A 57,671-nucleotide genomic window follows, 5' to 3' on the forward strand; every position below is an offset into this window, starting at 1 on the left:
GTGCGCGCCGTCCCCGCCTCGCGCCGCCGCCCGCCTCGCGCCGCCGCCCGAGCGGTGCCCGCCGTGCGCCGTCCGTGACCGGTGCCGCCCTTGTTCTGCGCGCCCTCTGATGGGTTGCGTTATTGCGGATAAACCATGACAAATCCCCGCGATCTCTGCATGTCACTCAACAGTTCACAAAACTGCCAGCTTGTTGACCTTGATCTGAACTAGTTGATCATGTGATACTGCGCGAAAGGTGTCAGTGATGCCTGGGGGAATCACATTGCGGCACGCGGTACGAGGGGCCAGAGAAGGCGGAGGTGCTTAGAGGGGCGCGGGATGTCCCGTGGCCTGTTCGAGTATCGACCCACGTCAAGCGCAATGATCGCGTGTTTCGCGGTACCCGCGGGCGTCTGAGCCGTTCCCGCCGACCGGCAGGCGACCGTGAACGTTGCGCGCACCGCTTATGAATTCCTGCCGGGAGAGAGCTGAAATGTCAACCAGTGTGGCCGAGGTGGCCCGCGAGCCGAGGATGCTTCCCTTCTACCGCTCGCTGACACGTCACGCGCGCAGCCCCATCCTGGCCTTCGAGGAGGCCGGGCAAGCGGCCAACGGTGAGCTCGTCCGCCTCAACATGGGGCCGTTCAAGCCGTATCTGGTGACGCATCCCGAGCACGTCCAGCACATCCTGCGCCTCAACTGGTCGAACTACGTGCGCGAGGGCATGTTCTGGGACCCGCTGAAGCCGCTGATCGGCGACAGCATCCTCTCGGACGGAGAGGGCTGGCAGGAGAGCCGCAAGATCCTTCAGCCGCTGTTCACCGCCAAGTACGTGGACTCGCTCGCGGAGCGCATGGCCGAGATCCTCACGGAGCAGATCGAGGAGACGATCCGGCCCGGAGAGCGCTTCAACGTCGTCACCGCGATCTCCCAGATCGTGCACCCGACGATCGTCCGGCTCTTCTTCGGTGACAAGATCTCTCGCGAGGACATCGCCCAGCTCGTCCCCGCGTACGACACGGCCGTGACGTCGAAGGCGATCCGGCTGGTCCTGCCGTTCGTCCCGGGCAAGTTCCCGCTGCCCGGGGACAAGGCGTTCGAGCGCTCGGTCAAGACGATCAACGACGTCGCGTACGCGCGCATCAAGGAGATCCGCAGCCAGCCCAACGAGGACCGGGACGTCGTCTCGTTCGTCTGCCGGGCGCGAAACGACGAGATCGGGGACGTCGGCGCGAAGAAGATCCGCGACGACATCGTCTCCATGCACGGCGCCTCCACGGAGACCTCGGCGACCGCGCTCACCTGGGTGTGGGTCGCGCTGGACGCCCACCCCGAGGTCGCGGCGCGCGTCTACGAGGAGGTCGACCGCGTGGTCGGGGGCGACCCGATCAGCCCGGCGCACCTGCCGGAGCTGCGCTACCTCCGGATGTTCCTCAACGAGCTGCTCCGCCTCTATCCGGCGGGCTGGCTCCTGCCGCGCATGGCGGTCAAGGACGACGTCATCGGCGGAACCGCCGTCAAGGCAGGCTCGACCGTGATGATCAGCTCCTACCTGACACACCGGCTGCCGGAGTTCTGGGATCGGCCGCTCGAGTTCGACCCCGAGCGGTTCGCACCCGAGAACGAGGAGCGGCGGAACCGCTACGCGTACTTCCCCTTCGGCGGCGGGCCGCACCAGTGCCTCGGGCAGCACCTGTTCATGATGGAGGCCCTGCTCCTCGTCGGGGGCATCCTGAGCAGGTTCCGTCCCGTCGTCCACACGTCGGTGCCGGTCACGCCACGGCTGGCCTCGTCGCTACGGCCGAACCAGAACTTCGAGATGTCTCTCGTACCGGTCGAGCGCGCCTGAACCATGCACGTGCACCACCCCGGTACGACCGGAAAGACCGGCACCTCCTTCGAACGATTCACCGCCGCCTCCGACATGGGGAGGATCGCCGCACTCGCCGCCGCGGCCGGCCGCGACCTCCGCAAATGCGCGGAGTCCTACGACGACCTGTTCGGTGGCAAGCCGTTCGACCCCGGCTTCTACGGCTCCCTGGCCCTCGTCGGCGCGTTCGGCTCCCCCTGGGCGACGGCGGACGAGCTGCGCATCGTCAACCGCGCAGCACTGTGGGTCTTCGCGGTCGACTGGCTGGTCGACGTGACGGCGAAGACCTCAGAGGACGTCGACACGATCGTCCGCGACTGCCTGGCCACGGCGGACGGCACTGTGGACGGCACGGCGGACGGCACGGCGGGGCCGGCCACCCCGCTCACCCGGTTCCTCGCGGACATCAGGGACGACCTCGCGTCCGTGCCCGCCTTCGCGGCCGCGCGGCCGGTCTGGCGCGCGCAGCTCGAACGGATGTTGACCGCCATGGCCCGCGAATGGCGCTGGAACGACGCCAGGGAGAACGCCGGCGGGACCGGGCGGGTCCTGCCGGATCTGGAGGAGTACCTGGCGAACGCCGACGGCACCGGGTCCTCCTTCGTCAACGTCTCGCACTGGATCTTCACCGGCGACCCGTGGACGGTGTCCCACCTCGACGAGGTGATGGCGATCAGCGCGGAGGTCCAGCGGTATCTCCGGCTGCTGAACGATCTGGCCACGTACCGCAGGGACGTCGGCTGGGGAGACGTGAACGTGCTGATGCTCGGCGTCGGCCGCGACGAGGTGTCGGAACGGATGGCAGAGCTCGCGGACCGTGCCGGAGAGCTGCTCGAACCGCTGCGGGACGTGTGCCCGCGAACGGTCGCCTACCTGGAATGCCAGGTCGGCTTCAACACGGGGTTCTACGGCGGCGCCGATTATTGGGGCGAGATGTGAGCATTGGCGACCTGGTTGTTCCGGAAAGCGCGGAGGCCGTCGTCGCCGCCGCGGACGAGCTGATCGCCGGGCTGATGGCCCGGCCGTGGGGGCAGGTCTCCCCCTCGGTGTACGAGACGGGGCGGCTGGTGACGCTGGCTCCCTGGCTCGCGGGCCACGCCGAGCGTGTCGACTTCCTCGTCCGCGGCCAGAACGCGGACGGCACGTGGGGCGCGCCCGAGGGGTACGGCCTCGTCCCCACCCTCAGCGCCACCGAGGCGCTGCTGTCCGCGCTGCTGCGGGGCGACGTGGACTCCCGTCCGGAGGCGGCGGCCGAGGTGGCGGGCGCCGCGGACCGCGGGCTGCGGGCGCTCGCGGGCGCGCTCGGCGGCGCGCCGTCGGCGTCCGGCACGCCGGTGGACGTGTCCTCCCTCCCCGACATGCCGGCGCTGGACGTGATCGTCCCCGCGCTGGTCGCGGCGATCAACGAGCACCTCGACGCGCTCGACCGTGCTCCCGGGGGCGTCCCCGGAGCCGTGGTCGACTCCGCCGGCCTGCGGCTCGACCTGCCTCCCGGCATGGGCTCGAAGCGGCTCGCGGCGGTCCGCGCGCTGGTCGCCTCCGGCGCCGACCTGCCCGAGAAGCTGGTGCACGCCCTGGAGATCGCGGGCGAAGCGGCGAGCGGGGCCGCGGCGGTCCGGCCCGCGGCGATCGGGACCGTCGGCGCCTCACCGGCCGCCACCGCGGCCTGGCTGGGCGACCGCGGCCTGCTGGACACCACCGACCGCTCGCTGCGGCACCTGGAGGCGGTCGCGCGGCGGCACGGCGGGCCGGTTCCTGTGGGGCTCCCCATCACCGTGTTCGAACGCGGCTGGGTGCTGAGCTGGCTGGCCCGCGCCGGCATCCCCCTCGACGTGCCGCCGGAGATGACGGCGGACCTCAGGGCCGCGATCGGGCCGTCGGGCACGCCGGCCGGTCCCGGCCTGCCGCCGGACGCCGACACGACCTCGGTCGCGCTGTACGCGCTGGCGCTGCTCGGCGTGCCGAGCGAGCCGGCCGGGCTGCGGGCGTTCGAGCTGGACACGCACTTCTGCACCTGGCCGGGCGAGGACGGGTTCTCGGTCAGCGTCAACGCCCACGTCCTGGACGCCTTCGGCCAGTACGCGCTCGCGTGCCCGGACCGCGCGGCCCGCTGTCTGCCGTACGTGCGGAAGTTGTCGGCTCTGGTGCGCGACCACCAGCGGCCGGACGGGAGCTGGGACGACCGGTGGCACGCCTCGCCGTACTACGCGACGGCGGCGTGCGCGCTCGCGCTGGGCGACTTCGGCGGCGAGGAGGCGGCGGACGCGGTACGGCGGGCCGTGCGGTGGGTCCTGTCCACCCAGCGGGCGGACGGGTCCTGGGGCCGATGGGAGGGGACGGCGGAGGAGACCGCCTACGCCATGCAGATCCTGCTGCTCGCCCGCCCCCAGCGGGAGGCGGCGACCCACGGAGACGCACCCCCGGCGGCCCAGGGAGACGCGCCCCCGACAGCCCACGGGGAGTCGGCCCGAACGGCTCAGGCCGGGGCGGTCCAGGCGGCGGAGGTCACCGAGGCGGCGGCGCGCGGTTACGCCTACCTGCTGGAATCCGCCGGCCAGGCCGAGGACCCGCCGCTCTGGCACGACAAGGACCTCTACCTTCCGGCGGCCATCGTGCGGGCGGCCGTGCTGGCGGCGCTGCACCTCGCCCAGACTGACCCAGTTGTTATGGAGTGGTACGGACAGTTATGATCTTGTTCGCCCGGGTCAAAGGTGACAAATCCTGACCTATTCGGACATTAGGTCTGTAAATGTATTGTCACCTTGAGGGGATTTAATACCTTTTGCTAGGGTACCCCGGGTGCGGCGCGGCAATATGGCGTGCCCATGTCGTGGCAGAGCAGGTGACATTCCGGTTAATCACCGAGAAACATGCCGCGAGATTCTCCGATATTGCTGGACGGATATCAATGCGCTTCCGCAATTCGCGTGTAAAGACCAAGGTCACGGCCTTGCTCGTGTCGCTCACGGCGCTGTGGGCGTTCGCGGCCTGGGTGACGCTGCGGGAGGGCGTGAACCTGCTCGGTGCCACCACGATCGACAGCAGCGTGGCCGAGCCGAGCGAGCCGCTGCTGCTCGAACTGCAGCGCGAGCGCCGGATGTCCGTCGCCCGGCTCGGCGGCTCCGCGACGTACTCGCGCCAGGAGTTGCAGGAGCAGCGGGCCCGCACCGACAGGGCCAAGGCGGAGTTCCAGAGCTCGGCCGACAGCGGCAGCGTCAGGTTCGCCGCCGACGACGCGCTGCAGGAACGCATCCACGCCACCTTCGGCCAGCTCGACGGCCTGAAGGCCGCGCGCGCGGACGTCGACGCCGGACGCCTCAGCCGTGAGCAGGCCGAGGAGGTGTACAACGACGTCGCGGACTCCTTCGCCGAGATGTACGAGTCGGTCGCGTCACTCGACGACGAGGGCATCGCCAAGGACGGCCGGCTGCTCGGCACGATGAGCCGCGGCCGCGAGATGCTCGCCCGCCAGGACGCGCTGCTCGCCGGCGTCTTCGCGGTCGGACGGTTCACCGAGGCGGACCACGCCCGGTTCGCGACCCTCGTCGGCGCCCAGCGCTACATCCTCGACCACACCGCGACCGGCCTGCGCGACGAGGACCGCGCCGCGTACGAGGCGTGGACCAAGAGCCGCGCGGTCACCGCCATGCGCAACCTCGAAAACCAACTGCTCCAGGGCAGGCAGGTGGAGCGACCGCTCGCCGTCACCGACGCGCAGTGGCGCGCGGTGGCCGAACCCGCCCTCGCGAACCTCCAGAAGGTCGTCCTCGACGGCGGTGACCGGCTCGTCGAACGGGCGACGCCCATGGCGATCGGCGTCGTCCTGCGCCTGGTCCTCGCCGGCGTCCTCGGACTCTTCGCCGTCGTCGCGTCGATCATCCTGTCGATCACCACGGCCCGCGCCCTCGTCCAGCAACTGGAGAAGCTCCGCGACGCGGCGCTCGAACTCGCCCACGAGCGGCTGCCCAGCGTCGTCAACCGGCTCGGCCACGGCGAGAAGGTGGACGTCGCCGTCGAGGCGCCGCCCCTCCAGTTCGGCGGCGACGTCATCGGCCAGGTCGGCCAGGCGTTCAACGCCGTCCAGGAGACCGCGATCCGCACCGCGGTCGAGGAAGCGGAGCTGCGGCAGAGCATCCGCGACATCCTGCTCAGCCTGGCCCGCCGCACCCAGTCGCTCGTCCACCGGCAGCTCACCCTGCTCGACGTCATGGAGCGGCGCGAGAACGACGAGGCCGAGCTGCGCGACCTGTTCCGCGTCGACCACCTCGCCACCCGCATGCGGCGCAACGCGGAGAACCTGATCGTCCTCTCCGGCGCGTCCCCCGCCCGCGCCTGGCGCCGCGCCGTCCCCATGGTCGACGTGGTACGCGGCGCGCTCGCCGAGGTCGAGGACTACACCCGGGTCACCGTGCTCCCGATGGGCGACGTCGAGCTGACGGGACGCGCGGTCGGCGACGTCATCCACCTGCTCGCCGAGCTGGTCGAGAACGCCGTGTCGTTCTCCCCGCCGTACACGATGGTGCAGGTGAGCGGGCAGGTCGTGGCCAACGGGTACGCGATCGAGATCGAGGACCGCGGCCTCGGCATGAGCGAGGAGGACCTGGCCGCCGCCAACGAGCGGATCGCCGATCCTCCCGAATTCAACCTGTCCAGCACGGCCCGCCTCGGCCTCTACGTGGTCAGCAAGCTCGCCGAACGCCACAGCATCCGCGTGGTGCTCAAGAGCTCGCCGTACGGGGGGACGACCGCGATCGCCCTGCTTCCCCACGAGCTGATCGGCGACGGCATGAACCAGCAGACCCCGTCAGAGCCCACCGCCGCCGACCGGCCGGCCGGCGAGAACGCCTTCGGCGCGACACGCGACGACCAGGAGAACCCCTCGTTCCCCGTCTCGCGGATCGCGCTCGTGGGCGGACGCCAGCCGTCGGTCCAGGCGGTGCGCACGATCCCCGACCCCTCCGCCCCCTCCACCCAGGGACCGCCCGCCGGCACGCCGGGCCCGCACACCGGCCCTCTCACCGGACCTGTCACCGGGCCGCACACCGGCCCTCTCACCGGGCCCGCACACGATCCGCGACCGGAGCCGGAGCCGGAGCCGCTGCCGATGCGCCAGCCGCAGGGACCGCCTCCCGAGCCGGCCTTCACACCGTCCGGCCTGCCGTTCCGCGTGCCGCAGGCGAGCATCGCCCCGGCGCTGCGCGACGAGGCGCCGCCCACCGCGGCCGCCGTGGAGGAGGACGACGACGACCGTTCCCCCGAGGAGATCCGTAAGATCATGGGCTCGTTCCAGAGCGGCACGCGGAGAGGCAGGTCCGACGCGTCCAGGCTGGTCGGCGAGGACACCGGCCCCTTCGACGACCGGCCGTCGGCGTGACCCCCCGCCCGTCAGCCGATCACCCCGCGGTTAAGGAGATCTCCCGGTGACGCAGAAGTCCAGTGCTTCCGCCGACCTGGCCTGGTTGCTCGACGACCTGGTCGGTCGGGTGCGCGAAGCAGAGCACGGCATCGTCCTGTCCACGGACGGCCTGCTGATGGCGTCGTCCAAAGGACTGGGCGTCGACGACGCCGAACACCTGTCCGCCGTGGCCGCCGGGGTGCAGAGCCTCGCCCGCGGCGCCAGCGAACGGTTCGGCGGAGGCGCGATCCGCCAGACCATCATCGAGATGAAGTCGGCCTACCTCATCGTCGGCGTGGCCGGTCCCGGCGCCTGCCTGGCCGTGCTGTGCTCGCAGGACGCCGACGTCGGCCTCGTGGCGTACGAGATGGCAATGCTCGTCGCCCGGGTCGGACAGTACCTGACCTCTCCCGCGCGATCCGCCGAACCCCCAGCCAGGAGTGAAGTGCCGCGATGAACATGGAGCGAAGTCCCGGAGAGCACAACGAGGAGTGGCTGCTCGACGAGCCGATCGTGCGCCCGTACGTCATGACGCGCGGGCGCACGGACGCGAGGGGCAAGTTCGACCTCGTGACCATCGCGGTGACGATCCGCTCCACCACGGGAGCGGAGGTCGGCCTCGACCCCGAGCACCTCACCATCGCGAGGCTGTGCCGCAGGCCCCTGTCCGTGGCGGAGATCGCCGCCCACATGGACCTGCCCGCCGGGATCGTACGCGTGCTGCTCGGCGACCTGCTCGAAAAGGGCTTCGTCGCCGTACAGCAACCCCAATCGGAGACAGACGTGCTCGACGAGAGAACTTACAGGGCGGTGCTCGATGGCCTCCGGGCGCTCTGAGCAGCCCAAGCTGCCCAAGGCGATCAAGCTGTTGGTCGCGGGCGGCTTCGGAGTCGGAAAGACCACGATGGTGGGCGCCGTGTCGGAGATCCGGCCGCTGCGCACCGAGGAGACGCTCACCGACCGCAGCGTGGGCGTCGACGACCTGTCCGGAGTGGAGGCCAAGAGCACCACCACCGTGGCCATGGACTTCGGGCGCATCACCATCGGCGACGAGTACATGCTCTACCTGTTCGGCACGCCCGGCCAGGAGCGGTTCTGGTTCGTCTGGGACGAGCTCGCGCGCGGCGCGCTCGGCGCGGTGGTGCTCGCGGACACCCGCAGGCTCGCCGACTGCTTCCCCTCCGTGGACTACTTCGAGCGCAGGGGAACGCCGTTCGTCGTGGCGGTCAACTGCTTCGACGGCTCCCCGCGGTACGACCTGGACGAGGTGAAGCTCGCGCTCAACCTCGGCTCCGAGGTCCCGGTGCTGCTGTGCGACGCGCGAAGGCGCGAGTCGGGCAAGGAAGTGCTGATCAGGCTGATCGAGCACGCGTACAGCAGGCGCCCGGCGGCGGCCAAGGAGGTCTCGGCCCGCTGATCGCGCGGCGTCCGCGCCGCCCGCCGGGTCTCGGCCCGGCGGGGCGGGGCGCGCCGGGTTTGTCCGAGCCGGGACCGGGCACGGCAGCCTGAGAGCGCGCCCGCTCGCCGCCCACCCGGCACGGCAGGAGAGAGTCACGCGGCGACGCGGCAGCGCGGGAGCGGTCGTCGGACCGAGGCCGAGCCGCTGGGGGAGCATGAGCCGCCTGCGCGACATCCGCTGGAGCGACAGCCTGAGCTACGTCATCCCGCTGCTCGCGGTCGTGACGCTCGGGCTCACCTGGGGGCGCCTGCTGCCGCCCGTCGTGGTGGTCGTCGTCGCGTTGCTGCTGGCCGGGGCGGTGCTGTCCGCCGTCCACCACGCGGAGGTCGTCGCCCACCGGGTGGGCGAGCCGTTCGGGTCGCTCGTCCTCGCGGTGGCGGTGACCGTCATCGAGGTGGCGCTGATCGTCAGCATGATGTTGTCCGCGAAAGGCGGGGCGTCGTCGCTCGCCCGCGACACCGTCTTCGCCGCCGTCATGATCACCTGCAACGGCATCGTCGGGCTCTCGCTGCTCTTCGCCACGCGGCGGCGGCGTGTCGCCGTGTTCAACGCCGGGGGCACCGGGAGCGCGCTCGCGTCCGTGGCGACCCTCGCCACGATGTGCCTGGTGCTGCCCACCTTCACCCCCACCACACCGGGACCCGCCTTCTCGCCGCCCCAGTTGTGGTTCGCCGCCGTCGCCTCGCTCGCGCTGTACGTGTTGTTCGTGGTCACCCAGACGATCCGGCACCGGCAGGCGTTCCTGCCGGTCACCGAGGCGGGCGAGGTCATCGACGCCGACGAGCACGAGCCGCCCTCGATGCGGCTGACGTCGGGCAGCCTCGTCCTGCTGCTGGTGGCGCTGGTCGCCGTCGTCGGCCTGGCCAAGGTGGAGTCGCCCGCGATCGAGGCGGCGGTGAGCGCGGCGGGGCTGCCGCAGTCGGTGGTGGGCGTCGTGATCGCGCTGCTGGTCCTGCTGCCGGAGACCATCGCCGCCGTACGGGCCGCCCAGCGGGGCCGGGTGCAGATCAGCCTCAATCTGGGGTTCGGCTCGGCCATGGCCAGCATCGGGCTGACCATCCCGACCATCGCCGTCGCCTCGACGTGGCTGGGCGGCAGGCTGCTGCTCGGACTCGGCTCGATGCAGATCGTGCTGCTGGCCCTCACGGTCGTCGTGGCCACCCTCACGGTCGTCCCCGGGCGGGCGACCCTGCTCCAGGCCGGTCTTCACCTGGTGCTGTTCGCCGCGTTCCTCTTCCTCGCGGTCAGCCCATGACACACACGCGGCACCGGCGCCGTCAGGGCCCGGCGGCCGCCGCCGGCCCGTACGGGGGCCGGCGGCGGTCAGCCGCGGAGAGGGGGCCTCAGAGGGAGCGGCCCTCGGCGGAGTGGAGGCGGCGGCGGTGGTCGGCGAACACCTCGTCGTTCGACGACACCGTGGCGCCCGGGACCGTCGGCGAGACGAAGGTCGGCACCACGACGCCCCTGCCGGCCAGGACGGCCGCGGTCCGGGTCACGATCTCGTGGCTGACCACGCAGGCCACCACCGTGGACGCGCCGCCGACCGGCCGGTCCCAGCCGTCCACCTCGACGATCGCGTCCTGCACGGGGACACCGGTGTCCACGGTGATGTCGCAGATCTCGGCGATCCGCTGTCCCGAGGAGTGCTCGGCCGGGCGCTCCAGGTTGGCCACCGAGGTCACCGCGACCGTGAACAGGCCGCGCTTGGCCGCGTACATGGCCGCCTCGACCGGGGCGGCGTTACGCCCGCCGTGGGAGTACACCACCATGACGTCACCGGCCGCGAGCGGCTCGTGGTCCAGGTATTGCTGGACGTAGCCCTCGGTGCGCTCCAGCCAGAGCAACTCGCGGACGCCCCCGGGCCCGAGCACGTTGTGCCACATCAGCCGGGGGTCGGTCAGCGGGTGCAGGCCGGCGAAGCTGCCGTAACGCGGGAAGGCGTCCATGGTGGGGATCACGGAGTGGCCGCTGCCGTACAGGTGGATCAGGCCGTCGTTCTGGATGGCGTCGGCGCAGCGCTCGGCCACCGTGTTCAACGCCTCGTCCTGGGTCGAGACGAGCCGATCAAGGATGTCGATCATGATCCGGGTGTAGCTCACAGGCTTCCTTCCTGCGGGGCGCGTCACGGGATGCGCGCCGTCGACTCGTGGGGTGTTGACTCGTGGGGACGCGTCCCCACGGAGGTGGGTCACGGGTTGCGCAGCGCCAGCCGCACGCGGTACCGGTCACCGCGCATCACGCTGCGGACGTACTCGAAAGGGCCGTGGGCGTCGAAGGTGAGCCGTTCGACGTAGAACGCGTGGGCTCCGGGGGTGACGCCCAGGGTCGTCGCGTCCTCGTCCAGCACCCCGCCGACCGTGAACGTCTCGATCGCCTCGCGCGGCACCAGCCCGTACGTGTCCTTGAGGACCTGGTAGAGCGACCGGTCGGTGAAGTCCAGCTCGGCGATGCCGGGGAACCGTTCGAGGGGGAGCAGGGCCGTCTGCACGCCGACCGGGCGGGAGCCGTCGGTCCTGAGCCGCCGCAGGCGGAGCACCGGCGCGTCCGGAGGCAACGCCATCTCGGGCGGCAGCGCGGCCTCCTCCGCCGTGACGACGTCCTGTTCGAGCACCCGCCCACCCGATGTGTGCCCGAGGTCGGCCAGCTCCGCGGTGAAGGACGTGACGCCCCTCGCCCCGGCGGTCAGGCTGGTGTCGCGGACGAAGGTGCCCCGGCCCTGCTCGCGGACGAGCGCGCCGCGATCGACCAGCCGGGCGAGCGCCTGCCGGACCGTGACCCGGCTGACGCCGTACGCCTTGCCGAGCTCCTCCTCGGTGGGCAGCCGCCCTCCGGCCCGCCACTCGCCCTCGTCGATCCGCTGCTGCAGGTCTCGCTCGACCTGGAGGTAGAGCGGGACTCCCGAGGTGGGATCCAGCGCCTTCACGATCATTCTTTCTCCAATCGCGCGGTCAGGAGCGCGCCCACGACCCCGGCACGTGATCCGAGCTCCGCCGCGCGCACCGGGACCCCGGCCCCGTCAGGAGAGGCGAAGCGCGCGACGTGGCGGTCCAGGAGCGGGCCGAGGACGTCCATCGCGTCCGCGAGCCCGCCTCCGATGAGGATCACATCGGGGTCGATCACGCTGGCCAGCGCCGCGACGCCGCGGGCCAGCCGTACGGCGTAGCGGTCGAGTTCGGCGGCGGCCGCCTCGTCGCCGCCGCGCGCGGCGGCCACGAGGGCGGGTCCTCCCGGCAGCGCCGATCCCGACGCGGCCAGCTCGAACGGCCCGTGCCCCGCGGCCTCACCCGGCGCGGCCGGGGACCCGGGCGCGGAGTCGGGCGTGGGCAGCCAGCCCCACGATCCCGCGCTGCCGTGCGCCCCGGACCAGATCCGGCCGTCCACCATGAGCGCGCCGCCGATGCCCGTGCCGACGGCCAGCAGCACGGCGGACCTCGCCCCCTTGGCCGCGCCCTCGGCCGCCTCGGCCAGCAGCGTGAGATGGCCGTCCAGGCCGAGCCGCACGCTCGCGCCGAGCAGCCGCTCCAGGTCCTCACGCAGTGGGCGGCCCTCGATCCAGGGCAGCGCGGGGACGAAGAGGGGCCGGTCGCCGTCGGACGTGCCCGGAAGCCCCACCCCGACCCCGTCCGGCCGCCCGGCTTCCGCGCACAGGCCGGCGACCTGGTCGAGGAAGGCGTCGTACGAGCCCGCGACCGGGACGGAGACGACCTCCCCCCGGCGACCGGCGGTTTCGGTCAGGACGCGGACGGAGGTTCCGCCCACGTCGATGCCGACGAAGATCACCCCTTCACCCCCGTCCGCGCCACGCTGCGGACGAACACGCGCTGCGCGAGCAGGAACACCAGCATGGTCGGCACGCTCGCGATCAGCGCCCCCGCCATGACGACGTTCTGGTAGCGCACGCTCGTGCTGTACGACAGCAGCCGGCTCAGCGCGAGGACCACCGGGAACTTGTCGTCGGACTGCAGGATCGACAGTGGCCACAGGAAGTTGTTCCAGTAGAAGACGAACGCGAAGATCGCGAGACTCACGACCGCCGGGCGCAGCAACGGCGTGATGACCCGCCACAGGATCCGCGCCTCCGAGGCGCCGTCCATCCGGGCCGCGTCGATCAGCTCGTCGGGCACGTCCGCGATGAACTGCCGCATCAGGAAGATGCCGAACGCGTTGGCGAGCCACGGCAGCATCACGCCGAGGTAGGAGTCGGCCAGGCCCATCGTGGAGACCAGCCAGTAGAGCGGGACGAGGGTCACGATCGGCGGCAGGAACATCGTGGCGACGACCGCCCAGAACAGCACCTCGCGTCCCCTGAAGCGGTACTTCGCGAAGACGTAGCCCGCCATCACGCTGGTGACCAGGACCGACACGGTGGACACGCCGGCGATCAGCACGCTGTTGAGGAACGCGCCGCCGAACGGGATGACCTGGAACACCTCGCCGAACGCCCCGAACGTCGGGTCGGCGGGGAACCAGGTCGGAGGGATCTTCTGCAGCTCCTCCGGCCCCTTGAGCGCCGAGATGACCATCCAGTAGAGAGGGAACAGCGGCACCAGGATGACCAGCGTGAACGCCAGTCCGGTCGCCACCCGTGCGACACGCCTCATGACCGCCTCCTCATCGCGGCGAGAACGGCTCCGGCGACCGCGATCAGGACGAGGAGCAGGCTGAACGCCATCGCGCTCGCCTGTCCCGCCATGCCGTACTGGAAGGCGGAACGCTGGATGGCGAACGACAGCACCGTCGTGCTCTCCGCGGGCCCTCCCTGCGTGAGGATGTAGACCGGGTCGAAGACCTGGATCGCGTTGATGATCGCGATCAGCACGATGAACGTCGTCGTACGGCGCAGCAGGGGCAGCGTGACGCTCACGGTCTGCCGCCAGAAGCCGGCGCCGTCGATGCGGGCCGCCTCGTACAGGTCGAGGGGGATCTGGGTGAGCCCGGCGATGACGAGGATCGTGTAGTAGCCGATCATCTGCCACACGTGGAAGACCACCAGCGAGACCAGCGCCGTGCCCGGGTCGCTGAGCCAGGCCGGCGCGTCCAGTCCGACGGCCGCGAACGCCTGGGCGATCGGCCCGTAGTCGGGCGCGTACAGCGCTCCCCAGACGATCGCGATGGCGATGGCGGGCACGACGTACGTCGAGAACAGCGCCGCCCGGGCCAGGCCCTTGCCCGCGCTCTTCGGGAAGTAGAGCAGCATCCCGAGCGCGAGGGCGAGGGGGATCGTGACCACCAGGACGAGCAGCACGTAGATCGCGGTGTTGCGGAGGGCGGTGAAGAACTCCTGGCCGGCCAGCAGGTCCCGGTAGTTGCCGAGCCCCCGCCACGACATCTCCGAGAGCGGCGTGTACATCGACCAGTCGTGCAGGCTGATCCAGAACGTCAGCGCGATCGGCACGGCGACGAACACGCCGATGACCGCCATGGCGGGCGACAGGAAGGCGATCGTCGCCGCCTTCCTGGACACCCCTCGGGCTCCCGCCCGCCGTCCGGACGCCGCCCGGACGGCGGGGGTGGAGCGGGTGCCGACCGTCATGCGCCGGCCTTGGTGAGGACGTCCGCGACCTCCTTCTGCGCCGCGGCCATCGCCTCCTGCGCGGTCTCCTTGCCGAAGACGACGTTCTCGACGTGCTTCTGCACGGCCTGGCTCATGGCCTCGCCGCCGAGCACGGAGGGGAACGGCTTCGCGTTCGGCAGCTCGGCCACGTACGCCGCGATGAACGGGTCGGACAGGTCGCCCTGGTGGGCGGTCAGGTCGCCGGTGCGGCTGGGCAGGATGCCCATCGACATGAGGATGTCGCCCATGGCGGAGGAGCCGTTCCTGCCGCTGTCCGGGCCGTTGAGGAAGGCGAGGAACTTCCACGCGGCGTCCTGCCTGGCCGCCGGAGCCTTGCCGTTCACGACGGTCAGCCACGAGTACGAGACCGGGGCGGAGGCGGTGCCGCCCGGGCCGACGGGGATCGGGGCCACGCCGACGTCGCCGTACTTCGCGCCCATGGCCTCCTTGAGCGCGCTCTGCCACCAGTTGGCCATGATGATCATGCCGGTCCTGCCGTTGACGAAGTTGTCGAGGTAGGGGCCGGTGGTGTTCGCGTTCGCGCTGCTCATGGACGACTGGGTCGAGCCCTCCTTGACGAGCCGGGCGTACAGCTCGGCCGCCGCGACGACCTTCGGGTCGTCCAGCTTGGGGGTGCTCCCGTCGAGGAGCGCGCCGCCGTTCGAGCCGACGAGCGACAACCAGGGGTGGACGACGCCGGCGGGCCAGCTCGTGATGACGCCGAAGCCCTGCTGGGTGACCTTGCCGCCGTCGCGCCTGGTCAGCTTGGCGGCGGTGGCGACCAGCTCGTCCCAGGTCTTCGGCGGCGCCGCGACGCCCGCCTCGGCGAAGAGCTTCTTGTTGTAGTTGAGCGCGTACAGATCGACCTCGTTGGGATAGCCGCGGGCCGCGCCCTGCTTGGTGACGCCCTCCGCGAGGTTGGCCGGCCAGTTGGCCTTGAGATCGGCGGCGGCCGCCGCCGGGGCGGGCGCGGCGAGGCCGTCCCTGACCAGCTCGGGCAGCCAGAGGTCGTAGATCCCGGCGATGGTCGGGCCGCCCGGGCTCGCGCCCTGCGTTCGGAGCGTGCTGAGCAGGTTGGCGAACGGGACGGCCCTGACCTCGACGGTGACGCCGGGGTTCTTCTTCTCGAACGCGGAGGCGGCCGCCTTGAGGGCGGTCACCTGTTCGGGGCCCCAGTGGGTGAGGAACGAGATCGTCTGCTTGCCGCCGTCTTTCCCGGCGTCGCCCGAGCCGCCACATGCGGTGAGCGTGAGCGCCAACGCGGCGCCGAGGGAGATCACTCCGGTGATCCTCAAGGGGGTTGCCTCCTCCCCGCTGCACGGCGCCGCTCTCGGACGGCGTCGTTACATCGTTAGGTTGTTATAACGAATTTCCCGATATATGGGAACCCCCTGGTGTTCCACGGGAGCGGCCCGCGCCGCCGGGTCGGCGCGGGCCGCGAAGGTGAGGAGGAGTGGCGGTGGACGGTCAGGCGACGGGCTCCGGCTCGTCGACCTCGTCGATCGTGCGCCGGGGGCCGGTGAACCACCTGCGCGCCGAGAGGGTCCACCACAGGGCGATGCCCAGCAGTACGGCGCCCACCGCGATGGGGGCGTAGTTCACGGACGTCCAGGTGAAGTCCTCGTTGCCCGGCACCCCGGCGGGCGCGATCGGCAGGATGAAGTACACCGAGATCACCGCGATCTCGATGACGGAGATCCAGCCGAGCACCTTGTACTTGCGGCCGAGCGTCCAGGGGCCGGCCTGGAATCCGTTCCCGGCGCGCAGGCGGAGCCAGATCGGGATGAGAAAGGCCAGGTAGAGGCCGATCACCGCGATCGACACCACGGCCAGGAAGGCGACCGGCGTGGTCGTCCCCTCCGGGGCGTACAGGGCGGGCAGGGTGATCAGCAGCGCGACCGCGCAACCGCCGATGATCGCGTTGACCGGCGTCCGGTTGCGGTCCACCCGCGACCATAGCCGCCAGCCGGGGACCGCGCCGTCACGGGAGAACGCGTACGTCATGCGTGACATGGAGGTCACGCAGCTCATCCCGCAGAAGAACTGCCCGATGGTGGAGATCCCGAAGATCACCGTGGCGAGGGTGGACGACAGGGACGAGGTGAAGATGGCGCCGACGAACCCGCCTTCCTCGTTGACGGCGTCCACGTCGGTGGCCGCGAACAGGAACGACAGCAGCAGGATCCAGCCGCCGATCGCCGAGTAGAAGATCGACTTCCACAGGCCCTGCGCGGCGGTCCTGGCCGCGCCGTGCGTCTCCTCCGACACGTGCGCGCAGGCGTCGAAGCCGGTGATCGTGTACTGCGTGAGCAGGAAGCCCAGCGGCAGGACGTAAAGCCAGAACGCGGGGCCGGAGTCGCCCGATCCGAACCCCGAGTTGTTGAACCGCTCGAACAGGAACCCGACGCTCTGGTGCTCCGACGGGCCGAAGATCAGGATGAGCACGACCGCGGCCGCGCCGAACACGTGCCACCACACCGAGACGTTCTGCAGGATCGAGATCAGCCGGTGGCTGAAGATGTTGATCAGCGCGTGCAGCACGAGCACGACGGCGAACAGCAGGAACGTCTGCCGCAGCGCGTCGCCGCGCGCCCAGGCGTCGCTGAACCGGCCGATGGTGATGTTGAGGAACGTGGCGCAGCCGTAGTCGACGCTGGCGGTCACCGCGATCAGGCCGATCAGGTTGAGCCAGCCGGTGAACCAGCCGTGAATCGGCCGGCCCAGCTTGGCCGCCCACCAGTAGATGCCGCCCGCCGTCGGGTACGCCGAGACCAGCTCGGCCATGCAGAATCCGATGATCAGGATGAACGCCGAGATCAGCGGCCAGCCCACGGAGATCGCGAGCGGCCCGCCGTTGTTCCACGCCTGGCTGAACGTCGTGAAGCAGCCGGCCAGGATCGAGATGATGGAGAACGAGATGGCGAAGTTGGAGAACCCGCTCCAGGTGCGCGAGAGCTCCTGCTTGTAGCCGAGTTCCGCGAGTCGTCGGGCGTCGTCGTCGAGGGCTTGCGCCACGTGGCCTCCTCTAACTGGTGGGGGGTGTCCGGCCGCCGATGAGGCGGCCGAATCGCGGGTCGCCGAGGTCGCGTACGGCCCGCGCGATCGTGCGGGCGGCCCAGCAGGGGTTTTCGGTCTCCGTCCGGGCGATGTGGTGGCGGAAAGCGCCCGTGATCGTCGTGTGCGTGACCGGCGGTCCGGCCCGTTTCCTGACGAGCCCCAGCGCGTCCCCGAGAAGACCAGGCATGGGCGGCTCCCTTTGGTCTACGTTCAGACCATTGATCCGATTCTGCGGGCCGGACGTTACGGAATCAAGGGACCTCTGTGACATGTGAGGTCGCGGCGAGGCGGCGACGACGAGGTTCCCGCACGCGGGCGAAGGGCGTCGGCGATGGTCGTCGGCTGAGGCACGGCCCGGCGCGGCGTGGCAAGGGGCGGCGTGGCGGAATTCCCGGCCTCGCGGGGGCGTCAAGCGCGTGGGCGCGCGGTCGTGTACGCGTACCTGCCGGGCGATGTCCTGGGGCGTGTGGGTCGGACGAGCGTTGGTGCGGGACGGCCGTGTCCCCGATCGGCGGCCGGGACACGGCGGTGCGCCATCGGGGACCGGGTCCGCCCGGTGAGAGCGGCCGAATCAGGTCACGGCGGGAGTTCGGCGCGGGTGGGCAGGCCCTGCCACGAGCTGGGGCCCGCCACCGCGAAGGCGGCGACGGAGATGCCCCGCTTGAGCCGGTCGGACGGGTGCAGGCCGTCGAGCAGCGCGCTCAGGTAGCCCGCCACGAACGCGCCGCCGACCTCGGTCGCGTCCACGGCCGTGACCGGGGCGGCCTGCGTGTCGTAGCGCAGCCCGTCCACGGTGGCGCTCGCCCCCTTGGACCCTCGGGTGACGACGAGTTCGGGAATCCTGCCGATCGCCGACTCGACGAGGCTCAGCTCGTCCTGGTTGGCGAAGAGCACGTCGGCGGACGCGGCCAGCTCGGTGAGCCCCTGTCGTGCTTCGTCCACGCTTTCCCAGAGGTACGGCCGGTGATCGACGTCCACGGAGATCGTGACACCCGCGTCCCTGGCCAGCTTCACCGCGTGGTGGACCGCGCTCCAGGCGAACCCGCTCAGCGCGAGCGTGATGCCGGTGACGTGCAGGATCCGCGCCGACTGTACGGCGTCGGCCGGCACGTCCCCGGTGGAGAGCCGCGACCCGGCCGACCCGGAGCGGTAGTAGACGGCGTGCATGGACCGCCCGATCCGGCGCTGCCGTACGACCAGGCCGGTGGACGCCGTCTCGTCGACGCGGACGGCCGAGACGTCCACGCCCTCGCCGCGCAGGGTCGTCAGGGCGCGGGCGCCCAACTCGTCGGAGCTGACCCTCCCCAGCCAGCCGACGGAATGGCCCAGCCGCGCCAGCCCGACGGCCACGGTCAGCTCCGGCCCCTCCAGGTCGAGCCGGGCGGTGCCGTCGTGCCGGAGCCGGTCGGCCGAGACGACGCCCAGAACCTCGCCGAGCGTGAACACCTCGGACCCGGCGGCCGGCAGTGAATTGCCGGAAGAAGCAGTCATATATGTCTTTCTCCGCGATCGATCGCGATCGATGCGGAAAAGCATGACAGAGGCTGCTCCGCGGCGGGAAGCAATACGACGATCAAGGACGCGTCCGCGTGTCCCCGTCGCGATCGGCTCCGATGGAGTTCCTCGAAGACGGCGGCGCACGGCGGGTCGTTCAGAGGTCTTGCTCGGCGTCTTCACACGGCCCGGGCGAGGGGCCGTGCGACGGAGGGGCGGCTCGCGGAGGTGTGGGACGGGCGACGTCATGGGACAGGGGCGCAGGCCGGCGGGCGCCCTGGGCTGGGCTCCTGTGGTAGCTTCGATCGAACAACATCTTTACTGAAGATGTATCTATACAAAAGAAGAGATGTGGAGCTCGGCACATGTCGACACCGGGGATGCGATCGGACGCGGGCACGGTCTACCGCCGCTATCTGAGCGCCGTCATGTTGCACGGCCACTCCAGCGCCAAAGCGTGCGACCTGGGGGCGACCGACCTGTACGCGCTGAACACCCTGGAACTGGCCGGCTCGATGACCCCGGGCGAACTCTCGGCCCGTACGGGGCTCACGACCGGACCCACCACCCGGTTGATCGACCGCCTCGAACAGGCCGGCTACGTACGCCGGGTCCCGTCGCGGGACGACCGCAGGAAGGTCATCGTCGAGCTGATCGGGAAGCCCGCGGGGCTGGACGAGGTCATGGCCTCGGCCCGGCACAAGGTCGGCGAGATCCTGCAGAGTTATTCCCCGGAGCAACGCGAAACGCTTTTCGACTACTTCGCTCGTGCGACGGCCGCGTACCAGGAGGCGGCCGACGAACTTCGCTCCCGCGAGCCCTCGTGACCCCCTGGGCGCCCGCGTACACGTCACCTGCGATTGCCGCCCTCACCGGAGAGCCCCTGTCGCGGCGTTCGACACGATAGCGAGCGCCGCCGGACCGATCGAACGGTCCGGCGGCGTAGTCGGTCGCAGCGGGGCCGGTGGATGCCGACCCGGCTCGTGCCTCAGATGTCGAGCAGGTCGCGGGCCGATTCCACGGTGACGGCGGCGCGGATCCAGGTGTCGAGACGGTCGAGGTCCGAGCAGTCCTTGATGACGGTACGGACATCGTCGGGGACGTCGAGTCCGCGTGCGGCGAGCACTGCGAAGATCGCCTCGCCCCTGCCCTCTGCGTTGCCCTTGGCGACGTTGTCGCGGGCCCAGTCGCTGAGGAATTCACGAGTTTCGGTCTGCATGAGATTCTCCAGGTGCTCCCAGATCTTGTGGGGCAGCGCCGCACGTACCATGTCAGCGTATAGGGCGCCGCGTTCGGGATCGAGCTTGTGTACCGCGGTGAGCAGGGCGTCCAGGATTTCCGGACCCTCCGGTGTCGTCGCGTGGGTGATCACCGAGAGGACGGCGAGTTCCGGATCCTCGGCGGCCTCCAGTGGGCTGAGGATCACGGGAACATCGGTCGGCCCGGCGACGAGCGGGCTGAGGACCAGACCGGGGTGGCCCAGTCCGATGGGTTGCCGGGACCAGTGGGCGGTTTTCGCGTCCGGGCAGATCACCAGCAGGATCGTCGGGCATTTCATGCGGCTGCGAAGGCTGATGAGGTACATCGGCCAGCTCCAGTGCTTGTCAGGATCCGGTGTCCTCTGCACCTCGACGACGACGGCCAGGACCGGCGCGGGTTTGGCGTCGACGCGTTCGCGGCTGAGCACGATCACCGAGTCGGCTCGCAGCTCGGCGGGAGTCACCGCGGTGAGGTCTCCCGTCTCGACCGTAGCGTGATCGTATTCGGGGAGCTGGACGTGAAGGCTTTCTGAGAGGAGTTCGGCGGCCAGTCGGGGGCGCTCGTAGAACAGGCGCACGATGGCTTCGTGTTCGGCTTTCGGCACAGGGCGACGGTAGGGAAGATCGCCTGACCGGAATGCTAATTCTTGATTCTCCGTAATTGAATAGTTGCAGTACGTGACTGATGTGTGGAGGTATCGGCGCATTGGTCTGGGGCTCCTGATCGAACGCCGTCGTGGCTCTCATCGGCCGGATAGGCGTCAACGGGTCGCAGGGACAAGACGGCGATAGGCCCCTGATGCCTCGTGAGGCCGCAGACGTCTCGATCAAGGGAGGCCGAAACCCGCCGCGAACCCGGATTAGGCCTGGCGATGGGCCGCGTCCTGCCGGGAGACGCTCATCCGCTGATGAGACCTGCCGGTCCTGTCGTGCGGCAGGCTCGGTAGCGCCCCGGGCTGACGGTCTGTGCTTTCGCCCGTGGTCCGGGACGGCGGGGCGTTGGTGGAATGCCTGTCAGTCACCGCCGAAGGCGTCGAGCGCGGCCTGGCAGAACGCCTTGAGGTCGTCCGGCTTGCGGCTGGTGACCAGCGTGTTCGGCCCGCCGGAGCAGACCTGGACCTCCTGGTCCACCCAGTTCGCCCCCGCGTTGCGCAGGTCGGTCTTTAGGCTCGGCCAGGAGGTGACCGTACGGTCACGGACCACGTCGGCCTCGACCAGCGTCCACGGCCCGTGGCAGATCGCGGCCACCGGCTTGCCCTCGTCGAAGAACGCCTTCGCGAACGCGACGGCCTTCGGCTCGGTACGCAGCATGTCGGGGTTGGCGACTCCGCCCGGCAGGACCAGCCCGTCGAACTCCGAGGCGGAGACCTGGTCGAGCGTCGCGTCGACCGGGAACGACTCGGCCTTGTCGAGGTGGTGGAAAGCCTGGATGGTGCCCGGATCCGTGGAGATCAGCCTGGGGGTGCCGCCCGCCTGCTGCACGGCCTTCCACGGCTCGGTCAGCTCGACCTGCTCGACGCCCTCCGGTGCCACGAGGAAGGCGATCGTCTTTCCCTGGATCATCTCAGCTCCCTTGGTTTGACCTGCGATTTCGTCGATACGCGACCGACCTGCCCAACGATCGGGGATCTATGCGAATAACGCGGGTAGAGGGGCGGCATGGCCCTGTTCGTCGGCACCTCCGGCTGGCAGTACGCGGACTGGCGCGACCGGCTCTACTCCGGCGTGCCGCAGCGGCTCTGGCTGGAAAGGTACGGAGAGGCGTTCGCCACGGTGGAGAACAACAACGCGTTCTATCGCCTGCCGTCGCGCGAGACCTTCGAGTCGTGGCGTGAGCGGACACCCGGCGACTTCGTCATGGCGGTCAAGGCCAGCCGTTTCCTCACGCACGTCAAGCGGTTGAAAGACCCGGAGGAGCCGGTCGAACGGCTGCTCGGGGTGGCGGAGGGCCTCGGCCCGAAGCTCGGCCCGCTGCTGTTGCAGCTCCCGCCCACGATGGCGGTGGACTGCGAGCGGCTCCGCCGCTGCCTGGCCCGCTTTCCGAAGAGCGTGCGGGTGACCGTCGAGTTCCGGCACACGTCCTGGTGGACCGAGCAGGTGCGCGACACGCTGTGCGAGTTCGACGCCGCGCTCTGCTGGGCCGACAGCCGGGGTCGCCCGAACAACCCGCTCTGGCGCACCGCGCCGTGGGCCTATCTCCGCCTGCACGAGGGCCTGGCCCGGCCGCGTCCCTCGTACGGCGACCGGTCGCTGCGTACGTGGCTGGACCGGCTCGGGGACGTGCCGGACGCGTACGTCTACTTCAACAACGATCCGGGCGGCGCGGCCGTGCGGAACGCGTTGAGGTTCGCCGACCTCGCCCGCGACGCCGGCCGCGACGTGAGCCGCACGGGTCTCCCAGCCGCTGCCGCGTAATTCCCGCACCGGCCCGCCCGCCGCTGCCGCGTGATCCCGCACCGGCCTGCTCGCCGTCGTGTGGTCCGGTACGGGGCTGCCCGGCGCGGCGGGAGCGCTTCAGTGCGAGACGGGGCGCGGGCCGGCGGTGTGCTCGACGGCCAGCCGGGTGAGCTCGACGCGGGAGCGGATGTCCAGCTTGCGGAAGATCTGCCGCAGGTGGAACGCCACCGTGTGGACGCTGATGAACATCTGCTCGGCGACCTGCCGGTTCGTCCACCCCTGGGCGACGAGCAGGGACACGGTGTGCTCGGTGTCGGTGAGGCTGTCCCACCCGGTGACCGGCCGGTCGGCGTAGCTCCAGTGGCGCCGCCGCACGCCCTCCTGCCGCAGCCTGCGGCGCAGCCGGGCGGCGTCCCGGGGCGCGGCCGCCTCCTCGTATCCGGCGAGCGCCCGGTTCAGGCTCTCGATCCCCGCGACCCGCTCTCCGGTACGGCACAGCAGCAGGCCGAGGTCCTCCGCCGCCGACGCGCGCGACCAGGGGTCGGCGGCCCGTTCGGCCGCCAGCGCGAGCGCGCGCGGATCGTGGTCGAGCAGTCCGCGGGCGTGCGCGGCCGCGGCGGACAGGGCCGCCGCCCGGCCGTCGCCCTCCTGCCCGGCGTCGCCGTCACCATGTCGGCCCCACTCGTCACCGGTCCGCCCGGCCCTGTCCCGACCCTCCTCGGTTCGATCGTCACCGGCGTGCCCGGCGTCGTCGTCACCAGGTCCGCCCGGCTCGTCACCGGCCTGCCCGGCACCGGCGGGGCCGTCGCCGGGCAGGCGGTCCAGGGCGGTCCTGACCAGCTCGGCGCGCTCGCGGTCGCCCGTGCGGAGCGCGAGCCGTACCAGCCAGGCGGCGCAGGCCGGCTCGACGGCGAGCACCCACGGGTGCCGCGCCAGCGCGGAGTAGACGTCCTCACGGACGAGATGGTCCATGGCGGGTCCCGCGCCCTCGCCCGCCTCGATCACGCGTCCGGCGGTCATGGCGCGGATCACGTCGTCGGCCGCCGGACGGGCCCGCACGGGCGGGCGGCGGCGGGAGCGGTCGGCCGGCGCGCCGGAGAGCGCCGCGCGCAGATCGCCGCGCCGAAGGGCGGCCGCGACCCGTACGGCCGAGGCGAGCGAGGCGTTCAGCCGGGTCACCGGGACACGGCCGGGCCCGCCGGCGGCGGCTCCGGTCCGATCCGTCGCGTCGGCTCCCGGGGCCCGCTCCGATTCCCCGTTCGGCTCGGGGAGGCGTTCGGCCTGGTGACGCAGGGCCAGCCGCAGCGGGCGGGGCAGGCCCGCGAGGACCGCCCGCCAGACCAGCTCGTGCCGGAAGGTGAGCGCGTCACCGGTCGCGGCCAGCAGTCCGGCCTCCAGCGCCTCCTCCAGCGCGGGGAGCAGCATCGCCGGGCTCGCGCCGAGCAGCTCGGCCACGTCGCCGGGCGAGAACGTGCGCCCGAGCACGGTGGCCGCCTCCACCAGGTGCCGGGCCTCCCGGCTCAGCCGGTCGAGCCGGTGCCGCGCCAGCACGTGTACGCGCCGGGGGAGCACGGGGGACACCAGCCGCGCCCGCCCGCCCGCGATCTCGATCGCTCCCTCGTCGCGCAGGCCGTCCACGAGCTCGACGAGCAGGAACGGGTTGCCGCCGGCGCCGGAGGCGAAGGCGAGCAGGCCGGGGTCCGGGCGGGCGCGCAGGAGCTCGGCCACCACGCGGGCCACGGCGTCGTCCGGCAGCGGGCCGAGCGCCAGCCTGCGGGCGCCGTGCCGTTCCAGCAGGTCGAACAGCCGCTCGGCCGCGCGATCGCGGCCGCCGGTGGTGCGGGTGAGCATCCAGGCGAGCGGCCGGGACGGCAGCCGGCAGTGCAGCGTGCGCACCGCCATGAGCGTGGCCGGGTCCGCCCAGTGGAGATCGTCGAGGGTGACCAGCAGGGGCCCGGCGGCCATCCGCTTCTCCATGTGGATCCGCAGGCGTTCCACCCGCGCCTCCATCGACTCGGGAGCGGGGTCGCCCTCGGCCGGTATGTCGTCGAAGGCGGACAGGAGGGGGTTCAGCGGGATGAGCCGGTCGAGCTCCTCGGCGCCGCCCGCCGCCAGGCCGAACCCGCGCGCGGCGGCCCGCTCGGCCGCGCGGGCGAGGAGGGTGGTCTTGCCGGCGCCCGGTTCGCCGTCGATCAGCAGGGTGGCGCGCTCGCCGGTTCCGGCCCGATCAAGCAGTTCGGCGACGGCGGCCAGTTCGCGTGCCCGCATCGCATGTCCCCCGAAGAAAGTCATGTCGCGTAATGCCTGGTCAATTGATGTGACGGCTACCCGGATCCGGGACGACTACACGATCTGACGGTGTGGCGCGGAGGGCGGCGGGGCGACGCTCGAAAGAAGGCCCGCGAACTGTCAGGTTGGGGGAGCACCGCATGGCGAAGGCAGTCGGCATCGATCTGGGCACCACGAACTCCGTGATCGCTGCGATGGAGGGCGGCCAGCCGTCGGTGATCCCCAACGCGGAGGGCTCGCGGACGACGCCCTCGGTGGTCGCGTTCACCGACCAGGGGGAGCGGCTCGTCGGCCAGCTCGCCCGCAGGCAGGCGATCCTGAACCCGAAGGGCACGATCTACTCGGCCAAACGCTTCATCGGCCGCCGCTACGACGAGGTCACCAGCGAGATGAACGCGGTGTCCTTCGACGTCGTGGAGGGGCCCGGCGGCGCGGTGCGCTTCCAGGTGCGCGACAAGCAGTACGCCCCGGAGGAGATCTCCGCCCTCGTGCTCAGGAAGCTGATCCAGGACGCGGGGAGGTTCCTCGGCGAGAAGATCACCGAGGCCGTGATCACGGTGCCCGCGTACTTCAACGACGCGCAGCGGCAGGCGACCAAGGACGCGGGAAAGATCGCCGGCGTCGAGGTGCTGCGCATCATCAACGAGCCGACGGCGGCCGCGCTGGCGTACGGGCTGGACCGGAAGGAGAACGAGACCGTCCTCGTCTTCGACCTGGGCGGCGGCACGTTCGACGTGAGCATCCTGGACATCGGCGAGGGCGTGCTGGAGGTGCGGTCCACCTCGGGTGACACCCACCTGGGCGGCGACGACTTCGACCGCAGGATCGTGGACCACCTGGCGGACGAGTTCCAGCGGCAGGAGGGCATCGACCTCAGGCGCGACCCGCAGGCGTTGCAGCGGCTGTTCGAGGCGGCGGAGAAGGCCAAGGTGGAGCTGTCGTCGGTCACCCAGACCACGGTCAGCCTGCCGTTCATCACGGCGGACGCGAACGGCCCGAAGCACCTCAACACGACCCTCATGCGCTCGACCTTCGAGCAGATCACCGCCGACCTGGTGGAGCGCTGCACCAAGCCCGTCGAACAGGCGATGGCCGACGCGAGGCTCACGCCGAACGACATCGACGAGGTCATCCTGGTCGGCGGCTCGACCCGCATCCCCGCGGTGCAGAACCTCGTACGCCGGATGACCGGGGGCAAGGACCCCAACATGACCGTCAACCCGGACGAGGTCGTCGCGATCGGCGCGGCCGCCCAGGCGGCGATCATCAAGGGCGAGGTGAAGGACGTCCTGCTCCTCGACGTCACCCCGTTGTCGCTGGGCGTGGAGACCCTCGGCGGTGTGATGACCAAGGTCATCGAGCGCAACACGACGATCCCCGCCCGCCGCATGGAGACGTTCAGCACGGCGGAGGACAACCAGAGCGCCGTGGACGTGGTGGTGCTCCAGGGGGAGCGCGAGCGGGCGGCGGACAACCGCGTCCTCGGCCGCTTCCGCCTGGAGAACATCCGGCCGGCGCAGCGCGGCGCACCGCAGATCGAGGTGACGTTCGACATCGACGCGAACGGCATCCTCAACGTCTCGGCGAAGGACAAGGACACCGGCGGGGAGCAGCGCATCACGATCAGCGAGAGCTCCAACCTGGACAAGTCCGAGGTGGACCGGATGGTCGCCGACGCCGAACGGCACCGCGGCGAGGACTCCAGGCTCCGCGAGCTGATCGACGCGCGCAACGAGCTGGACACCGTCGCGTACGCCGTCGAGCGCCGGCTGAACGAGCTCGGCCAGGCCGTGCCGGTGCACGAGAAGGCGCGGGGCGAGACGCTGGTCGCGGACGCGCGGCAGGCGATCAAGGAGGAGGTGCCGCTCGACCGGCTGCGCTCCCTCATCGCCGAGTTGCAGCAGGTCTACCACGGCCTCGGCGCGACGGCCGCGCAGGGAGCCCCGGGCGCGCAGGGCGAGGGCCGTCCGCCCGGCGGCGAGGGCGGCGAGGACGTCATCGACGCCGAGTTCACCACCTCGGACTGACGATGGCCGGGCGCGAGGAGGGCCGCCCCGGCGGCCACGACGAGACGCGAGCGGACGCGGAGTCCCGAGCGGGGATCGAGTCCCGCCCCGAGCCCGGTCGCGAGGCCGGCGCCGGGCAGGGGGCGGAGGCCGGGCCCCGTCCCGAGGCCGAGGCCCGGAGCGAGGCCGACGAGAGGGTGGCCGATCTGGAGGGCCGGTGGTTGCGCGCCGTCGCCGAGCTGGACACCGTACGCCGCAGGACGGCGAGGGAGATGGAGCGGCAACGCCTGGAGGAACGGGCCAGGGTGGCCGCGGAGTGGCTTCCCGTGCTCGACAACCTCGAACTCGCCCTCCGCCACGCCGGGGACGGCGCCCGCGGCGCCAAGGGGACTACTCCCGGCGCGGCCGGCGCGCCCGCGAACGCGGGCACGGGCACGGGCGGCGCGGCCCACGCGGAGGCGGTGATCGAGGGCGTGCGCGCCGTGCGGGACCAGGCGGTCGCCGTACTGGCCCGGCTCGGCTTCCCGCGCCAGGAGGCGGTCGGGCAGCGGTTCGACCCCGCGCTGCACGAGGCGGTCGGTGCGGCGCCCGACCCGGACGCGCCGCCCGGCACGGTCATCGAGGTCGTACGGCCCGGCTACGGCGACGCGGACCACCTGCTGCGGCCGGCGGCCGTGGTCGTCTCCACCAAGGCGGACTGAGGAAGGCCGGATTGAGGGTGCGAACCGATGGCGGCTGACTTCTACGAGGTGCTGGGCGTGCCCCGGACCGCGAGCCAGGAGGAGATCCAGCGCTCCTACCGCAAGCTCGCCCGGTCCTACCACCCCGACGTGAACAAGGACCCGGGTGCCGAGGACCGGTTCAAGGAGATCTCCGAGGCGTACCAGGTGTTGTCCGACCCGGAGACGCGCAAGCGGTACGACGCGTTCGGCCCGGACTTCCGGCAGGTGCCGCCGGACGTGGACCCGGAGACGTGGGCGCGCGCCCGCGCGAGGGCCGGAGCCGGGGCGCGCGGCGCGCCGCAGTGGGAGTACGCCGGCGGCGACTTCGCCGGGGCGGACTTCGAGGACCTGCTCGGCGGGATCTTCGGCGGCCGGCGCGGCGGCCGCCGCTGGGGTCCGGTGCCGGGCGCCGACCAGGAGGCCGAGCTGGCGGTCACGGTCGAGGACGCCTACCGGGGCGCCCGGCGCGCGCTCACCCTGCCGACCGGCCGGAGGGTGGACGTGTCCATCCCGGCCGGGGTGACGGACGGGCAGCGCATCAGGCTGGCCGGCCAGGGCGGTCAGGGCAGCGAGGGCGCGCCCGCGGGCGATCTCTACCTCGTCGTCCGGATCGCGCCGCACCCCCGGTACGAGGTCCGGGGACGGGACATCCACGTCGCCCTGCCGCTGGCCCCGTGGGAGGCGGCGCTGGGGGCGACGGTCGCGATCGACACCCCGGGCGGCGAGGCCAAGGTGCGGGTCCCGGCCGGGACGTCCAGCGGCCGCCGCCTGAGGTTGCGCGGGCGCGGGCTGCCCAACCCGCGCGGCGCGCCAGGAGACCTGCTCGCGGAGGCGCGGATCATGGTTCCGCCGCAGCCGACCGACGAGGAGCGGCGGCTGTTCGAGGAGCTGTCCGCGGCCTCCGGCTTCGACCCGAGGAGCCGCACATGACGTACGCCCTCGTCCGGATGGACCTGCCGCGGATGGACCTGGACAGCTTCGCGCGGGCCGCGAACATGCATCCCGACCTGGTGCGGCGGCTGGTCGCGCTGGGGCTGCTCGACACCGTTCCGGACACGGCGGGCCGGCCGTGCCTCGCGCCGTCCCAGCTCGCCGTGGTCGCCCGGATCCAGCGGCTGCGCGCCGGTTTCGCCGTCAACTACGCCTCGGTCGGCCTGGTGATCGACCTGCTCGATCGTGTGGCCGAGCTGGAGGCCGCCCTGCGAGCCCGCTCGCGTACGACCGGAGGTTGAGATGGACCCGAACCGCCTGACCCAGAAGTCCCAGGAGGCCCTGAACGACGCTCAGGCCGTGGCGGTGCGCCTCGGACAGACCGAGGTCGACGGCGAGCACCTGCTGGTGGCGCTGCTCGCGCAGCCCGACGGGCTCGTGCCGCGCCTGCTGGAGCGGGCCGGGGCCGACCCGGACCGGCTCCGGGCGGAGCTGGAGGACGACCTGCGCCGCCGCCCCTCGGTGAGCGGGCCCGGCGCGACCCCGGGGCAGATCTTCGTCACCCAGCGGCTGTCGCGGGTGCTGGACGCCGCCGACCGGGAGGCCGCGCGGCTCAAGGACGAGTACGTGTCGGTCGAGCACCTGCTCCTCGCGCTGATCGACGAGGGCGCGCAGACGGCGGCCGGCCGGCTGCTGCGGCAGCAGGGCCTCACCCGGGACCGGTTCCTGCAGGCCCTCACGGAGGTCAGGGGCCACCAGCGGGTCACGTCCGCGACGCCCGAGGCCGCGTACGAGGCCCTGGAGAAGTACGGCAGGGACCTGGTCGCGGACGCGGCGGCGGACAAGCTCGACCCGGTGGTCGGCCGCGACGCCGAGATCCGCAGGGTGGTCCAGATCCTGTCCAGGAAGACGAAGAACAACCCGGTGCTCGTCGGCGACCCCGGCGTCGGCAAGACGGCGATCGTCGAGGGGCTGGCGCAGCGGATCGTACGCGGCGACGTGCCGGAGGGCCTGCGCGACAAGACGGTCTTCAGCCTGGACATGGGCGCGCTGATCGCGGGGGCCAAGTACCGCGGCGAGTTCGAGGAGCGGCTCAAGGCGGTGCTCGGCGAGGTGAAGGCGGCCGAGGGGCGCATCCTGCTGTTCGTCGACGAGCTGCACACCGTCGTGGGCGCGGGCGCGACCGAGGGCGCCATGGACGCGGGCAACATGCTCAAGCCGATGCTCGCCCGCGGCGAGCTGCACATGATCGGCGCGACGACGGTGCAGGAGTACCGCAAGCACATCGAGAAGGACGCCGCCCTGGAGCGCAGGTTCCAGCCGGTGCTCGTGGACGAGCCGTCCGTCGAGGACGCGATCTCCATCCTGCGGGGGCTGCGCGAGCGCCTGGAGGTCTTCCACGGCGTGAAGATCCAGGACGGCGCTCTGGTCGCCTCGGTCGTGCTGAGCCACCGGTACATCTCCGACCGCTTCCTGCCGGACAAGGCGATCGACCTGGTGGACGAGGCGTGCGCGATGCTCCGCACCGAGATCGACTCGATGCCGGCCGAGCTGGACGAGCTGACCCGCCGGGTGATGCGGCTGGAGATCGAGGAGGCGGCTCTCGCCAAGGAGACGGACCCGGCGAGCGGCGCCCGGCTGGAGGACCTGCGCAAGGAATTGGGCGACCTGCGCGCCGAGACCGACGCCATGCGGGCCAAGTGGGAGTCCGAACGGCACGCGCTGCGCAAGGTGCAGGCGCTGCGCGAGGAGATGGAGACGGTGCGCCGCGAGGCCGAGATCGCCGAGCGCAGCTACGACCTCAACCGGGCCGCCGAGCTGCGCCACGGCCGCATGCCGGACCTGGCCCGGCGGCTCGCCGCCGAGGAGGAGCAACTGGAGGCCAAGCAGGGCCGCTCCCGGCTGCTGCGCGAGGTCGTGACCGAGGAGGAGATCGCGGCGATCGTGTCGCGCTGGACGGGCATCCCGGTCAGCCGCCTCCAGGAGGGCGAGCGGGAGAAGCTGCTGCGCCTCGACGACATCCTGCACGAGCGGGTCATCGGGCAGGACGAGGCGGTGCAGCTCGTCGCCGACGCCGTGATCCGCGCCAGGTCGGGCATCAAGGACCCGCGCCGGCCGATCGGGTCGTTCATCTTCCTCGGGCCGACCGGGGTGGGCAAGACCGAGCTGGCCAAGGCCCTGGCGGCGGCGCTGTTCGACACCGAGGACAACATGGTCCGCGTCGACATGAGCGAGTACCAGGAGCGGCACACGGTGAGCCGGCTCGTCGGCGCCCCTCCCGGCTACGTCGGCTTCGAGGAGGGCGGCCAGCTCACCGAGGCCGTACGGCGCAAGCCGTACTCGGTGGTGCTCTTCGACGAGATCGAGAAGGCGCACCCGGACGTGTTCAACACGCTGCTCCAGGTGCTCGACGACGGCCGGCTGACCGACGCGCAGGGCCGTACGGTCGACTTCAGGAACACCGTCATCATCATGACCTCGAACATCGGGTCGGAGTACCTGCTCGAAGGGGTCACGCCGAGCGGCGAGATCAAGCCGGAGGGGCGGGACCAGGTCATGGCCGCGCTGCGGCGGCACTTCCGGCCCGAGTTCCTCAACCGGGTGGACGACATCGTGCTGTTCAAGCCGCTGACGGAGGCGGAGATCGAGCGGATCGTCGACCTGATGTTCGGCGAGATCAGGGCCAGGCTGGCCGACCGGCGGATGACGCTGGAGGTGACCGAGGAGGCGCGCCGCCTGATCGCCAAGGAGGGGTTCGACCCCGTGTACGGCGCGCGCCCGCTGCGGCGGTTCATCTCCCGCGAGGTGGAGACGCGGGTCGGCCGGGCGCTGCTCGCGGGGGACGTCGAGGACGGCGCGACGATCGCGGTGGGGGTGGCCGGCGGCGAGCTGGTGATCGGGTTCCGCAACCCGGAACCGGATTAACATCCCGTTCACATTCGGGCAAAAGGTCGGAAACGGGCGGTTGGCATTCTCGGGCGTGGCGATGAGAAGCACGCTCCAGAAGGGGACCGACGTGAGCTACAAGGCTGAGTACATCTGGATCGACGGCACCGAGCCGACCGCCAAGCTCAGGTCCAAGACCAAGATCGTCGCGGATGGCGCGCCCCTCCCGAACTGGGGTTTCGACGGATCCAGCACGAACCAGGCCGGCGGCCACTCCTCCGACCGCGTGCTCAAGCCGGTCTTCAGCTGCCCCGACCCGATCCGCGGCGGGAACAACGTGCTGGTGCTGTGCGAGGTGCTCAACCCGGACCTGTCGCCGCACTCCAGCAACACCCGCGCGCTGCTCACCGAGGTGGCCGAGCGGTTCGCCGACCAGGAGTCGTGGTTCGGCATCGAGCAGGAGTACACCTTCTTCAAGGACGGCCGCCCGCTCGGCTTCCCGATCGGCGGCTTCCCGGCCCCGCAGGGCGGCTACTACTGCGGCGTCGGCGCGGACGAGGTCTTCGGGCGCGACGTCGTCGAGAAGCACCTCGACCTCTGCCTCGAAGCGGGCCTGGAGATCTCCGGCATCAACGCCGAGGTCATGCCCGGCCAGTGGGAGTTCCAGATCGGCCCGCTCGGCCCGGTCGAGGTCGCCGACCACATGTGGATCGCCCGCTGGCTGCTCTACCGCGTCGCCGAGGACTTCGACATCGCCGCCACGCTCGACCCCAAGCCGGTGAAGGGCGACTGGAACGGCGCCGGCGCGCACACCAACTTCTCCACCAAGGCCATGCGCGAGGCGTACGAGCCGATCATCACGGCCTGTGAGGCCCTGGCCGAGAACGCCATGGAGCACGTGCGCAACTACGGCCACGGCATCGAGGACCGCCTCACCGGCCACCACGAGACCGCGCCGTGGGACAAGTTCAGCTACGGCGTCTCCGACCGCGCCGCCTCGGTCCGCATCCCGTGGCAGGTCGAGGTCGAGCGCAAGGGCTACATCGAGGACCGCCGCCCGAACGCGAACGTCGACCCCTACGTGGTGACCCGCCTGATGGTGGACACCTGCTGCACCGCGCTGGAGAAGGCCGGCCAGGTCTGATCCCCGCCCGACCCGACCGTACGGCTCCCGCCCCATCAGGGCGGGAGCCGTACGCGTTGTTGGTATGTGCGCTTTTATGACGGAGAACCCGAACATGGTGACGCCCGCTTCCACGACGAAGAAGGAGACCATGAAGCACGAGTACGAGGCCACGTTCCTGTCCGTCGACGTCACGGGCCTCCGGGCCAGGCTGACCTCCCTGGGCGCCGTCCAGGCATTCCCTCGCACCCTCCTCACCCGCAAGATCTTCGAGAGCGACACTCTCGCCAGTGGTCAGTGGGTCCGCCTGCGCGACGAGGGAACTCGCTCGACTCTCACCCTCAAGCAGGTCACGGACGCCACCACCATCAACGGCACCACCGAGATCGAAACCGAGGTGGCCGACCTCGAGGCCATGGCCGAGATCCTCTGCCATCTCGGCCTGCGCGAGGTGCGCTACCAGGAGAACTATCGCGAGGAGTGGCGCCTCGACGACGTCACCTTCGATATCGACACCTGGCCCGATCTGCCGACCTTCGTCGAGATCGAAGGGCCTGACGAGGCAACGGTCCGCCGAGCGGCGTCCCTTCTGGGATTCGACTACTCCGAGGCCCGGTTCGGTAGCGTCGATGAGATCTACAAGAGCGAGATCGGCCGCGACATCCTCGCCGAACCCACCCTCCTCTTCTCCGAAGCCGACAAGAACAAGCAGGCCTCCGGGATCGTAACGGGCGACTGACCCTCTCGGGCGCCCCGTACCCGTGGAACCGGCGGGAGCCGTACGCGTGCCCGGCTGTCTCATTCGCGGCCCCGCGCCGGGACGTGGCCGAGCCGCCGGACGCCGTAGGCGGTGTGTCAAGGATTCATTGACAAAAGAGCGATGTCAATGAATCCTTGACACTATGAACCGAAGCGTCTTACCCGCCCACCTCGCCGGACTCCTGGCCGTCGCCGTCCTGCTGCCGATGTCGGGCGTCCTGCTCGTGATGCAGGCCATGTACGACAACACCCTGCTGTGGATCCTCAGCGTCGTCACCGGCTTCACCGTCGCCGTCGTGGGGGTGGTGGCGGGGCTCTCGATCGCGAGCCGGAAGGCCGCGGCCGACGCCGACGCCGCCCGCCTGGAGGAGCTGGAGCCGCTGCCTCCCGCCGCCACCGCTGAAGGGGAGCCCCGATGAGCGAGTCCCCGATCCGCCTCACCGACGATCAGGTGGCCGCCATCCGAGAGGCCGTCGCCGAAGCCGTGCTGGCCGCGTGCGAGCAGGGTCGCAAGGGGCTCGACGACGACCCCGACGCCCACCTGCTCATGGTCGCCGCCGCCAGTGTCGCCGCGCAGGAGGCCGGCAGGCTGCTGCGCCAGTCGATCACCGGCGCACGCGGCGCCGGGCACAGCTGGGACGCCCTCGGCCGGCTGCTGGGCATCAGCCGGCAGGCCGCCCAGCAGCGTTTCGGCGCCTCGGCCGCCGACCGCAGGGGCTCGGTCCCGGGCGACACCGCCACCCGCAGAGTGCTCACGCCGCTGCACGCCTTCAACGAGATGGAGGCGTTGGCGAGCGAGGGCCTGCGCGGATGGCACGCGGTCGACTACGGCTACCTCTTCCACCTCGTCGAGGCCTCGCCGGACAAGTGGGAGCACCGGCGGTTGTGGTGGCCGTCGCGCCGCCGCCAGCGCCTGATGGAGGAGCAGGGCTGGGAGCGCGTCGTCCCCTCCGACTTCGAATCTCCCTGGGCCTACTACAAGCGCCGCCTGAACGAGCCCGCCGAGCCCGCCGAGCCCGCCGAACCGCGGTCGTAGCGGCGTTCGACGCGCCGGCGCACGAGCGTCGCGCGGGGGCCGGCCGCGACGCCGCCCCGGGCCGGGGCCGCCGGGTCGTATCGCATGGTGAGAGGGCCCCTGGTCAACGGGGGAGTCTTTATGGTTCACTCGACGGACCATTTTCTCCCTTTCCGGAACTTCCCCCGTTAGGAGTGCCTCGTGGAGGTGTCCTTCTCCCCGCACGCGCCCGCCGAGGTCCGCGCCGACCTCCTCGTCCTGCCCGCGTCCGCCGGGCCCGGCCTCGGCATCGAGATCGGGCTCGCCGGGTTCGCCGGCCGGCCGGGCGAGGAGCTCCTGCTGCCGCGCCGCGCCGGAGACCCGTTCCAGGCGGGCGCCGTCCTCCTCGTCGGCCTGGAGCCGGACGCCGACGAGCGGGCCGTACGGCGGGCGGTCGGGCACGCGGCGCCCAGGATGGCCGGCTTCGCCACGGTCGCGGTCGCGCTGCCGCACCCCGGGGCGGTCGTCGAGGGCGTGCGCCTGGGCGGCTACCGGTTCGACCGGTACAAGAGCGCCCCGGAGGGCCGGGCCGTCGAGCGGCTGCTCCTGCTCGCCCCCGAGGACCGCGACGCGGTCGCGCGGGCCGAGGCGGTGGCCGAGGCCGTGACGTTCACCCGCGACCTGGTCAACACCCCCGCCGGTGACCTGGTCCCGATGACCCTGGCCCGGCGGGCCGTGGAGATGGCCGAGGAGGCGGGGCTGGGCGCACGCGTCCTCGCCGCCGACGAGCTGCGCGAGGGCGGTTTCGGCGGCATCCTCGGCGTCGGCGCGGCCAGCGCCAACCCGCCCTGCCTGATCGAGGTGAGCTACCCCGGCGACGGGAAGAGCGGCGTCGTCGGCCTGGCGGGCAAGGGCATCACCTTCGACGCGGGCGGCCTCGGGATCAAGAGCCAGAAGGCCATGGCGACGATGAAGAGCGACATGGCGGGCGGCGCCACGATGCTCGCGGTGGTCCGGGCCGCGGCCCGGCTCGGCCTGCCGACCGGCGTCGTCGCGGTCGTCCCGGCGGCCGAGAACATGGTCAGCGGGTCGGCGACCCGCCCCGGCGACGTCCTGCGGCACCGCAACGGCATCACCACCGAGGTCGCCGACACCGACGCCGAGGGACGGCTGGTCCTGGCCGACGCCCTGGCCTACCTCGCCGAGCGCCGCCCGGACGCGATCATCGACGCCGCCACCCTCACGTACTCGGTCATGCACGCGCTGGGCGAGGACATCACCGGCGTCCTCGGCAACGACCGGGCGCTGATCGGCGCGATCACGGCGGCGGGCGAGGCGCAGGGCGAGCCCCTGTGGGAGATGCCGATGTGGCGTCCCTACCTGGAGCGGATCAGGTCCGACGTGGCCGACTTCAAGAACGACGGGGGCGCGCACGCCGACGTGATCCTGGCCGCGCTGTTCCTGGAGAACTTCACCGGTGGCGTCCCCTGGGCGCACCTGGACTTCGCGACCACCGCCTACCTGGACAAGGCCACCGACCTCGGCCCCTCGGGGGCCACCGGGGCGATGGTCAGGACGCTGATCAGCTATCTCGCGAGTCGTTGAGGCCGCGTTCGAGCATCGCCCGGATCACGTCCGCCGTCATGGTGAAGTGGCGCTCCGCGATGGACCCGGCCCGTTCGGCGTCCCTCGCGGAGATCGCCTCGTACAGCGCGCGGTGCTCGTTGAGGGCCTGGCGGTACGTCTCCGGGTCGTCCTCGCCGTACGGCTCGGTGGGGAAGCCGAGGCTGACCCGCATCAGCAGGTCGCGGCTGAGCGCGTTGATCTGGGGGTTGCCCCCGGCGGTGACCACGGCCGCGTGGAACGCCGCGTCGGCGGCCTGCTCCTCCCGGAGCGTGGCCGCCCCGGCGTAGGCGTCGAGCGCGGCCCCCATCGCCTCCAGGTCCCGGTCCGTACGGCGCTGCGCCGCGGCCCTGGCCGCCATGCCCTCGACCAGGCCGCGCAGGTCGAAGAGCTGCTCCAGCTCCGGCCAGCGCGGCACGAGGGTGCGCCTGACGGCGGCGGCGGTCGCCTCGGTCCAGCTCGTGCGGACGTAGGCGCCGCCGGTGCGGCCGCGTCTGATCTCGACGATGCCGACGGCCTGGAGGCGTCCGACGGCCTCGCGGATCGTGGCGCGGCTGACGTCGAGCAGGGCGGCCAGCTCGCGCTCGCCGGGCAGGCGCTCACCGGGCAGGTAGTCGCCGATCGCGATGGCGGTCATGAGGCGGTCGGCCACCTCGGTCGCCACGGACGGCACCCGGACCGGGCCGAGCACGCCGGACGGCCGGCCGCCGTCGAGCACCTGGCCGAGGACGCGGGTCAGGTCGTCCGCGGGGGGAGTCGCGCCGGGCGCGGGCGGGGCGAGGTGCGACGGGGGCTCGCGGTGCGCGGGCGACGGCTCCTCGGCGGGGGTCCGGGGGGTCAGGGAAAGGTCCTTTCAGCGGGAGAGGCGTGATCCGCACCTTATCCGACCAGCCGATTTCAAGAAAGGTCTTGTGTCCAGGCCATTTATCCATATGCTGTCCAAACAACGGACATCTGTCTCATCTGACGACATCTCGTCTCCCCCGTATCCCCTGGAGCTGTTGCGTTGGCCATCCCCGAACCGACCGCGCAGGGCCTCGCGCCCTTCGGCGAGTGGCGGACCTGGTACCGCGTCACCGGTGACCTGGAGTCCCCCAAGGCGCCCCTCGTCGTGCTGCACGGAGGGCCGGGAGCGGCCCACGACTACACCCTGCGGATCGCCCGCCTCGCCGAGCGCGGCCGGCCCGTCGTCCACTACGACCAGATCGGCGTCGGGCTTTCCACCCACCTGCCGGAGAAGGGCGCCGACTTCTGGACCGTCCGGCTCTTCCTCGACGAGCTGGACAACCTGCTCGCCCACCTGGGCATCGCCGGGCGGTACCACGTGCTCGGCCAGTCCTGGGGCGGGATGCTCGCCGCCGAGCACGCCGTACGCGTGCCGGACGGGCTGCGCGGCCTGGTCATCGCCAACTCGCCCGCATCGATGGAGCTGTGGCGCGAGGAGTGCGACCGGCTGCGGTCCGAGCTGCCCCCGGACGTGGAGCGCACCCTCCGCGAGCACGAGGCGGCGGGCACCACGGACAGCGACGAGTACCGGGCGGCGGAGAAGGTGTTCAACGCGCGGCACGTCTGCACGATCGTGCCCAACCCGCCGGAGGTGCTGGCCAGCGACGCCAAGACCGCCGCGGACCCGACGGTGTACCACACCATGAACGGCCCGAGCGAGTTCCACGTCGTCGGCACGCTGAGGGACTGGTCGGTCGTCGACCGGCTCGACAAGATCGCCGTCCCCACCCTGCTCGTCTCCGGTCGGCACGACGAGGCGACCCCTCGCACCGTGCAGCCCTTCGCGGACCGCATCCCCGACGTCCGCTGGGAGCTGTTCGAGCACTCCAGTCACATGCCGCACATCGAGGAGGAAGAGCGCTACCTCCAGATCGTCGGCGACTTCCTCGACTCCACCGACTGATCGTGAGGGATCCCCGCATGAAGCGCATCACCGCCATCACCGGCGCCGCACTGCTGGCCGTCGGCGTCGCCGCCTGCTCCGGAGGCGGCGGCGCCACCGCCTCCGGGACCGACCCGGCCGGGCAGCCCGCCCAGACCGCCGCCGCCGGGTTCCAGGAGCAGCACAAGGGAGGCACGCTCCGCCTGCTCGCCAAGGCGGGCGACGGCACCCTCGACCCGCACATCAACTACAGCAACGGCAACTGGCAGGTCTTCCAGGCCCTCTACGACGGCCTGGTGTCGTTCCGCAAGGTCGGCGGCAAGGCGTCGTACGACATCGTCCCCGACCTCGCCGCGGAGATGCCGCAGGTCAGCGCGGACGGCAAGACGTACACGTTCAAGCTGCGCGAGGGCGTCGCGTTCGCCACGGGCGACCCGGTCACGGTCGACGACGTCGTGGCGTCGTTCCGGCGGATCTTCCGGGTCTCCGGGCCGACGTCCGGCACCTTCTACTCGGGGATCGTCGGCGCCGCCGAGTGCGTGAAGAAGCCCGCGGGCTGCACCCTCGACAAGGGCGTCGTCGCGGACGCCGCGGCGAACACCGTCACGATCAACCTGGTCGCCGCCGACTCGGAGTTCCTGCAGAAGCTCGCGCTCCCGCACGCCGTCGTGCTGCCGAAGGGCACCCCCGACAAGGACCAGGGCACCACCCCGATCCCCGGCACCGGGCCGTACAAGGTGGAGTCCTACAACCCGAACAAGCTGATGAAGCTGGTCCGCAACCCGCACTTCAAGGAGTGGTCGCGGGACGCGCAGCCGCAGGGCTACCCCGACGAGATCGACTACAGCTACGGCCTCACCCCCGAGGCCGCGGTCACCGCGGTGCAGAACGGCCAGGCCGACTGGATCTTCGACCCGCTGCCCGCCGACCGGCTCACCGAGATCGGCACCTCGTACGCCCAGCAGGCGCACGTGAACCCGCTGGCCGCCTTCTGGTACATCCCGGTCAACGTCAACCTCGCGCCGTTCGACAAGCCCGAGGCCCGGGAGGCGCTCCAGTGGGCGTTCGACAAGAACGCGCTGGTGAAGATGTTCGGCGGCGCGAACGTGGCGCAGCCGGCCTGCACGATCCTGCCCCCGGCCTTCCCCGGCCACGCCGACTTCTGCGACTTCCCGCAGCAGGACCTGGCCAAGGCCAAGGAGCTGGTCCAGAAGTCCGGGACGGCCGGCCAGGAGGTCTCCGTCGTGGTCGCCGACGACGAGGTCAGCAAGCAGATCGGCGAGTACGTCCGCAGCGCCCTCACGCAGATCGGCTACCAGGCCAAGCTGAAGGTCATCTCCACCAACATCCACTTCACCTACATCCAGAACACGAAGAACAAGGTCCAGCTCAGCGTCTCCCAGTGGTACGCCGACTATCCCGCGGCCTCGAACTTCATCAACGTGCTGCTCTCGTGCGCCTCGTTCCGGGAGGGGAGCGACGCCAGCATCAACATCTCCGGCTTCTGCGACAAGGACGTGGACGCCAAGATCGCCGAGGCGATGAAGCTGGACCAGAGCGACACCGCCGCCTCCGGCAAGCTCTGGGGTGAGCTGGACCGCGAGCTCATGAAGCAGGGCCCGATCGTCCCGCTGTTCAACCCCAAGCAGATCGACTTCGTCTCCAAGAACGTCGGCAACTACCAGTTCCACGCGCAGTTCCACGCGCTGCTCGACCAGATGTGGGTCAAGTGACCGCCGCCGCCTCGACCGCGGCCCCCCAGCCGGCCGCGGAGCCGGCCCGGCCGTCCGCCGGGCCCTGGCGAAGGGCCCTCGGCCGGCTGCGGCGCAACCGCTCCGCCATGATCGCCGCGGTCGGGCTGCTGCTCATCGTGCTCGCCTGCGTGCTCGCGCCCCTCTACGCGAACACGATCGCGCACACCGACCCGTTCACGTCCAACGCCTCCGGCACCGCGATCGTGAACGGCGCGCGGGTGCCGGTGCTCGCCCAGAGCACGGAGGGCCTCGGCCTCGGCGTCACCCCGATCGGCCCGACCTGGGACCCGGGCGGGTACTTCCTCGGCGCGGACAGCCAGGGCCGCGACGTGATGGCCAGGCTCCTGTACGGCGGCCGCAACAGCCTGCTGATCGGCCTGTCCTCGGCCGTGCTGTGCTGCGCGCTCGCCACCGTGCTCGGCGTGCTCGCCGGGTACTTCGGCGGCTGGATCGACGCGGTGCTGTCCCGCTTCTTCGACGTGATCTGGGCCTTCCCCGTCTACCTGCTGGCGATCTGCCTGTCGGTGGTGCTGCTCACCAGCGGGCTGCACCTCGGCCCGATCCACATCGACGCGGGCAGCCTCGCCCTCCCCGTCGTGATCATCGCGCTGATCTACGTGCCGTACGTGGCCCGGCCGCTCCGCGGCCAGGTGATGGCGCTGCGGAACAAGGAGTTCCTGCACGCCGCCGTCGGCCTCGGCGCGTCCGATCTGCGGATCATGCGGCGCGAGGTGCTGCCGAACGTGCTGCCCACGGTCGTGGTCTTCCTGCCGCTGATGACCGCGCTGAACATGCTGACGGAGTCGGCCCTGTCGTTCCTGTCGGTCGGCGTGCAGTCGCCGGACGCGAGCTGGGGGACGATCATCAACGACGGCCTCGCCCTGCTCTACACCCGCCCCGCGATCACGATCGCGGCCGGCCTGTGCGTCGGACTCACCGCCGTCGCGCTCAACGTCCTCGGCGACGGCGTGCGCGACGCGCTCGACCCGAACGCCCGGCTGCGGGGAGGCGTCTGATGGCCGGCTACATCCTGCGCCGGTTCGGCGCCGCCGTGCTCGTGCTGTTCGCGATCAGTGTGCTGGTCTTCCTCATCTTCTTCGCCACCCCCGGCGTGGACCCGGCCGCCCGCATCGCGGGCAAGAACGCCGACCCGGCCACGCTGGCCCAGGTGCGGGCGTCGTTCGGGTTCGACAAGCCGCTGCCCGTGCAGTACGCGCTGATGATGAAGCACCTGTTCATCTCGCACGACCTGACCTCGTTCGTGAACCGGGGCACGCTGGTGATCCCGCAGATCGTCGAGGCGGTCCCGGTCACGCTCTCGCTCGTCGTGGGCGCGGCGGTGATCTGGATGGTCCTGGGCGTCGGCATGGGCACCCTCGCCGGCGCCATGCGCGGCACCCTGGTCGACCCGCTGGTCATGCTGCTCGGCGTCTTCGGCGTCTCGCTCCCGGTCTACTGGCTGGGCGAGGTCGTCAACCTGGTCACCCAGAAGGAGCTGCACGACTCGGTCTTCTCCTGGGTGCCGCCGCTCGGCTACGCGCCGCTGTCCGAGGGCGTCGGCCAGTGGGCGCTGCACCTGCTCTTCCCCTGGCTCACGCTGGCCCTGCTGTACGCCGGGATCTACGCCCGGCTGCTGCGCGGCGAGCTGATCAACGCGCTGAACGAGGACTACGTCCGCACGGCCCGGGCCAAGGGCCTGTCGGAGCGGCGCATCCTGGTCAAGCACGCGCTGCGCTGCTCGCTGATCCCGATCGTGTCGCTGTTCGGCCTGGACTTCGGGGCGCTGGTCGGCGGCGCGGCGCTGCTGACCGAGGTGGTCTTCGGCCTGCCGGGCGTCGGCAAGCTCACCTACCAGGCGCTGCAGAACCTCGACCTGCCCGTGATCATGGGCACGGTCCTGTACGCCGCCTTCTTCGTCGTGCTGGCCAACGCCGTGGTGGACGTCCTGTACGCCCGGCTCGACCCGAGGGTGCGCCGTGCCTGAACCGCTGCTTGAGGTCAGTGACCTGAGGATCCGCTTCGGCGGCTTCACCGCCGTCGACGGGCTGTCCTTCTCCGTACGGCCCGGCGAGGTGCTGGGCGTGGTGGGGGAATCGGGCTCGGGCAAGAGTGTGTCGATGCTCGGCGTGCTCGGCCTGATCCGCACCCCGGGCGCCGAGATCTCGGGGAAAGTCGTCTTCCGCGGCCGTGACCTGCTCGCGCTGAAGAACGCCGAGATGCGGGCCGTACGGGGACGCGAGATCGCGATGATCTTCCAGGACCCGATGACCGCGCTCACCCCCGTGTACACGATCGGCTGGCAGATCGCCGAGCAGATCCGCGCGCACGAGAAGATCTCCAAACGCGCCGCCCGCGACCGCGCCGTCGCGCTGCTCGGCGAGGTCGGCATCCCGTCGCCCGAGCAGCGGGTGGACTCCTACCCGCACGAGTTCTCCGGCGGCATGCGGCAGCGGGCCGTCATCGCGATGGCGCTGTCCTGCAACCCCGCGCTGCTCATCGCCGACGAGCCGACCACCGCCCTCGACGTCACCACGCAGGCGCAGATCCTCGACCTCATGCGCCGCCTGCGCGCCGACCACGGCTCCGCGGTCGTGATGATCACCCACGACATGGGCGTGGTGTCGGAGATCGCCGACGAGGTCCTGGTCATGTACGGCGGGCGGGCCGTCGAGCGCGGCAGCCGGCGCCAGGTCTTCCACACCCCGCGCCACCCGTACACGTGGGGGCTGCTCGACTCGGTGCCGCGCGTGCGCGGCGCCCGGGCCCGCCGCCTGCCCACCATCCCCGGCACGCCGGGCGCCGCCGGGCGGGGCTGCCCGTTCGCCGACCGCTGCGCGCACAGCTTCGCCGCGTGCGCCGAGGTCCCGCCGCTGACCGGCGAGTCCGGCCACCTCGACGCCTGCTGGCTGCCAGAAGAGAAGAGGACGCGTTGAGCACCCTGCTGAAGGCCACGGACGTGGTCAAGCACTTCCGCGCGGGCCGCGGCCGGGCCGTACAGGCCGTCAACGGGGTCTCGCTGGAGGTCCGGAGCGGCGAGACGCTCGGCGTGGTGGGCGAGTCCGGGTGCGGCAAGTCCACGCTCGGCCGCTGCCTGGTCCGGCTGACCGACCTCACCTCGGGCCGCGTGGAGTTCCAGGGGCGGGACATCACCACCCTGTCGCGCCGCGCGCTCCGCCCGCTGCGCCCCGCCATGCAGCTCGTCTTCCAGGACCCGTACGCGTCGCTCAACCCCCGCCGCACCGCGGGCGACGCCGTCGCCGAGCCGCTGCGCATCCACGGGTACGGCGACGCGGCCGCGATCAGGAAGCGGGTCGCCGAGCTGTTCGACCTGGTGGGCCTGGCCCGGACGCACCTGGACCGCTACCCGCACGAGTTCTCCGGCGGGCAGCGCCAGCGCGTCGGCATCGCCCGCGCCATCGCGCTCAACCCCGAGTTGGTCGTCGCCGACGAGCCGGTCTCGGCGCTGGACGTCTCGGTGCAGGCCCAGGTGCTCAACCTCTTCTCCGACCTTCAGGAGGAGCTGGGCCTCACGTACGTCTTCATCGCCCACGACCTGGGCGTGGTGCGGCACGTCTCCGACCGCATCGCGGTGATGTACCTGGGCGAGGTCGTGGAGGTGGCCGGGGCCGAGGAGCTCTACGCCGCCCCCGCCCACCCCTACACCGACGCCCTGCTGTCGGCCGTACCGGAGATCGACGACGGGGCGGACGCGCCGCGCCGCGAGCGGATCGTGCTGACCGGGGACGTGCCCAGCCCCATCGACCGGCCGGGCGGCTGCTCCTTCCACCCGCGCTGCCCGGTCGCGCGGGACCGGTGCCGCACCGAGCGCCCCGCCCTGCGTGTGCTCGACGCCGCCCCCGGCCGCCAGGTCGCCTGCCACTTCCCGGCCTCCCCCTGACCCCGGCGCCCCGATGAACCGAGGCCGGTGATCGGTGACCAGCCGATCACCGCCACAGCGCGCCATCCGGATCGGGCGCGGCTCACGTCCACGCTCTCGCCACGGCAAACTCGAAAATCTTACTTTTGGTGACGATATATTTACGCGGTGCTCACTGCCTATGTCGACGAGAGCCTTCGTCGTCGCCCTCATGACGACAGCGTCTACGCGATGGCTGCTGTGGTCATGGACGCTGCCGACTGCGAGGACGTTCGCGTGGACCTGGAGTCGCTGCGTCTCGGTAAGAGTCCCCGCCTGCATTGGAGGGATGAATCCCCCACCCGGCAACTCGCCATCGCCGAACGGATTGCAGACATGCCGATACGCGGAATTGTCACGGTGTATCTCCATGGCGGAGAGGTCCGGACGGAGCGGGCGCGTCGCCGCTGCCTGGAGCGGCTGCTCATCGAGGTCGACAAGGCCGGCGTCGCGGCGGTGTCCATTGAGAGCCGCACCCCCGAGCAAGACCATCTCGATCGGGGGTTGCTGACCGGGCTGCGCAAGGCGCGCGTTCTGCCGAAGAGCCTGACGGTGCGATGGCAGCCGTCGGCGAGTGAGCCGCTTCTCTGGGCCGCGGATGCCGTCGTCGGCGCCACAACCTGGTGGTTGGACGGCCAAACGCGTTACTACGACCTTCTCTGCGAACGGGTCCACATGATCTGTCTCGAGTGACGCCCACAACGCGAAGGCCGGACGCCCGATTCCATCGGGAGGCCCGGCCTCACTTCCCCATCCCAGAGGATGCGGCGTGTTCAGTTTGCCTCACCGATAGTGCTCAGGCAAGCGCGTTGACCACGGAGAGCCATCGAGCTTGCCGTACTCGTTGACCTTGGATCGGCTTCGTCCACCATGACCCCGAGGCCCGGTGGGCCGGACGTCCCCCGGCCCACCGGCGAGTCACGATGGTCGGCGAAGCCGGGGAGCTCAGGCGGGGGTGAGCGCTCCGGAGGGGCGGTCGCCGGCCGGGGAGCCCCCGTCGCCGTCGCCGCCGCTGCGGCCGGTGCCCGGCCCGGAGTCCTCGTCCAGCAGGGTCGTCTCGTCGAACGGGGCCTCGCCGGACAACACCCGCGCCGCCCGCTCGCGGTCGAAGTCGCCGGTCCAGGTGCCGATCAGCACGGTGGCCACCGCGTTGCCCGCGAAGTTGGTCAGCGCCCGCGCCTCCGACATGAAGCGGTCGATGCCGACGATCAGGCCGACGCCGTCGACCAGGTCGGGCCGGTGTGACTGGAGCCCGCCCGCCAGCGTGGCCAGGCCAGCGCCGGTGACGCCCGCCGCGCCCTTCGACGCGATGATCATGAAGACCAGCAGCGAGATCTGCTCGCCCAGCGACAGCGGCGCCCCGGTGGCGCTCGCCACGAACAGCGTGGCCATGGTGAGGTAGATGGCGGTCCCGTCGAGGTTGAACGAGTACCCGGTCGGGACGGTGATGCCGACCACCGGGCGGGCCACTCCGAGATGCTCCATCTTGGCGATCAGGCGGGGCAGCGCCGACTCCGACGACGACGTCGAGAGGATGAGCAGGAACTCCCGGCCCAGATACCGCAGCAGCGTCAGGATGTTGACCTGGGCGACCACCCAGAGCAGCGGCCCCAGCACGACGAACACGAACAGTACGCAGGTCGCGTAGAAGCCGGTCATGATGACGGCGAGGCTGGTCAGCGCGTCCACGCCGGTGGCCCCGACGACCGCCGCCATCGCGCCGAAGGCGCCCACCGGAGCGGCCCACATGATCATGGCGAGGATGCGGAAGACCAGCCGCTGGATGTGCCCGATCCCGGCCAGGATCGGCGCCGCCCTGCCGCCCATCGCCTGCAGCGCGAAGCCCGCGAGCAGCGCGACCAGCAGCGTCTGCAGCACCTCGCCCTCGGTGAACGCCGACACGAGCGTGGTCGGGATGATCCCCAGGAGGAACGACGTCGTGTCGCTCTCGCCGCCCTTGGCCGCCTCGGTCTCGGCGGCCTTGCGCAGATCGTCGGTCAGCGCGAGGCCCTCGCCCGGGTGCAGCAGGTTGCCGACGAGCAGGCCGATCGCCAGCGCCACGGTGGACATGACCAGGAAATAGCCGACGGCGAGCCCGCCGACCTTGCCGACCCGCGCCGCCTGGGCCACCGACCCGACGCCGAGCACGATCGTGCAGAAGATGATGGGGCTGATCATCATCTTGATCAGGCCCACGAAGGCCGTGCCGAGCGGTTTCAGCTCCTTGCCCAGCTCCGGCGCGAGGAGCCCGACGGTGATCCCGGCGAGCACGGCGACGATGACGGCGAGATACAGGTACCGGGTGCGGTCCCGGCTCGCCCGAGGCGCGGATGCGGCCACGCGACCCCCTTGTACGGAAGGACTTTCGACGGCGTGACTATGCGCCGGGGGTGTGACCTCGGTCACTATTGCGTACATTTCGTTCATCAACGAAACGACCGCACGGAGTGAGACCGGGAAGATGACGAGGACGTCGCCCCTCAGACGGTGGAGCCTCGCCAGGCAGATGTTGCTGCTCCAGACCGTGGTCGTCGGGGTCACGGTCGCCGCGGGCACCGCCTTCGCGTTCGCCCACACCCGCGACCTGCTCACCGACGACGCGACGCGGGTCGCCGGCTCCGTCGCCATCAGCGTCGCCGACTCGCCGTCCGTCCTGTCCGCCGTCGGCGACCCCGACCCCACCGCGACCCTCCAGCCGTACGCCGAGCGGGTCAGGCGGGAGGCCGGCGTCGACTTCATCACGATCATGGACACGTCCGGTCGCCGCTACACGCACCCCAACCCCGGCCAGATCGGCGGCACCTTCCTCGGCACCATCGGCCCCGCCGTGGCCGGCCGCACGTTCACCGAGACCTACACCGGCACGCTCGGCCCCTCCGTCCGCGCCGTCACACCCGTGCGGGACGGCCGGGGCGAGGTGCGCGCCCTGGTCAGCGCCGGGATCACGCTCGACAAGATCAGCGACCGCCTGCGCGACCAGCTCGCCGTTGCGGGGCTGACCGTCCTGCTCGGCATGACCGTCGGCGGGGCGGGGACCGCCCTCGTGGGCGCCCGGCTGCGCCGGCAGACCCGCGGGCTCGCCTCCGACGAGCTGGGCCGCATCTACGAGCACCACACCGCGATCCTGCACGCCGTACGCGAGGGGCTGCTCCTCGTCGACGACGAGCGCAGGCTGACGTTGTGCAACGACGGCGCGCGGGCGCTGCTGGGCCTGCCCGCCGACGCCGAGGGCCGTGAGGTGACCGAGTTGGGCCTGGACCCGGAGTTCACCGAGATGCTGCGCTCGGGGGAGCGCCGCACCGACGAGATCCACCTGACCCGTGACCGGGTCATCGTGGTGAACGCCGCCCCCGCGCGGTCCGGGCGCAGGTCGTTCGGCCTGGTCGTCACCCTGCGCGACCACACCGAGCTCCAGGCGCTCAGCGGCCAGCTCGACGCGGTGCGCGGCTTCGCCGAGTCGCTGCGTTCGGCCGCGCACGAGTCGGCGAACCGGCTGCACACCGTGGTCGCGCTGGTCGAGCTGGGCCGGGCCGAGCAGGCCGTCGAGTTCGCCACCGCGGAGATGCGCGACGCCCAGCAGTTCGCCGACCGGGTCGTCGGGTCCGTACGGGAGCCCGTGCTCGCGGCCCTCCTGCTCGGCAAGACGGCCGAGGCCGCCGAACGCGGCGTCGAGCTGGCCATCGCACCGGACAGCGAGCTGGACGACCTCGGCCTGGACGGCCGCGATCTGGTGACCATCCTCGGCAACCTGATCGACAACGCCGTGGAGGCGGCCGTGACCGGAGCCCCGCCCGCCCGCGTACGGGTGAGCCTGACCATGGACGGGGGCGGCTGCGTCCTGCGCGTCGCCGACTCCGGCCCCGGCCTCGGCGATCACGAGGTGGCCGCGGCGTTCCGGCGCGGCTGGACGACCAAGGGCGACGGGCGCGGCCTCGGCCTCGCCATGGTCGGCCAGGCCGTACGCCGTCTCGGCGGCACGATCGACGTCTCCCGCGACGGCGGAGCCGTCTTCACCGTACGGCTCCCGCCCCGGAAGGGGGACGACACGTGATCTCCGTGCTGGTCGTCGAGGACGAGGAGGTCGCCGCCGAGGCGAACCGCCTCTACGTGGAACGGCTGCCGGGCTTCCGGGTCGCGGGTGTGGCCCGTTCCGGAGGGGAGACGCTGCGGTTCCTCCGCCGCGAGCGTGTGGACCTGCTGCTGCTCGACCTGCACCTGCCCGACATGCACGGCCTGGAGGTCTGCCGGCTGCTCCGCGCCGCCGGGATCTCCTGCGACGTCGTGGCCGTGACCTCGGCCAGGGACCTGTCCGTGGTCAGGTCGGCCGTCTCGATCGGCGTCGTGCAGTACCTGCTCAAGCCGTTCACGTTCGCGCTGCTGCGCGAGAAGCTCCAGCAGTACGCGCGGTTCCGCTCCTCGGTCGAGGGAGGCGGTGAGGTGAGCGCGCAGAGCGAGGTCGATCGCGCGCTGGCCACACTGCGGGGCGCCGCACGGTCCGCGCTCCCCAAGGGGATGTCCCAGGCGACCCTGGAGGCGGTCGCGGGCCAGCTCAGGAAGGCGCGTGCCGGGTTGTCGGCGAACGCCGTCGGCGAGGCGATCGGCGTCTCCCGGGTGACCGCCCGCCGCTACCTGGAGCACCTGACCGAGACCGGGGCCGTGCGGCGCGTCCCGCAGTACGGAGGAGTGGGACGCCCCGAGTGGCTCTACCGCCTGACCACCTCCACGTCCTGAATGGCCGAGGCCCTGGTCACGGGTGCCGCCCGCGCTCCCCGGATCGGCTCCGCCGTACGACGTGCAGGTCAGTCGGCGAGCTCCCTGACCCTCTCGATGAGCCGGACACGCTCCCCGTGCGTACGGCCGAGCGGGGTGACGTTGACGGTGCCGACGCCGGACTCCCTCATCACCTGGAGACGCTCGCGGACGAAGCCCTCCGGGCCGATCAGGGACATCGACGCCAGGAGCTCCTCCGGGACGAGGGCGGCGGCCTCGTCCTTCCTGCCCTCCAGGTAGAGGTCCTGGATCCGCTCGGCCTCCTTCTCGTAGCCGTAGCGGCGGGCCAGGTCGTTGTAGAAGTTCTTGCCCTTGGCGCCCATGCCGCCGATGTAGAGGGCGGCCGTGGGGCGGCCGAGCTCCAGCAGGTGCGCCACGTCGTCGCCGATCGCCAGGGGCGCCTGGGCGATGACGTCCAGCTCGCCGAGCGCCGGGTCCCGCTTCGCCCTGCCCGCCGCGAGGGACGCGCCCCACACGTCGGCGGCCTTCTCCGGCATGTAGAACATCGGCTCCCAGCCCTCGGCCAGCTCGGCGGCCAGCTCGACGTTCTTCGGGCCGATGGCGGCGAGCACGATCGGGATTCGGTCGCGCACCGGGTGGTTGATCAGCTTCAGCGGCTTGCCCAGGCCCGTGCCCCCCTCCAACGGCAACGTGTAGTGCTTCCCGGCGTACTCAAGACGCTCGCGCCGCCATACCTTGCGGCAGATCTCGATGATCTCGCGGGTGCGGCCGAGCGGCGCGGTGTACGGCACGCCGTGGAAACCCTCGATCACCTGGGGGCCGGACGCGCCCAGGCCCAGCGTGAACCGGCCGTCGGAGACGTGGTCCATCCCGGCGGCCGTCATCGCCAGCAGCGCCGGAGTGCGGGAGTAGATCGGCAGGATGCCGGAGGCGATCCGCAGCCGCTCGGTCCGCGCCGCGATGTAGCCCATCTGGCTGACCGCGTCGAAGCTGTACGCCTCGGCGACGAAGACGACGTCCAGCCCGGCCTTCTCGTAGTCGGCCAGCTCGGCCACGGTCTCCTTGAACCCGCCCGAGTAGTTGAGGGCCATACCGATGCGCATCATGCGGTCCTTTCGATCCATGGGTTCGGCCGGCCGGCGCTCGACCGGCCGACGAGCTGTCGGGGGCGGTCGCTCAGCCGGTCACCGGCTGCCGTTCCGGCCCCGGCCCGGAGGTTTCGCGTACGGCGCCGGTCCGGCGGGCGACCACGACCAGCGGCAGCACCACGGCGCAGCTCGCCGCGACGAGCACGGAGGACAGACCGCCGATCCCTCCGGCGGAGAGGATCCCCGTGCCGGCGACCGGCCCCAGGGCGGTGCCGAAACCGAACGCGGCGTTGGCGAGCACCGCCCACCGGCCGCCCGCGTCCAGCGTCGCCGCGATGGCGATCATGTAGGTGAGCGCTCCCTGGTAGGTGAGGTTCCACAGGAGCTGGCCCGTGGTGTAGACGGCGGGGACCCCGCCCGCCGCGATCATCACCTTGGAGGCCACGCCCAGGAGCAGGAAGGCGGCCAGCGGCACCGTGCGGCCGTACCGGTCGCCGATCACGGCGACGATCCCGCCGCCGATCAGGCCGGCGAAGAGCGACCCGGAGAGGATCAGGTTGACGATCCCCTCGTCCATGCCCAGCTCGTCCACGCCGATGGTCCCGGTCACCGCCCACAGGGCGTACTCGCAGGCGCCCCAGACGCAGATCCCCGCGACCAGGACGAGGCCGGGGCCGCGCGCGGGCAGCGGGCCCGCGGGGCCGCCCGTCTGCACCGGCGCCTCCGGGAGGCCGCGCATGAACGGGACGGACGCGGCGCAGACCACGGCGATCGACCCGACGGTGACCGCCAGCCCGCCGCCGAAGAGCGGGAGCGCCATGTAGATGCCGGAGCCGATCACCGTGCTGGCGATGAGGCCGACGCCGGTGGCCCGGTCCGGGTTGGCCATGGCCGCGATGGCGGCGCTGGCCAGCGACAGGACGGCCCCGCCGCCGACGCCGCCGAGCATGATCCCGGCGATGGCGAGCGCGGGTACGGGCACGAGCGTGGCGGTCAGGAACCCGGCGACCATCGCCGCGAGGCTGACGACGGCGAGCCGCGCCCGGCCGGGGCGGGCCGCGCGTCCGGTGATCAGCACGCCGGTGACGGCGGACGCGAGCAGCGCCCCCGTGCCGACCCATCCCGCCCCCGCGATGCCCAGGCCGAGACCGGAGCCGAGGGTGTCGATCAGCGTCGGGAGCATGGTGGGGACCATGTAGGCGGCGGTGAGGGCCATGGAGATGGCGGCCAGCGCGAACGCCGGCGACCGTGGGGGGTTGGTCACGCCGGAACTCCTCCGGTTAGTCCGATGACTATCGAGTGATAGCCGAACCTAAGGCGTGGTCCTCGTCCGCGTCCAGACCTGAAAGGGGGCGATTTACTATCGGGTGATATCCTCGGCGCCCATATGAGCGCGAAGCCGACCACCGGGAGCCGCCCGGATTTCCGCCAGCTCAGGGCGCTGCCGCGGGAACGCTGGCCCCGCCGCGAGCAGATCCTCTTCGAGGCGGCGAGCCAGTTCGCGCAGCGCGGCTACCACGGCACCTCGACCAGGGACATCGCCGACGCGCTCGGCATCCGCCAGCCGTCGCTGTACAACCACTACCCCTCCAAGCTCGCCATCCTGGAAGACCTGTGCGCCTACGACATCGGCGTACCGGGGGAGCGGGCCCGCTGGATCTCGCGTGTGGACGCACCCGCGTCCGCCCGGCTGTACGCCGCCGTCCGGCTCGACGTCGAGTACTGCCTGGAGGCGCCGATCGACATGCGCGGCCTGCCCGACGACCTGATCGGCGAGCCCGGCCTGGAGACGTGGAACAGGAAGCTCCGCGCCTGGTACGCAACGGTGCGCGCGATCGTCCGCGAGGGCGTCGAGGCGGGCGAGCTCGCCCCCATCGACCCCGAGTTCGCCCGGCAGGCGATCTGGGGAGTCGAGTGGGAGGTCATCCGGGTCTCCCACGGTGGACGCCGCCGCCGGGCCGGGACCAGACCCGACGACGTCGCCTCGTTCGTACTGCGGGGCCTGCTGGCCGACCCGAGCCGCGTCGGCGAGGCCCGGGAGGCCGCCGCCGGGGTGATCGCCGCCTACCGCGCCGCCCACCCCGGCTGACCTCCACCCGGCCCGTCCACGCCGGCGCCGCCCGCTATTCAGGCCGTTCGCCCGGCCGGTCCCGTGAGGTGATCAGGGCGTCGACCGCGAGCACGCCGCCGGTCCCGACGCGGACCGGGTTGATCTCGATCTCGGCGACGTCCGGACGCTCGGCCAGCAGGCGGGAGACCGTGACGACCAGTTCGGCCAGGGGCTCGACCGCCAGCGGAGGGCGGCCCCGCCAGCCGGCCAGCAGCGGATGGCAGCGCAGGGAACGCAGCATGTCCAGCGCCGTCTCGGTCGTCACGGGGGCCAGCTCGGTCACCGTGTCCCGCCACAGCTCGACCTCGGTGCCGCCGAACCCCACCACGACCACGGGCCCGAAGGCGGGGTCCCTGCGGCCGCCGACGAGGATCTCCACGACGTGCTCGCGCGTGTCCATCTCCTCGACGACGTACCGGCCCGGCCCGAGCCTGCCCGCCATCTCCTCATGGGCGCGGCGGAGCGCCTCGGCGTCCGGAATCCCGACCACCACGCCGCCCGCCTCGCTCTTGTGCTCCAGCCAGTCGGCCTTCAGCACGTACGGCGCCCGCAGCCCGTCCGCGCCGCCGAGCGTGGCCACCGCCCTGTCGCGATCTGTGTGGCCGCGTGGCCGGGCGTCGGTGCACGCGCCGCCCATGCGGCCGTCGTCCGCGTCGCCGTTCGGGTCGGAGTCGATGAGCCGTCCCGGCGGGAAGGGCGCCCCGTAGGCGGCCAGCAGCTCCCGTGCCGCCCAGTAGCCCCGCCCGGGAGCCCCTCCGCCGCCGCCCGCCTCCACCCGTTCAGGAGGGAGGCCCGGCGCGGCGGGTGTGCCACGCGGGGCGCCCAGGGCGGCCGCCTGTGCGAGAGCCCATGCGGCGCCGTCCACCCGGGGGTAGACGGGCACCCTCTCCTCGCGCAGCGCGGCCAGCGCCTCGGTACCCCGGCCCATGGTGTCGACGTGGACCGCGATCCGCCGCGCGACGGCGGCGATCCGCCCGGCGACCTCGACCTCCGGCCCGTCGAGCGCGGGGTTGTCCCCGCCCCAGGCGCCGAAGTAGCCGGTCAGCAGGACCGCGTCCACCTGACCGCTCTCCGCTATCGCCTCGATGACCTGGGCGTAGCACGTCAGATCCCGTTCGCCGGCACCGGCCAGATCCACCGGATTGGCCGTGGCCGCGGCCGGTGTCAGCAACCCGGCGAGATGCTCGGCCAGTCCTTCGGAGAAGGGGACCACGCGCAGCCCCTCCGCCTCGGCCACGTCGGCCCCGAGCGCGCCCTGGCCGCCGCCGTCGGAGACGACCGCGACCCGGCGCCCGCGTGGCGGGGCGGGAGCGGCCAACGCCTGGGCGAGGTCGACGAGCCGCCCGGGGGAGGCGACCCTGATCGCGCCGCCCGCCCGGCAGGCGGCGTCCACGACCTCGGCGGCCGAGGTCAGCGAGCCGGTGTGGGACCGGGCCGCGACACGGGACGCCTCGCTGCCGCCGACGGTGAGCACGATCACCGGTTTGCCGGCCGTGCGGAGGGCCGAGAACGTCTCCACCAGGGCGCGGCCGTCGCCGAAGTCCTCGGCGTACAGGGCGACGACCCGGGTGCGGGTGTGCCCGGCCAGGTCGGCGAGCGCCTCGGCCGCCGTCACGTCGGCCTGGTTGCCGAGGGAGACGAACCGGGAGACGCCGAGCCCCGCCTCGGCCGCGAGCGTGCCCAGGGCCAGCCCGAGCTGCCCGCTTTGCGACACGATCGCCAGGCCGCCGGGGCTGAACGCTCCCCAGGCCAGCTCCAGCTCGGTGACCGCGTCGTACAGGCCCAGGCAGTTCGGGCCGAGCAGCCGGGCCCCCGCGGCCGCGATCCGCCCCGCGAGCCTGCGCTCGGTGCCCTCCCCGAGCGCCTGGTCCAGCCCGGCGGTGATCCCGACGAATCCCCGCGCGCCGAGGTCGAGCGCCTCGTCCACGACCTCCGGCACCGCATGGGGAGGAACGCACAGCGCGACCAGTTCGGGCGGCCGCGGCAGGTCGCGCAACGAGGGCAGGCAGGGCACGCCCTCGACGACCGCCCCCGGCCGGCCGACCAGGTGGACGTCGCGCCGGTGGGCGCCCGCGAGTGCGCCGCGGGCCAGCCAGTACCCCCATTTGGCCCGGTCGGCCGACGCCCCGACCACCGCCACCGAACGCGGGTCCCGGAAGACCTCCATCCCGCTCGTCTCCCGTACGCCTGAGGATCGAGCAGATCCGGCAAAGCCGGAGAGATCGACGAAACCGGCGGAGCCGGACAAACCGTTAGCCCCGGGGGGTGCGTTCACCATGTCCCCCTCAGCTCCGGGCAAGCGAACGCGAGATGATCAGGCGCTGGATGTCGGAGGTGCCCTCCTCGATCTCCTCCAGCTTCGCGTCGCGCATCCACTTCTCCACCAGGTATTCGCGCGAGTAGCCCCACCCGCCGTGGGTCTGCACCGCCGCCCAGGTGCACCACATGGCGTGCTCCGACGCGGTGAGCTTGGCGATGGCCGACTCCTCGGTGACCCTCTCGCCGGCGTCGAACAGCCGGGCCGCCCGCATGGTCACCAGGTGGGAGACGTCCACCCGCGCGGCCATGTCCGCGAGCCGGAAGGCGACCGCCTGATGCTCGATGATCTTCACGCCGAACTGCTCGCGCTCGCGTGCGTACGCCAGGGTGGCGTCCAATGCGGCACGGGCCAGCCCCGTGCAGGCCGCGCCGATCAGGATCCGGGAGGCGTCGAAGGTCCGCATCAGCCCGTGGAAGCCCTGCCCCTCCTCGCCCAGCCGGTTCGCCACCGGAACCCGGACGTCCTGCAGGAACAGTTCCGCGCAGGCGATGCCGCGCTGCCCCATCTTCGGCATAGGGTTGCCGATCGTCAGGCCCGGAGTGTCCCTCGGGACCACGAACGCGGTGATCCCCCGCGACCGGGTGCCGGGCGCCACCGTCGCGAAGATCACGAAGAGGTCGGCGAACGGCCCGTTGGAGATCCACGCCTTCTGGCCGTTGAGCACGTAGGAGTCACCGTCCCGTGCGGCACGCGTGGTCAGCGCGGCCGCGTCCGACCCCACCCCGGGCTCGGTCACCGCGAGCGCCGTCAGCGGCGGCACGCCCGAGCAGAGCGGGCTCAGGAAGCGCCGCCTCTGCTCCTCGGTGCCGAGTTCGAGTACGGGGGCCGCGAAGAAGCCCGCCGACGTCACCAGGTTGCCGATCGACACGTCGCCGTGGCACAGCTCCTCCTGCACCAGGCACTGGGTGACCAGATCGCCGACCCCGCCGCCGCCGTACTCCTCCGGGACCATGAACGATGTCAGGCCGACGGCGGCGGCCTTCTCCCACACCTCGCGGGGCAGCACGTGGTCGGCCTCGTCCACCTCGCGTGCCCGCGGCCTGATCTCCGCGGCGGCGAACTCGCGCGCCAGCCGGACGAAGTCGGCCTGCTCCTCGGTCATCTCCAGGGCTCCGCGCACCTCGCGCATGGCCTCGTCCCCTCTCACCAGCGGATCGTCACGTGTTTGGGCTCGGCGTAGTGGTCCAGCGCGTACGCCGACATGTCCTTGCCGTAGCCGGACTGGCCGAAGCCGCCGTGCGGCAGCTCGGAGGCGGCGGTCATGTGGTCGTTCACCCAGACCGCTCCGTAGCGCAGCTCGGCCGCGGCGCGCATCGCCCGCCCGGTGTCGGCCGTCCACACGCTGGCCGCCAGTCCGTACGACACATCGGCGGCCATCGCCAGGGCCTCCTCGTCCGACCCGGCCCGTTGCACGACGAGCACCGGACCGAAGACCTCCTCCTGGACGATGGGATCCCGCTGGTCCACGCCGGTGAGGACCGTGGGCAGGTGGAACGCGCCCGGACCGTCGGGGGCCGTCCCCCCGGCCAGGACACGGGCCCCCGACCCCAGGGCCGCGTGTACGTAGCCGCCGACCCGGTCACGGTGCGCGCGCGTGATCAGCGGACCCATCTCGGTGGCCGGGTCGGCGGGAGAGCCGACTCGCAGCGAGCGCGCGGTGTCGGCCAGCGCCTCGGCCACCTCGTCGAAGCGCCCGCCGACGACGATCACCCGGGTGGCCGCCGTGCAGTCCTGGCCCGAGTTGGCGAAGGCGGCCACCCGCAGGCTCGCGGCAAGCCTCTCCACATCGGCGTCGGGGAAGACCACGACCGGGGCCTTGCCTCCGAGCTCCAGGTGGAGCCGTTTCACCGTGGGGGCGGCGGCCGCCGCGACGGCCCGGCCGGTGGCGGTCGAGCCGGTGACCGAGACCATGTCCACCCAAGGGTGCGCGGACAGGAAGGCGCCGGCCTCCCGGCCGCCGGTGACGACGGTGAACACGCCCTCGGGCAGCGCCTTCGCCGCGAGCTCGGCCAGGCGCAGCGTGGTCAGCGGCGTCTGGCGCGAGGGCTTGAGCACCACCGTGCAGCCGGCGGCGATCGCCGGGGCCATCTTCCAGATCGCCATCATCAGCGGGTAGTTCCACGGCGCGATGCCCGCGACGACGCCGACCGGCTCGCGGCGGATCATCGACGTGGCGTCCGGCAGGTACTCCGCGGCGGCCCGGCCCTCGGGGGCCCGCGCCACCCCTGCCAGGAAGCGGAGGTTGTCGACGCAGTACGCGATCTCGTCGGGCGCGCCCGCGATGGGCTTGCCGACGTTACGCGACTCCAGCTCGGCGAGCGTGGCCGCGTCGGCCTCCACCAGGTCGGCGAGGGCGTGCAGAGCGGCCGAACGCTCGGCCGGGGTGGTCCGCCGCCATCCCTCGAACGCGGCGCGGGCGCCGGCCACCGCCGCCTCCAGCTCGGCGGGCGTGGCCTGCGGAACCTCGGCGATCCGTTCCCCGGTCGCGGGGTCCACGACCGGGTCGAGGACCGGTCCCGCTCCCGTCCCGCCGCTCATCGGGCCCCACCGCGTACGGCACGGCAGAGGGACTCGAAGTTGCCCACGAACCTGCGGGCGTCCTCCATGGTGTGCTGCACCGAGAGGGTGAACTGCTCGGTCTTGCCCCACGGAGGCAGGAAGATTCCGCCGTTGACCTGGTAGAGCCAGTGGGCGTGACCCCACTGGTCGGCGTACTTGAGGAAGTCGCGGTAGTTGCGCAGCTGATCGGTGAATATCACCGAGCCCTTGGCGCCGGCGGAGGCGACGTAGCCCGGAATGTCGTAGCGGGCCATCAGCTCGGTGACGCCGTCGGCCATGTGGGCGCGCATCGCGTCGAGGTGGGCGTACGCGTCCGGGGTGAGGACCTCGGTCAGCATGGCGCGCACCGCGGCCATGGTCAGGGGGTTGCCGTTGAACGTGCCCACCTGCTGGTAGATGTTGTCGGCGATCAGCTCCATCAGCTCGGCGGTGGCGCCGATCGCCCCGCACGGCACGCCGCCTCCCATGGCCTTGGCCAGGCAGACGATGTCGGGCAGGACGCCGTACAGCTCGGTGGCGCCGCCCGGAGCGACGGCGAGGCCGGTCTTGACCTCGTCGTAGGTGAGGTACGCCCCGTGGGCGTGCAGCAGCTCCTTCAGCGCGGCGTGATAGCCGGGCTCCGCCGTGATCATGCCGATGTTCATCATGATCGGCTCGATGATCATGCCGGCGATCTCCCCGGGGTGGGCCTCGAGCACCCGGCGGACCGCCTCCAGGTCGCCGAACGGCACCACGATCGTGAGGTCGACCACCTCGCTCGGATAGGCGGGCCCGAACGCCACCGAACGCGGCGCGTCGTCCGGCCCGATGTCGCCCTCGGCCGAATAGGTGGAGACCTGAACCGAGTCGTGGTGGCCGTGGTAGGACCCCTCCACCTTGATGATCTTCTTGCGGCCGGTCGCCACGCGCATCAGGTGGACCGCGTCCATCGTCGCCTCGGTGCCGGAGTTGCCGAACCGCCACACCGGCAGGCCGAACCGCTCGCGCAGCAGCCGGGAGACGACGATGAGGTCCTCGGTCGGCTGGCCGAAGTGGGTGCCCAGGCGAGCTCGGCGGGCGACCGCCTCCACGATCGCGGGGTGGCCGTGACCGGCCAGGCCGACGCCGAAACCGCCGTGCATGTCGACGTAGTCGTTGCCGTCCGCGTCGCGGATCATCTGGCCCCTGCCGTACTCGATCCAGATGGCGCCGGGCACGCTGTCCTGCCAGGAGGAGGCGACGCCTCCGGCCAGGGTCTCGCGCGCGGTCTCGCGCAGCTCGAACGAGCGGGTCATCCGTGAGACGAGGAGCTTCTCCTGCTGGGCGATCAGCGTGTCGAGCGTTTCGAGGTCGCCCGTTTCGAGGTCGCGCGCGTGCGGCGCCGAGGTGTCCGTCATGGTTCTCCCTCTCCGGAAACTATCGATTGATAGCTTGTCGGACGCCGTGCGCGGCTGGCAAGGGTGAACGCGGAAATCCGCTATCGAGCGATAGGGGCCGGCGCTCGGGCGGGGCGCGATCGGCGGTCAC

General features: G+C 71.7%; 50 protein-coding genes. 30 read left to right on the forward strand and 20 right to left on the reverse strand.

Annotation, left to right across the window (positions count from 1 at the left end; translation table 11 throughout):
- The first annotated feature begins 475 nt into the window (after positions 1 to 475).
- The 8 genes from AWQ70_RS30730 to AWQ70_RS30765 all read left to right on the forward strand — a co-directional run bounded on the left by AWQ70_RS30730 (position 476) and on the right by AWQ70_RS30765 (position 9,961).
- Positions 476 to 1,831 (forward strand): cytochrome P450, encoded by a 1,356-nt coding sequence (locus AWQ70_RS30730; RefSeq protein WP_169808766.1) that lies wholly within the window; start codon positions 476 to 478, stop codon positions 1,829 to 1,831.
- Positions 1,832 to 1,834: 3 nt separating this feature from the next.
- Positions 1,835 to 2,791, forward strand: coding sequence for a terpene synthase family protein (locus AWQ70_RS30735; RefSeq protein WP_084517988.1), 957 nt, complete (start codon positions 1,835 to 1,837; stop codon positions 2,789 to 2,791).
- Positions 2,788 to 4,542, forward strand: coding sequence for a prenyltransferase/squalene oxidase repeat-containing protein (locus tag AWQ70_RS42155; protein WP_084517989.1), 1,755 nt, complete (start codon positions 2,788 to 2,790; stop codon positions 4,540 to 4,542). Before AWQ70_RS30735 ends, AWQ70_RS42155 begins: the two co-directional genes overlap by 4 nt.
- Before the next feature lie 266 nt (positions 4,543 to 4,808).
- Positions 4,809 to 7,226, forward strand: coding sequence for a sensor histidine kinase (locus AWQ70_RS30745; RefSeq protein WP_245647230.1), 2,418 nt, complete (start codon positions 4,809 to 4,811; stop codon positions 7,224 to 7,226).
- A gap of 46 nt (positions 7,227 to 7,272) precedes the next feature.
- Positions 7,273 to 7,704, forward strand: a complete 432-nt coding sequence (locus AWQ70_RS30750) for a roadblock/LC7 domain-containing protein (protein WP_067183846.1) — start codon at positions 7,273 to 7,275, stop codon at positions 7,702 to 7,704.
- The gene (locus AWQ70_RS30755) at positions 7,701 to 8,084 is read left to right on the forward strand and encodes a DUF742 domain-containing protein (protein WP_067183849.1); all 384 of its coding nucleotides are present in this window, start codon (positions 7,701 to 7,703) and stop codon (positions 8,082 to 8,084) included. The genes AWQ70_RS30750 and AWQ70_RS30755 overlap by 4 nt, the downstream gene beginning before the upstream one ends.
- Positions 8,065 to 8,664, forward strand: coding sequence for a GTP-binding protein (locus AWQ70_RS30760; protein WP_067183853.1), 600 nt, complete (start codon positions 8,065 to 8,067; stop codon positions 8,662 to 8,664). Before AWQ70_RS30755 ends, AWQ70_RS30760 begins: the two co-directional genes overlap by 20 nt.
- A gap of 196 nt (positions 8,665 to 8,860) precedes the next feature.
- Complete coding sequence (locus tag AWQ70_RS30765) at positions 8,861 to 9,961, forward strand: calcium:cation antiporter (RefSeq protein ID WP_067183856.1); 1,101 nt, start codon at positions 8,861 to 8,863, stop codon at positions 9,959 to 9,961.
- An 88-nt stretch (positions 9,962 to 10,049) separates the two neighbouring features.
- Here the strand turns inward: AWQ70_RS30765 and AWQ70_RS30770 are convergent, their stop codons facing one another.
- The 9 genes from AWQ70_RS30770 to AWQ70_RS30810 all read right to left on the reverse strand — a co-directional run bounded on the left by AWQ70_RS30770 (position 10,050) and on the right by AWQ70_RS30810 (position 18,808).
- The gene (locus AWQ70_RS30770) at positions 10,050 to 10,805 is read right to left on the reverse strand and encodes a sugar isomerase domain-containing protein (RefSeq protein WP_218004722.1); all 756 of its coding nucleotides are present in this window, start codon (positions 10,803 to 10,805) and stop codon (positions 10,050 to 10,052) included.
- Between the two features lie 89 nt (positions 10,806 to 10,894).
- Positions 10,895 to 11,635: a GntR family transcriptional regulator gene (locus AWQ70_RS30775; RefSeq protein ID WP_067183860.1), complete on the reverse strand. Its 741-nt coding sequence runs from the start codon at positions 11,633 to 11,635 to the stop codon at positions 10,895 to 10,897.
- The gene (locus tag AWQ70_RS30780) at positions 11,632 to 12,486 is read right to left on the reverse strand and encodes an ROK family protein (protein WP_067183862.1); all 855 of its coding nucleotides are present in this window, start codon (positions 12,484 to 12,486) and stop codon (positions 11,632 to 11,634) included. The genes AWQ70_RS30775 and AWQ70_RS30780 overlap by 4 nt, the downstream gene beginning before the upstream one ends.
- A complete protein-coding gene (locus AWQ70_RS30785; RefSeq protein ID WP_067183866.1) occupies positions 12,483 to 13,307 on the reverse strand; it encodes a carbohydrate ABC transporter permease in 825 nt (274 codons plus the stop codon). Before AWQ70_RS30785 ends, AWQ70_RS30780 begins: the two co-directional genes overlap by 4 nt.
- Positions 13,304 to 14,239 carry a carbohydrate ABC transporter permease gene (locus AWQ70_RS30790; protein ID WP_084517991.1) on the reverse strand — a complete coding sequence of 312 codons (936 nt, stop codon included), beginning with the start codon at positions 14,237 to 14,239 and terminating at the stop codon, positions 13,304 to 13,306. Before AWQ70_RS30790 ends, AWQ70_RS30785 begins: the two co-directional genes overlap by 4 nt.
- A complete protein-coding gene (locus tag AWQ70_RS30795) occupies positions 14,236 to 15,555 on the reverse strand; it encodes an ABC transporter substrate-binding protein (RefSeq protein ID WP_084517992.1) in 1,320 nt (439 codons plus the stop codon). The genes AWQ70_RS30790 and AWQ70_RS30795 overlap by 4 nt, the downstream gene beginning before the upstream one ends.
- A 172-nt stretch (positions 15,556 to 15,727) precedes the next feature.
- Positions 15,728 to 17,275: an amino acid permease gene (locus AWQ70_RS30800; protein ID WP_067183869.1), complete on the reverse strand. Its 1,548-nt coding sequence runs from the start codon at positions 17,273 to 17,275 to the stop codon at positions 15,728 to 15,730.
- Between the two features lie 10 nt (positions 17,276 to 17,285).
- A complete protein-coding gene (locus tag AWQ70_RS30805) occupies positions 17,286 to 17,504 on the reverse strand; it encodes a hypothetical protein (RefSeq protein WP_067183872.1) in 219 nt (72 codons plus the stop codon).
- 389 nt (positions 17,505 to 17,893) lie between these two features.
- The gene (locus AWQ70_RS30810; protein WP_067183875.1) at positions 17,894 to 18,808 is read right to left on the reverse strand and encodes a sugar kinase; all 915 of its coding nucleotides are present in this window, start codon (positions 18,806 to 18,808) and stop codon (positions 17,894 to 17,896) included.
- A gap of 368 nt (positions 18,809 to 19,176) precedes the next feature.
- Between AWQ70_RS30810 and AWQ70_RS30815 the strand changes: the two genes are divergently transcribed.
- Positions 19,177 to 19,638, forward strand: coding sequence for a MarR family winged helix-turn-helix transcriptional regulator (locus AWQ70_RS30815; protein ID WP_218004723.1), 462 nt, complete (start codon positions 19,177 to 19,179; stop codon positions 19,636 to 19,638).
- A 161-nt stretch (positions 19,639 to 19,799) separates the two neighbouring features.
- On the opposite strand, the gene AWQ70_RS30820 is transcribed toward AWQ70_RS30815, so the two are convergent.
- Complete coding sequence (locus AWQ70_RS30820) at positions 19,800 to 20,675, reverse strand: hypothetical protein (RefSeq protein WP_067183880.1); 876 nt, start codon at positions 20,673 to 20,675, stop codon at positions 19,800 to 19,802.
- 409 nt (positions 20,676 to 21,084) lie between these two features.
- Positions 21,085 to 21,633, reverse strand: a complete 549-nt coding sequence (locus AWQ70_RS30825) for a type 1 glutamine amidotransferase domain-containing protein (RefSeq protein WP_067183884.1) — start codon at positions 21,631 to 21,633, stop codon at positions 21,085 to 21,087.
- A gap of 96 nt (positions 21,634 to 21,729) precedes the next feature.
- On the opposite strand from AWQ70_RS30825, the gene AWQ70_RS30830 reads away from it, so the two are divergent.
- Positions 21,730 to 22,485 (forward strand): DUF72 domain-containing protein, encoded by a 756-nt coding sequence (locus AWQ70_RS30830; protein WP_067183887.1) that lies wholly within the window; start codon positions 21,730 to 21,732, stop codon positions 22,483 to 22,485.
- A 99-nt stretch (positions 22,486 to 22,584) separates the two neighbouring features.
- On the opposite strand, the gene AWQ70_RS30835 is transcribed toward AWQ70_RS30830, so the two are convergent.
- Positions 22,585 to 24,735 (reverse strand): AAA family ATPase, encoded by a 2,151-nt coding sequence (locus AWQ70_RS30835; RefSeq protein WP_067183890.1) that lies wholly within the window; start codon positions 24,733 to 24,735, stop codon positions 22,585 to 22,587.
- 161 nt (positions 24,736 to 24,896) lie between these two features.
- Here AWQ70_RS30835 and dnaK point away from each other — a divergent pair, with 161 nt between their 5' ends.
- The 10 genes from dnaK (at position 24,897) to AWQ70_RS30885 (ending at position 35,781) form a co-directional block, all read left to right on the forward strand.
- Entirely contained in the window at positions 24,897 to 26,783 is a 1,887-nt protein-coding gene (gene dnaK, locus AWQ70_RS30840) for a molecular chaperone DnaK (protein WP_067183894.1), read from the forward strand.
- Between the two features lie 2 nt (positions 26,784 to 26,785).
- Positions 26,786 to 27,463 carry a nucleotide exchange factor GrpE gene (locus AWQ70_RS30845; RefSeq protein WP_084517995.1) on the forward strand — a complete coding sequence of 226 codons (678 nt, stop codon included), beginning with the start codon at positions 26,786 to 26,788 and terminating at the stop codon, positions 27,461 to 27,463.
- 27 nt (positions 27,464 to 27,490) lie between these two features.
- Positions 27,491 to 28,414, forward strand: a complete 924-nt coding sequence (locus AWQ70_RS30850; protein WP_067183898.1) for a DnaJ C-terminal domain-containing protein — start codon at positions 27,491 to 27,493, stop codon at positions 28,412 to 28,414.
- The gene (locus AWQ70_RS30855) at positions 28,411 to 28,716 is read left to right on the forward strand and encodes a chaperone modulator CbpM (protein WP_067183901.1); all 306 of its coding nucleotides are present in this window, start codon (positions 28,411 to 28,413) and stop codon (positions 28,714 to 28,716) included. Before AWQ70_RS30850 ends, AWQ70_RS30855 begins: the two co-directional genes overlap by 4 nt.
- A 1-nt stretch (position 28,717) precedes the next feature.
- Entirely contained in the window at positions 28,718 to 31,339 is a 2,622-nt protein-coding gene (gene clpB / locus AWQ70_RS30860) for an ATP-dependent chaperone ClpB (protein ID WP_067183905.1), read from the forward strand.
- 91 nt (positions 31,340 to 31,430) lie between these two features.
- Positions 31,431 to 32,444, forward strand: a complete 1,014-nt coding sequence (gene glnII, locus AWQ70_RS30865; protein WP_067184034.1) for a glutamine synthetase — start codon at positions 31,431 to 31,433, stop codon at positions 32,442 to 32,444.
- 76 nt (positions 32,445 to 32,520) lie between these two features.
- A complete protein-coding gene (locus AWQ70_RS30870) occupies positions 32,521 to 33,162 on the forward strand; it encodes a class IV adenylate cyclase (protein ID WP_218004724.1) in 642 nt (213 codons plus the stop codon).
- Positions 33,163 to 33,325: 163 nt separating this feature from the next.
- Positions 33,326 to 33,601, forward strand: coding sequence for a hypothetical protein (locus AWQ70_RS30875; protein WP_067183908.1), 276 nt, complete (start codon positions 33,326 to 33,328; stop codon positions 33,599 to 33,601).
- Entirely contained in the window at positions 33,598 to 34,218 is a 621-nt protein-coding gene (locus AWQ70_RS30880; RefSeq protein ID WP_067183912.1) for a hypothetical protein, read from the forward strand. The genes AWQ70_RS30875 and AWQ70_RS30880 overlap by 4 nt, the downstream gene beginning before the upstream one ends.
- A gap of 180 nt (positions 34,219 to 34,398) precedes the next feature.
- Complete coding sequence (locus AWQ70_RS30885; RefSeq protein ID WP_067183915.1) at positions 34,399 to 35,781, forward strand: leucyl aminopeptidase; 1,383 nt, start codon at positions 34,399 to 34,401, stop codon at positions 35,779 to 35,781.
- On the opposite strand, the gene AWQ70_RS30890 is transcribed toward AWQ70_RS30885, so the two are convergent.
- Positions 35,759 to 36,517: a FadR/GntR family transcriptional regulator gene (locus AWQ70_RS30890; protein ID WP_067183919.1), complete on the reverse strand. Its 759-nt coding sequence runs from the start codon at positions 36,515 to 36,517 to the stop codon at positions 35,759 to 35,761. The genes AWQ70_RS30885 and AWQ70_RS30890 overlap by 23 nt on opposite strands.
- A gap of 288 nt (positions 36,518 to 36,805) precedes the next feature.
- Here AWQ70_RS30890 and AWQ70_RS30895 point away from each other — a divergent pair, with 288 nt between their 5' ends.
- From AWQ70_RS30895 to AWQ70_RS30925, 7 genes are all read left to right on the forward strand, one after another.
- Complete coding sequence (locus AWQ70_RS30895) at positions 36,806 to 37,708, forward strand: proline iminopeptidase-family hydrolase (protein WP_067183922.1); 903 nt, start codon at positions 36,806 to 36,808, stop codon at positions 37,706 to 37,708.
- 17 nt (positions 37,709 to 37,725) lie between these two features.
- The gene (locus AWQ70_RS30900; RefSeq protein ID WP_084517996.1) at positions 37,726 to 39,420 is read left to right on the forward strand and encodes an ABC transporter substrate-binding protein; all 1,695 of its coding nucleotides are present in this window, start codon (positions 37,726 to 37,728) and stop codon (positions 39,418 to 39,420) included.
- Positions 39,417 to 40,457 (forward strand): ABC transporter permease, encoded by a 1,041-nt coding sequence (locus AWQ70_RS30905; RefSeq protein WP_067183925.1) that lies wholly within the window; start codon positions 39,417 to 39,419, stop codon positions 40,455 to 40,457. The genes AWQ70_RS30900 and AWQ70_RS30905 overlap by 4 nt, the downstream gene beginning before the upstream one ends.
- Positions 40,457 to 41,425, forward strand: coding sequence for an ABC transporter permease (locus tag AWQ70_RS30910; protein ID WP_067183928.1), 969 nt, complete (start codon positions 40,457 to 40,459; stop codon positions 41,423 to 41,425). The genes AWQ70_RS30905 and AWQ70_RS30910 overlap by 1 nt, the downstream gene beginning before the upstream one ends.
- Positions 41,418 to 42,374 carry an ABC transporter ATP-binding protein gene (locus tag AWQ70_RS30915; RefSeq protein WP_067183932.1) on the forward strand — a complete coding sequence of 319 codons (957 nt, stop codon included), beginning with the start codon at positions 41,418 to 41,420 and terminating at the stop codon, positions 42,372 to 42,374. The genes AWQ70_RS30910 and AWQ70_RS30915 overlap by 8 nt, the downstream gene beginning before the upstream one ends.
- Entirely contained in the window at positions 42,371 to 43,339 is a 969-nt protein-coding gene (locus AWQ70_RS30920) for an ABC transporter ATP-binding protein (RefSeq protein ID WP_169808767.1), read from the forward strand. The genes AWQ70_RS30915 and AWQ70_RS30920 overlap by 4 nt, the downstream gene beginning before the upstream one ends.
- A gap of 147 nt (positions 43,340 to 43,486) precedes the next feature.
- Positions 43,487 to 44,050, forward strand: a complete 564-nt coding sequence (locus AWQ70_RS30925) for a DUF3800 domain-containing protein (protein ID WP_067183935.1) — start codon at positions 43,487 to 43,489, stop codon at positions 44,048 to 44,050.
- 252 nt (positions 44,051 to 44,302) lie between these two features.
- Here AWQ70_RS30925 and AWQ70_RS30930 read toward each other — a convergent pair whose 3' ends face one another.
- Positions 44,303 to 45,697, reverse strand: coding sequence for a cation:dicarboxylate symporter family transporter (locus AWQ70_RS30930; protein ID WP_067183938.1), 1,395 nt, complete (start codon positions 45,695 to 45,697; stop codon positions 44,303 to 44,305).
- A gap of 121 nt (positions 45,698 to 45,818) precedes the next feature.
- Between AWQ70_RS30930 and AWQ70_RS30935 the strand changes: the two genes are divergently transcribed.
- Entirely contained in the window at positions 45,819 to 47,408 is a 1,590-nt protein-coding gene (locus AWQ70_RS30935) for a sensor histidine kinase (protein WP_067183941.1), read from the forward strand.
- Positions 47,405 to 48,088: a response regulator gene (locus tag AWQ70_RS30940; protein ID WP_067183943.1), complete on the forward strand. Its 684-nt coding sequence runs from the start codon at positions 47,405 to 47,407 to the stop codon at positions 48,086 to 48,088. Before AWQ70_RS30935 ends, AWQ70_RS30940 begins: the two co-directional genes overlap by 4 nt.
- A 68-nt stretch (positions 48,089 to 48,156) precedes the next feature.
- On the opposite strand, the gene AWQ70_RS30945 is transcribed toward AWQ70_RS30940, so the two are convergent.
- Both AWQ70_RS30945 and AWQ70_RS30950 read right to left on the reverse strand, forming a co-directional pair.
- On the reverse strand, positions 48,157 to 49,191 hold the full coding sequence (locus tag AWQ70_RS30945) for an LLM class F420-dependent oxidoreductase (RefSeq protein ID WP_067184048.1): 1,035 nt from the start codon (positions 49,189 to 49,191) through the stop codon (positions 48,157 to 48,159).
- A 73-nt stretch (positions 49,192 to 49,264) separates the two neighbouring features.
- Entirely contained in the window at positions 49,265 to 50,440 is a 1,176-nt protein-coding gene (locus AWQ70_RS30950; protein WP_067183947.1) for an MFS transporter, read from the reverse strand.
- A 123-nt stretch (positions 50,441 to 50,563) separates the two neighbouring features.
- Here AWQ70_RS30950 and AWQ70_RS30955 point away from each other — a divergent pair, with 123 nt between their 5' ends.
- Positions 50,564 to 51,265, forward strand: coding sequence for a TetR/AcrR family transcriptional regulator (locus AWQ70_RS30955; protein ID WP_067183950.1), 702 nt, complete (start codon positions 50,564 to 50,566; stop codon positions 51,263 to 51,265).
- A gap of 34 nt (positions 51,266 to 51,299) precedes the next feature.
- Here the strand turns inward: AWQ70_RS30955 and AWQ70_RS30960 are convergent, their stop codons facing one another.
- The 4 genes from AWQ70_RS30960 to AWQ70_RS30975 form a co-directional block, all read right to left on the reverse strand.
- Positions 51,300 to 53,453: an acetate--CoA ligase family protein gene (locus tag AWQ70_RS30960; RefSeq protein ID WP_067183953.1), complete on the reverse strand. Its 2,154-nt coding sequence runs from the start codon at positions 53,451 to 53,453 to the stop codon at positions 51,300 to 51,302.
- Positions 53,454 to 53,571: 118 nt separating this feature from the next.
- On the reverse strand, positions 53,572 to 54,753 hold the full coding sequence (locus AWQ70_RS30965; protein ID WP_245647226.1) for an acyl-CoA dehydrogenase family protein: 1,182 nt from the start codon (positions 54,751 to 54,753) through the stop codon (positions 53,572 to 53,574).
- A complete protein-coding gene (locus AWQ70_RS30970; RefSeq protein WP_067183955.1) occupies positions 54,750 to 56,144 on the reverse strand; it encodes an aminobutyraldehyde dehydrogenase in 1,395 nt (464 codons plus the stop codon). The genes AWQ70_RS30965 and AWQ70_RS30970 overlap by 4 nt, the downstream gene beginning before the upstream one ends.
- On the reverse strand, positions 56,141 to 57,541 hold the full coding sequence (locus AWQ70_RS30975) for an aspartate aminotransferase family protein (protein ID WP_067183958.1): 1,401 nt from the start codon (positions 57,539 to 57,541) through the stop codon (positions 56,141 to 56,143). The genes AWQ70_RS30970 and AWQ70_RS30975 overlap by 4 nt, the downstream gene beginning before the upstream one ends.
- Positions 57,542 to 57,671 lie beyond the last annotated feature (130 nt).

Origin of the sequence: Microtetraspora niveoalba (genome assembly GCF_001570405.1) — a bacterium.
In the GTDB taxonomy this organism is placed as follows: Bacteria; Actinomycetota; Actinomycetes; order Streptosporangiales; family Streptosporangiaceae; genus Microtetraspora; species Microtetraspora niveoalba.

Bases quoted from the DNA above. Each gene is read 5' to 3' on its own strand.
- AWQ70_RS30765 (WP_067183856.1), top strand. From the start codon at position 8,861: ATGAGCCGCCTGCGCGACATCCGCTGGAGCGACAGCCTGAGCTACGTC.
- AWQ70_RS30805 (WP_067183872.1), bottom strand. From the start codon at position 17,504: ATGCCTGGTCTTCTCGGGGACGCGCTGGGGCTCGTCAGGAAACGGGCC.
- AWQ70_RS30855 (WP_067183901.1), top strand. From the start codon at position 28,411: ATGACGTACGCCCTCGTCCGGATGGACCTGCCGCGGATGGACCTGGAC.
- AWQ70_RS30760 (WP_067183853.1), top strand. From the start codon at position 8,065: ATGGCCTCCGGGCGCTCTGAGCAGCCCAAGCTGCCCAAGGCGATCAAG.
- AWQ70_RS30730 (WP_169808766.1), top strand. From the start codon at position 476: ATGTCAACCAGTGTGGCCGAGGTGGCCCGCGAGCCGAGGATGCTTCCC.
- AWQ70_RS30970 (WP_067183955.1), bottom strand. From the start codon at position 56,144: ATGAGCGGCGGGACGGGAGCGGGACCGGTCCTCGACCCGGTCGTGGAC.
- AWQ70_RS30825 (WP_067183884.1), bottom strand. From the start codon at position 21,633: ATGATCCAGGGAAAGACGATCGCCTTCCTCGTGGCACCGGAGGGCGTC.
- AWQ70_RS30830 (WP_067183887.1), top strand. From the start codon at position 21,730: ATGGCCCTGTTCGTCGGCACCTCCGGCTGGCAGTACGCGGACTGGCGC.
- AWQ70_RS30815 (WP_218004723.1), top strand. From the start codon at position 19,177: ATGTCGACACCGGGGATGCGATCGGACGCGGGCACGGTCTACCGCCGC.
- AWQ70_RS30810 (WP_067183875.1), bottom strand. From the start codon at position 18,808: ATGACTGCTTCTTCCGGCAATTCACTGCCGGCCGCCGGGTCCGAGGTG.
- AWQ70_RS30945 (WP_067184048.1), bottom strand. From the start codon at position 49,191: ATGCGCATCGGTATGGCCCTCAACTACTCGGGCGGGTTCAAGGAGACC.
- AWQ70_RS30835 (WP_067183890.1), bottom strand. From the start codon at position 24,735: ATGCGGGCACGCGAACTGGCCGCCGTCGCCGAACTGCTTGATCGGGCC.
- AWQ70_RS30735 (WP_084517988.1), top strand. From the start codon at position 1,835: ATGCACGTGCACCACCCCGGTACGACCGGAAAGACCGGCACCTCCTTC.
- AWQ70_RS30850 (WP_067183898.1), top strand. From the start codon at position 27,491: ATGGCGGCTGACTTCTACGAGGTGCTGGGCGTGCCCCGGACCGCGAGC.
- AWQ70_RS30880 (WP_067183912.1), top strand. From the start codon at position 33,598: ATGAGCGAGTCCCCGATCCGCCTCACCGACGATCAGGTGGCCGCCATC.
- AWQ70_RS30955 (WP_067183950.1), top strand. From the start codon at position 50,564: ATGAGCGCGAAGCCGACCACCGGGAGCCGCCCGGATTTCCGCCAGCTC.
- dnaK (WP_067183894.1), top strand. From the start codon at position 24,897: ATGGCGAAGGCAGTCGGCATCGATCTGGGCACCACGAACTCCGTGATC.
- AWQ70_RS30755 (WP_067183849.1), top strand. From the start codon at position 7,701: ATGAACATGGAGCGAAGTCCCGGAGAGCACAACGAGGAGTGGCTGCTC.
- AWQ70_RS30870 (WP_218004724.1), top strand. From the start codon at position 32,521: ATGACGGAGAACCCGAACATGGTGACGCCCGCTTCCACGACGAAGAAG.
- clpB (WP_067183905.1), top strand. From the start codon at position 28,718: ATGGACCCGAACCGCCTGACCCAGAAGTCCCAGGAGGCCCTGAACGAC.
- AWQ70_RS30975 (WP_067183958.1), bottom strand. From the start codon at position 57,541: ATGACGGACACCTCGGCGCCGCACGCGCGCGACCTCGAAACGGGCGAC.
- AWQ70_RS30935 (WP_067183941.1), top strand. From the start codon at position 45,819: ATGACGAGGACGTCGCCCCTCAGACGGTGGAGCCTCGCCAGGCAGATG.
- AWQ70_RS30900 (WP_084517996.1), top strand. From the start codon at position 37,726: ATGAAGCGCATCACCGCCATCACCGGCGCCGCACTGCTGGCCGTCGGC.
- AWQ70_RS30875 (WP_067183908.1), top strand. From the start codon at position 33,326: ATGAACCGAAGCGTCTTACCCGCCCACCTCGCCGGACTCCTGGCCGTC.
- AWQ70_RS30910 (WP_067183928.1), top strand. From the start codon at position 40,457: ATGGCCGGCTACATCCTGCGCCGGTTCGGCGCCGCCGTGCTCGTGCTG.
- AWQ70_RS30960 (WP_067183953.1), bottom strand. From the start codon at position 53,453: ATGGAGGTCTTCCGGGACCCGCGTTCGGTGGCGGTGGTCGGGGCGTCG.
- AWQ70_RS30845 (WP_084517995.1), top strand. From the start codon at position 26,786: ATGGCCGGGCGCGAGGAGGGCCGCCCCGGCGGCCACGACGAGACGCGA.
- AWQ70_RS30775 (WP_067183860.1), bottom strand. From the start codon at position 11,635: ATGATCGTGAAGGCGCTGGATCCCACCTCGGGAGTCCCGCTCTACCTC.
- AWQ70_RS30790 (WP_084517991.1), bottom strand. From the start codon at position 14,239: ATGACGGTCGGCACCCGCTCCACCCCCGCCGTCCGGGCGGCGTCCGGA.
- AWQ70_RS30785 (WP_067183866.1), bottom strand. From the start codon at position 13,307: ATGAGGCGTGTCGCACGGGTGGCGACCGGACTGGCGTTCACGCTGGTC.